58 protein-coding genes and 2 pseudogenes (1 of these 60 only partly in view) are annotated in these 54,763 nt (G+C 71.4%); 29 read left to right on the top strand and 31 right to left on the bottom strand.

Features of this window, described 5'->3' with window-relative positions:
• The 6 genes and pseudogenes from ACFVT2_RS27280 to ACFVT2_RS27255 all read left to right on the top strand — a co-directional run.
• On the top strand, window positions 1-170 hold the end of the coding sequence (locus ACFVT2_RS27280) for a type VII secretion system-associated protein (RefSeq protein ID WP_390022090.1). 610 nt of this gene lie to the left of the window's left edge; only the last 170 of its 780 coding nucleotides appear in the window; its start codon lies off the left edge, out of view; the stop codon is at window positions 168-170.
• Between the two features lie 215 nt (window positions 171-385).
• A pseudogene (locus ACFVT2_RS27275) lies at window positions 386-763 on the top strand (acyltransferase family protein); the annotation flags it as partial.
• A gap of 112 nt (window positions 764-875) precedes the next feature.
• Window positions 876-1,091 (top strand): hypothetical protein, encoded by a 216-nt coding sequence (locus tag ACFVT2_RS27270; RefSeq protein WP_390022134.1) that lies wholly within the window; start codon window positions 876-878, stop codon window positions 1,089-1,091.
• A 149-nt stretch (window positions 1,092-1,240) separates the two neighbouring features.
• Window positions 1,241-1,648, top strand: coding sequence for a CoA-binding protein (locus tag ACFVT2_RS27265; protein WP_390022131.1), 408 nt, complete (start codon window positions 1,241-1,243; stop codon window positions 1,646-1,648).
• Window positions 1,649-1,670: 22 nt separating this feature from the next.
• Window positions 1,671-1,952: pseudogene (locus ACFVT2_RS27260) on the top strand (GNAT family N-acetyltransferase); the annotation flags it as partial.
• Between the two features lie 67 nt (window positions 1,953-2,019).
• Window positions 2,020-2,247 carry a GNAT family N-acetyltransferase gene (locus tag ACFVT2_RS27255; RefSeq protein WP_390022088.1) on the top strand — a complete coding sequence of 76 codons (228 nt, stop codon included), beginning with the start codon at window positions 2,020-2,022 and terminating at the stop codon, window positions 2,245-2,247.
• A gap of 43 nt (window positions 2,248-2,290) precedes the next feature.
• On the opposite strand, the gene ACFVT2_RS27250 is transcribed toward ACFVT2_RS27255, so the two are convergent.
• The 3 genes from ACFVT2_RS27250 to ACFVT2_RS27240 all read right to left on the bottom strand — a co-directional run bounded on the left by ACFVT2_RS27250 (window position 2,291) and on the right by ACFVT2_RS27240 (window position 3,904).
• Entirely contained in the window at window positions 2,291-2,848 is a 558-nt protein-coding gene (locus ACFVT2_RS27250) for a YbaK/EbsC family protein (RefSeq protein WP_390022086.1), read from the bottom strand.
• 9 nt (window positions 2,849-2,857) lie between these two features.
• A complete protein-coding gene (locus ACFVT2_RS27245; protein ID WP_390022085.1) occupies window positions 2,858-3,061 on the bottom strand; it encodes a hypothetical protein in 204 nt (67 codons plus the stop codon).
• Window positions 3,062-3,160: 99 nt separating this feature from the next.
• Entirely contained in the window at window positions 3,161-3,904 is a 744-nt protein-coding gene (locus tag ACFVT2_RS27240) for an acyltransferase (protein ID WP_390022083.1), read from the bottom strand.
• Window positions 3,905-4,048: 144 nt separating this feature from the next.
• On the opposite strand from ACFVT2_RS27240, the gene ACFVT2_RS27235 reads away from it, so the two are divergent.
• Window positions 4,049-4,615 carry a gamma carbonic anhydrase family protein gene (locus tag ACFVT2_RS27235; protein ID WP_390022082.1) on the top strand — a complete coding sequence of 189 codons (567 nt, stop codon included), beginning with the start codon at window positions 4,049-4,051 and terminating at the stop codon, window positions 4,613-4,615.
• Window positions 4,616-4,691: 76 nt separating this feature from the next.
• Here ACFVT2_RS27235 and ACFVT2_RS27230 read toward each other — a convergent pair whose 3' ends face one another.
• The 8 genes from ACFVT2_RS27230 to ACFVT2_RS27195 form a co-directional block, all read right to left on the bottom strand.
• Window positions 4,692-5,456: an enoyl-CoA hydratase/isomerase family protein gene (locus tag ACFVT2_RS27230; RefSeq protein ID WP_390022081.1), complete on the bottom strand. Its 765-nt coding sequence runs from the start codon at window positions 5,454-5,456 to the stop codon at window positions 4,692-4,694.
• Between the two features lie 52 nt (window positions 5,457-5,508).
• A complete protein-coding gene (locus ACFVT2_RS27225; RefSeq protein ID WP_390022080.1) occupies window positions 5,509-6,762 on the bottom strand; it encodes a cytochrome P450 in 1,254 nt (417 codons plus the stop codon).
• A 101-nt stretch (window positions 6,763-6,863) separates the two neighbouring features.
• Window positions 6,864-8,177, bottom strand: coding sequence for a cytochrome P450 (locus tag ACFVT2_RS27220; RefSeq protein ID WP_390022078.1), 1,314 nt, complete (start codon window positions 8,175-8,177; stop codon window positions 6,864-6,866).
• Between the two features lie 70 nt (window positions 8,178-8,247).
• The gene (locus tag ACFVT2_RS27215) at window positions 8,248-8,838 is read right to left on the bottom strand and encodes an ATP/GTP-binding protein (protein WP_390022076.1); all 591 of its coding nucleotides are present in this window, start codon (window positions 8,836-8,838) and stop codon (window positions 8,248-8,250) included.
• A complete protein-coding gene (locus ACFVT2_RS27210) occupies window positions 8,813-9,193 on the bottom strand; it encodes a DUF742 domain-containing protein (protein WP_390022075.1) in 381 nt (126 codons plus the stop codon). The genes ACFVT2_RS27215 and ACFVT2_RS27210 overlap by 26 nt, the downstream gene beginning before the upstream one ends.
• Entirely contained in the window at window positions 9,190-9,603 is a 414-nt protein-coding gene (locus ACFVT2_RS27205) for a roadblock/LC7 domain-containing protein (protein ID WP_390022073.1), read from the bottom strand. Before ACFVT2_RS27205 ends, ACFVT2_RS27210 begins: the two co-directional genes overlap by 4 nt.
• Window positions 9,600-10,808: an ATP-binding protein gene (locus ACFVT2_RS27200; protein WP_390022071.1), complete on the bottom strand. Its 1,209-nt coding sequence runs from the start codon at window positions 10,806-10,808 to the stop codon at window positions 9,600-9,602. Before ACFVT2_RS27200 ends, ACFVT2_RS27205 begins: the two co-directional genes overlap by 4 nt.
• A gap of 666 nt (window positions 10,809-11,474) precedes the next feature.
• Entirely contained in the window at window positions 11,475-12,488 is a 1,014-nt protein-coding gene (locus tag ACFVT2_RS27195; RefSeq protein WP_390022069.1) for an alpha/beta hydrolase, read from the bottom strand.
• Between the two features lie 296 nt (window positions 12,489-12,784).
• Here ACFVT2_RS27195 and ACFVT2_RS27190 point away from each other — a divergent pair, with 296 nt between their 5' ends.
• Window positions 12,785-14,719 (top strand): ATP-binding protein, encoded by a 1,935-nt coding sequence (locus tag ACFVT2_RS27190; RefSeq protein ID WP_390022068.1) that lies wholly within the window; start codon window positions 12,785-12,787, stop codon window positions 14,717-14,719.
• 168 nt (window positions 14,720-14,887) lie between these two features.
• The gene (locus ACFVT2_RS27185) at window positions 14,888-15,097 is read left to right on the top strand and encodes a hypothetical protein (protein ID WP_390022066.1); all 210 of its coding nucleotides are present in this window, start codon (window positions 14,888-14,890) and stop codon (window positions 15,095-15,097) included.
• Between the two features lie 107 nt (window positions 15,098-15,204).
• Here the strand turns inward: ACFVT2_RS27185 and ACFVT2_RS27180 are convergent, their stop codons facing one another.
• Window positions 15,205-15,867, bottom strand: coding sequence for a DedA family protein (locus tag ACFVT2_RS27180; protein WP_390022064.1), 663 nt, complete (start codon window positions 15,865-15,867; stop codon window positions 15,205-15,207).
• 238 nt (window positions 15,868-16,105) lie between these two features.
• The gene (locus tag ACFVT2_RS27175; protein ID WP_390022063.1) at window positions 16,106-16,564 is read right to left on the bottom strand and encodes a DUF4442 domain-containing protein; all 459 of its coding nucleotides are present in this window, start codon (window positions 16,562-16,564) and stop codon (window positions 16,106-16,108) included.
• A gap of 396 nt (window positions 16,565-16,960) precedes the next feature.
• Here ACFVT2_RS27175 and ACFVT2_RS27170 point away from each other — a divergent pair, with 396 nt between their 5' ends.
• Window positions 16,961-18,433 (top strand): MFS transporter, encoded by a 1,473-nt coding sequence (locus tag ACFVT2_RS27170; RefSeq protein WP_390022129.1) that lies wholly within the window; start codon window positions 16,961-16,963, stop codon window positions 18,431-18,433.
• A gap of 137 nt (window positions 18,434-18,570) precedes the next feature.
• On the opposite strand, the gene ACFVT2_RS27165 is transcribed toward ACFVT2_RS27170, so the two are convergent.
• From ACFVT2_RS27165 to ACFVT2_RS27150, 4 genes are all read right to left on the bottom strand, one after another.
• Window positions 18,571-19,398 (bottom strand): spermidine synthase, encoded by an 828-nt coding sequence (locus ACFVT2_RS27165; protein WP_390022127.1) that lies wholly within the window; start codon window positions 19,396-19,398, stop codon window positions 18,571-18,573.
• A gap of 638 nt (window positions 19,399-20,036) precedes the next feature.
• On the bottom strand, window positions 20,037-20,885 hold the full coding sequence (locus ACFVT2_RS27160) for a patatin-like phospholipase family protein (protein WP_390022062.1): 849 nt from the start codon (window positions 20,883-20,885) through the stop codon (window positions 20,037-20,039).
• 650 nt (window positions 20,886-21,535) lie between these two features.
• On the bottom strand, window positions 21,536-22,711 hold the full coding sequence (tuf, locus tag ACFVT2_RS27155) for an elongation factor Tu (protein WP_390022060.1): 1,176 nt from the start codon (window positions 22,709-22,711) through the stop codon (window positions 21,536-21,538).
• 109 nt (window positions 22,712-22,820) lie between these two features.
• Window positions 22,821-23,024, bottom strand: a complete 204-nt coding sequence (locus tag ACFVT2_RS27150; RefSeq protein ID WP_390022058.1) for a hypothetical protein — start codon at window positions 23,022-23,024, stop codon at window positions 22,821-22,823.
• 306 nt (window positions 23,025-23,330) lie between these two features.
• Between ACFVT2_RS27150 and ACFVT2_RS27145 the strand changes: the two genes are divergently transcribed.
• Window positions 23,331-24,032, top strand: coding sequence for a TVP38/TMEM64 family protein (locus tag ACFVT2_RS27145; protein WP_390022057.1), 702 nt, complete (start codon window positions 23,331-23,333; stop codon window positions 24,030-24,032).
• Between the two features lie 153 nt (window positions 24,033-24,185).
• On the opposite strand, the gene ACFVT2_RS27140 is transcribed toward ACFVT2_RS27145, so the two are convergent.
• The 3 genes from ACFVT2_RS27140 to ACFVT2_RS27130 all read right to left on the bottom strand — a co-directional run bounded on the left by ACFVT2_RS27140 (window position 24,186) and on the right by ACFVT2_RS27130 (window position 27,140).
• A complete protein-coding gene (locus ACFVT2_RS27140; RefSeq protein ID WP_390022055.1) occupies window positions 24,186-24,872 on the bottom strand; it encodes a pyridoxamine 5'-phosphate oxidase family protein in 687 nt (228 codons plus the stop codon).
• Between the two features lie 230 nt (window positions 24,873-25,102).
• A complete protein-coding gene (locus ACFVT2_RS27135) occupies window positions 25,103-25,966 on the bottom strand; it encodes a hypothetical protein (protein WP_390022053.1) in 864 nt (287 codons plus the stop codon).
• Window positions 25,967-26,270: 304 nt separating this feature from the next.
• On the bottom strand, window positions 26,271-27,140 hold the full coding sequence (locus ACFVT2_RS27130) for a hypothetical protein (protein WP_390022052.1): 870 nt from the start codon (window positions 27,138-27,140) through the stop codon (window positions 26,271-26,273).
• A 346-nt stretch (window positions 27,141-27,486) separates the two neighbouring features.
• On the opposite strand from ACFVT2_RS27130, the gene ACFVT2_RS27125 reads away from it, so the two are divergent.
• A complete protein-coding gene (locus ACFVT2_RS27125) occupies window positions 27,487-27,789 on the top strand; it encodes a hypothetical protein (RefSeq protein WP_390022050.1) in 303 nt (100 codons plus the stop codon).
• A gap of 218 nt (window positions 27,790-28,007) precedes the next feature.
• On the opposite strand, the gene ACFVT2_RS27120 is transcribed toward ACFVT2_RS27125, so the two are convergent.
• The 4 genes from ACFVT2_RS27120 to ACFVT2_RS27105 all read right to left on the bottom strand — a co-directional run bounded on the left by ACFVT2_RS27120 (window position 28,008) and on the right by ACFVT2_RS27105 (window position 30,585).
• A complete protein-coding gene (locus ACFVT2_RS27120) occupies window positions 28,008-28,232 on the bottom strand; it encodes a hypothetical protein (protein ID WP_390022049.1) in 225 nt (74 codons plus the stop codon).
• Between the two features lie 2 nt (window positions 28,233-28,234).
• A complete protein-coding gene (locus ACFVT2_RS27115) occupies window positions 28,235-28,522 on the bottom strand; it encodes a DUF6400 family protein (protein ID WP_390022048.1) in 288 nt (95 codons plus the stop codon).
• Between the two features lie 286 nt (window positions 28,523-28,808).
• The gene (locus ACFVT2_RS27110) at window positions 28,809-30,035 is read right to left on the bottom strand and encodes a PP2C family protein-serine/threonine phosphatase (protein ID WP_390022046.1); all 1,227 of its coding nucleotides are present in this window, start codon (window positions 30,033-30,035) and stop codon (window positions 28,809-28,811) included.
• A gap of 139 nt (window positions 30,036-30,174) precedes the next feature.
• A complete protein-coding gene (locus ACFVT2_RS27105; protein WP_390022045.1) occupies window positions 30,175-30,585 on the bottom strand; it encodes an organic hydroperoxide resistance protein in 411 nt (136 codons plus the stop codon).
• Between the two features lie 164 nt (window positions 30,586-30,749).
• Here ACFVT2_RS27105 and ACFVT2_RS27100 point away from each other — a divergent pair, with 164 nt between their 5' ends.
• The 5 genes from ACFVT2_RS27100 to ACFVT2_RS27080 all read left to right on the top strand — a co-directional run bounded on the left by ACFVT2_RS27100 (window position 30,750) and on the right by ACFVT2_RS27080 (window position 35,078).
• Window positions 30,750-31,202, top strand: a complete 453-nt coding sequence (locus tag ACFVT2_RS27100; protein ID WP_390022044.1) for a MarR family winged helix-turn-helix transcriptional regulator — start codon at window positions 30,750-30,752, stop codon at window positions 31,200-31,202.
• 297 nt (window positions 31,203-31,499) lie between these two features.
• Entirely contained in the window at window positions 31,500-31,733 is a 234-nt protein-coding gene (locus ACFVT2_RS27095) for an acyl carrier protein (protein ID WP_390022042.1), read from the top strand.
• Entirely contained in the window at window positions 31,730-32,971 is a 1,242-nt protein-coding gene (locus tag ACFVT2_RS27090; protein ID WP_390022041.1) for a beta-ketoacyl-[acyl-carrier-protein] synthase family protein, read from the top strand. Before ACFVT2_RS27095 ends, ACFVT2_RS27090 begins: the two co-directional genes overlap by 4 nt.
• A gap of 77 nt (window positions 32,972-33,048) precedes the next feature.
• Window positions 33,049-33,942, top strand: coding sequence for an alpha/beta fold hydrolase (locus ACFVT2_RS27085; protein ID WP_390022039.1), 894 nt, complete (start codon window positions 33,049-33,051; stop codon window positions 33,940-33,942).
• A gap of 437 nt (window positions 33,943-34,379) precedes the next feature.
• A complete protein-coding gene (locus ACFVT2_RS27080; protein WP_390022126.1) occupies window positions 34,380-35,078 on the top strand; it encodes a transglycosylase SLT domain-containing protein in 699 nt (232 codons plus the stop codon).
• Between the two features lie 131 nt (window positions 35,079-35,209).
• On the opposite strand, the gene ACFVT2_RS27075 is transcribed toward ACFVT2_RS27080, so the two are convergent.
• Window positions 35,210-35,440, bottom strand: coding sequence for a hypothetical protein (locus ACFVT2_RS27075; protein ID WP_390022037.1), 231 nt, complete (start codon window positions 35,438-35,440; stop codon window positions 35,210-35,212).
• 554 nt (window positions 35,441-35,994) lie between these two features.
• Here ACFVT2_RS27075 and ACFVT2_RS27070 point away from each other — a divergent pair.
• The 3 genes from ACFVT2_RS27070 (at window position 35,995) to ACFVT2_RS27060 (ending at window position 38,499) form a co-directional block, all read left to right on the top strand.
• On the top strand, window positions 35,995-36,654 hold the full coding sequence (locus ACFVT2_RS27070) for a transglycosylase SLT domain-containing protein (protein WP_390022036.1): 660 nt from the start codon (window positions 35,995-35,997) through the stop codon (window positions 36,652-36,654).
• Window positions 36,655-36,969: 315 nt separating this feature from the next.
• On the top strand, window positions 36,970-37,848 hold the full coding sequence (locus ACFVT2_RS27065) for a lysozyme (RefSeq protein ID WP_390022035.1): 879 nt from the start codon (window positions 36,970-36,972) through the stop codon (window positions 37,846-37,848).
• Between the two features lie 198 nt (window positions 37,849-38,046).
• Complete coding sequence (locus ACFVT2_RS27060) at window positions 38,047-38,499, top strand: spore-associated protein A (protein WP_390022033.1); 453 nt, start codon at window positions 38,047-38,049, stop codon at window positions 38,497-38,499.
• A 39-nt stretch (window positions 38,500-38,538) separates the two neighbouring features.
• Here the strand turns inward: ACFVT2_RS27060 and ACFVT2_RS27055 are convergent, their stop codons facing one another.
• From ACFVT2_RS27055 to ACFVT2_RS27035, 5 genes are all read right to left on the bottom strand, one after another.
• A complete protein-coding gene (locus ACFVT2_RS27055; RefSeq protein ID WP_390022032.1) occupies window positions 38,539-39,225 on the bottom strand; it encodes a response regulator in 687 nt (228 codons plus the stop codon).
• Window positions 39,222-40,538 carry a sensor histidine kinase gene (locus ACFVT2_RS27050; protein WP_390022125.1) on the bottom strand — a complete coding sequence of 439 codons (1,317 nt, stop codon included), beginning with the start codon at window positions 40,536-40,538 and terminating at the stop codon, window positions 39,222-39,224. Before ACFVT2_RS27050 ends, ACFVT2_RS27055 begins: the two co-directional genes overlap by 4 nt.
• A 25-nt stretch (window positions 40,539-40,563) precedes the next feature.
• Complete coding sequence (locus ACFVT2_RS27045) at window positions 40,564-41,781, bottom strand: acyltransferase (protein ID WP_390022031.1); 1,218 nt, start codon at window positions 41,779-41,781, stop codon at window positions 40,564-40,566.
• Window positions 41,774-42,811 (bottom strand): alpha/beta hydrolase, encoded by a 1,038-nt coding sequence (locus tag ACFVT2_RS27040; protein WP_390022030.1) that lies wholly within the window; start codon window positions 42,809-42,811, stop codon window positions 41,774-41,776. The genes ACFVT2_RS27045 and ACFVT2_RS27040 overlap by 8 nt, the downstream gene beginning before the upstream one ends.
• Window positions 42,812-42,997: 186 nt before the next feature.
• A complete protein-coding gene (locus ACFVT2_RS27035) occupies window positions 42,998-44,095 on the bottom strand; it encodes a LacI family DNA-binding transcriptional regulator (RefSeq protein WP_390022029.1) in 1,098 nt (365 codons plus the stop codon).
• A gap of 273 nt (window positions 44,096-44,368) precedes the next feature.
• Between ACFVT2_RS27035 and ACFVT2_RS27030 the strand changes: the two genes are divergently transcribed.
• From ACFVT2_RS27030 to ACFVT2_RS27005, 6 genes are all read left to right on the top strand, one after another.
• Window positions 44,369-45,664, top strand: coding sequence for an ABC transporter substrate-binding protein (locus ACFVT2_RS27030; protein WP_390022027.1), 1,296 nt, complete (start codon window positions 44,369-44,371; stop codon window positions 45,662-45,664).
• 7 nt (window positions 45,665-45,671) lie between these two features.
• Window positions 45,672-46,601 carry a carbohydrate ABC transporter permease gene (locus ACFVT2_RS27025; RefSeq protein WP_390022025.1) on the top strand — a complete coding sequence of 310 codons (930 nt, stop codon included), beginning with the start codon at window positions 45,672-45,674 and terminating at the stop codon, window positions 46,599-46,601.
• Entirely contained in the window at window positions 46,598-47,449 is an 852-nt protein-coding gene (locus ACFVT2_RS27020) for a carbohydrate ABC transporter permease (protein WP_390022023.1), read from the top strand. The genes ACFVT2_RS27025 and ACFVT2_RS27020 overlap by 4 nt, the downstream gene beginning before the upstream one ends.
• A 30-nt stretch (window positions 47,450-47,479) precedes the next feature.
• Window positions 47,480-48,751, top strand: a complete 1,272-nt coding sequence (locus ACFVT2_RS27015) for a glycosyl hydrolase (protein ID WP_390022021.1) — start codon at window positions 47,480-47,482, stop codon at window positions 48,749-48,751.
• A gap of 94 nt (window positions 48,752-48,845) precedes the next feature.
• Complete coding sequence (locus ACFVT2_RS27010; RefSeq protein ID WP_390022019.1) at window positions 48,846-49,019, top strand: hypothetical protein; 174 nt, start codon at window positions 48,846-48,848, stop codon at window positions 49,017-49,019.
• A gap of 53 nt (window positions 49,020-49,072) precedes the next feature.
• Window positions 49,073-52,174 (top strand): alpha-mannosidase, encoded by a 3,102-nt coding sequence (locus tag ACFVT2_RS27005; protein WP_390022018.1) that lies wholly within the window; start codon window positions 49,073-49,075, stop codon window positions 52,172-52,174.
• Between the two features lie 35 nt (window positions 52,175-52,209).
• Here the strand turns inward: ACFVT2_RS27005 and ACFVT2_RS27000 are convergent, their stop codons facing one another.
• Entirely contained in the window at window positions 52,210-52,503 is a 294-nt protein-coding gene (locus ACFVT2_RS27000) for a hypothetical protein (protein WP_390022017.1), read from the bottom strand.
• Between the two features lie 153 nt (window positions 52,504-52,656).
• Between ACFVT2_RS27000 and ACFVT2_RS26995 the strand changes: the two genes are divergently transcribed.
• From ACFVT2_RS26995 to ACFVT2_RS26985, 3 genes are all read left to right on the top strand, one after another.
• Entirely contained in the window at window positions 52,657-53,682 is a 1,026-nt protein-coding gene (locus ACFVT2_RS26995) for an alpha/beta hydrolase (protein ID WP_390022015.1), read from the top strand.
• Between the two features lie 62 nt (window positions 53,683-53,744).
• Window positions 53,745-53,939 (top strand): antitoxin, encoded by a 195-nt coding sequence (locus ACFVT2_RS26990; protein ID WP_390022014.1) that lies wholly within the window; start codon window positions 53,745-53,747, stop codon window positions 53,937-53,939.
• A gap of 61 nt (window positions 53,940-54,000) precedes the next feature.
• Window positions 54,001-54,585 (top strand): GNAT family N-acetyltransferase, encoded by a 585-nt coding sequence (locus ACFVT2_RS26985; protein WP_390022013.1) that lies wholly within the window; start codon window positions 54,001-54,003, stop codon window positions 54,583-54,585.
• Window positions 54,586-54,763 lie beyond the last annotated feature (178 nt).

The following is a 54,763-nucleotide window of genomic DNA, read 5'->3' as shown; positions in this document are numbered from 1 at the left end:
CCGGCGCCACACAGCGCACCCGGGAGCCGGCCACCGGCACGGCGCTGCGGCCCGGCACCGGCTCCGGGGCGCCCGAGCCGGTGGGCAGCGGCCCGGCGATCGGCAAACCGGCCCGCTCCGCGGCGGGCGGCCGCGTCGTCGGCGCCGGACTGGGCCGCCGCACCGGCTGACCGCCCACCCCCTGAACCCGCCCCGCCCGTCTTCCCCTTCGGGCGGGGCGTTTTGCTGCGCCCCGGCGGCGTCGTGACCGCGGGTAGCCTCCACACACCCCCTGCCTAGCCGTGACCCGCCCGTAATCGAAAGTTCGCAGAACTCTGCCGACGGTCTGTCGGTCTCACCAGGCAGAGATCGCTCCCGCAGGGGGGAGCTCCGGGGGGTTCGCGCAATGGCCGAGAAACACTCGGGGAACAGACTGGCCGCACTCGACGGCCTGCGATTAGCCGCCGCCTTGATGGTGGTCTTCCACCACTACGCCGCCCTCGCCGTACCGTGGGGCCACACCACCGGCACCATCTTCCCGACCGCCCACAAGGCAGCCCAGTACGGATGGTTGGGCGTCGAGGTCTTCTTCCTGATCAGCGGCTTCGTCATCTGCATGAGCGTATGGGGCCGCACGGTGGGCCAGTTCGCGGTCTCCCGCGTCTCCCGGCTGTTCCCCGCCTACTGGGCCGGCATCCTGCTCACCGCCGTGGCGGTGAAGATGTGGCCGGAGGTCACCTCCCTCCGCGGCTGGGACACGGTGATCACCAACCTGACCATGCTCCAGGCCGGCAACAACACGCCCAACGTGGATCCGGTGTACTGGACGCTCTTCGTGGAGCTCAAGTCGGAACAGCCTCCCCGCCCCGGTCCTGGTCGCGTCGGTCACCGCACTCATGCTGGCGGCCGCCTGGCTCGTCCACCGCCTCGTCGAACGCCCCCTCGGCGCATGGCTCCGCACCCGCATGCGACGCGGCATCGACGACGTCCGCCAGCACGTCGCACCACGCCGCAGACACGCCCGCCCGACCACACCCCCCACGCCCACCGTGCCCCGCCAGGCCGAAGGCGACCGGACGTCGCCGCCCGCCCGCACCTTCGAATCCGTCTGACCGGCACCGCTCCAGAAAGAGCAACGGATTCAACGCATCCGGGGGATCCAGCGGATTCAGGCGAATCACGGGAATCACGGGAATCACGGGAATCAGGCGAGCCGATCACCTGTTGTGCCGTAGCGGAACCACGAACGACAGGAGCCCCCGTGCACGGCGACCAGGCAACCATCCGCAGGATCCTCACCGAGCTCGGCGACACCTGGGCCGTGGTAGGGCTCTCGACCAACCGGCAGCGCGCCGCCTACCGCGTCGCCGAGGTGCTGCGGAGCTACGGCAAGCGGATCATCCCCGTGCACCCCAAGGCCGAGACCGTGCACGGCGAAGTGGGCTACCCGTCCCTGGCGGCCGTCCCGTTCACGATCGACGTCGTCGACGTCTTCGTGCGCAGCGACCTCGCCGGAGCCGTCGCCGACGAGGCCGTCACCATCGGCGCCAAGGCGGTCTGGTTCCAACTCGGCGTCACCGACGACGACGCCTACCACCGCACCCGCACCGCCGGCCTCGACATGGTCATGGACCGCTGCCCGGCCATCGAGATCCCCCGGCTCGACTGACCCCGGCTGCGAGAATGCCCGGATGATCATCAGACCCGCGCGGGAGTCGGACATCCCCGGTCTGCTCGGCCTGGCGGCCCAGGTCGAGCACTGGTTCGGCGCCATGGTCGCGGAGCCCGGTTTTCACCGCGCCCTGGACAGGCACCTTGGCCGGTCCACGGCGCTCGTCGCCGTCTGCGCGCAATCGGCGCTCGTCGGCGGCCTGTTGTTCGGTGCGGAGCCCCCGGCCTACCACGTCCACTGGCTCGTCGTCTCGGAGGAGGCACGCGGGACGGGCGTGGGCCGCGCGCTGGTGGCGGACGCATCTTGCGGCGGGCGCGCTCGGTTGGATCGACGAGCGGCTGCCGTCCCCGGTCAACCCGACCGGACGGATGGGCTTCGTCTTCAACGTCTGTACGGATCCCCGGTACCGGGGCCGGGGCTATGCCCGGGCGACCACCGAAGCCCTGCTCGGGCGGTTCGCGCAGCAGGGCATCGGCCGGGTCGATCTGCACGCCACGGACGCCGCGGTACCGCTCTACCGCAGCCTCGGCTTCACCGAGCACAGCACGCCGCTCTCCCTGGACCTGCGTCGGCGACCGAGCGCCGAGGTCGGCTGACCGCGGCCCTCAAGGCCCGGCCCGGTGGCCGGGCGCCCGGTGGTCAGGCGACGCCCAGCCCCTCCAGAACCGTGGCGCCCGGAAGTTCGGCCAGCGCCTTACCGGGCACGATGAGCTTGCCCCGGCGGCTGCCGCTGCCGACCAGCGCGTAGGGGGTGTCGGCGACCGCGGCGTCCACCAGCAACGGCCAGGACGCGGGCAGGCCGATCGGGGTGATCCCGCCGTACTCCATACCGCTGTCGCCGACCGCGGTGTCCATCGGGGCGAACGACGCCTTGCGGGCGCCCAGATGGCGGCGGACCACGCCGTTGACGTCGACGCGGGTGGTGGAGAGGACGACACAGGCGGCCAGCGTGACCTCGCCGCCGCGCTTGCCGGCCACCACCACACAGTTCGCCGACTGCTCCAGCAGCCAGTCGCCGTAGTGGGCGACGAGGAGTTCGGTGTCCGCGATGGCCGGGTCCGTGTCGACATACCGGAACTCCTCCACGGGGACGGAGCCGCGCCAGCCGCGCAGCGCGGCGGCCACTGGTGCGGGCAGGAGGTCCAGGCACTCGGCGGCGGTCCGGACTTCGTCGAAGGCATCCATCGGCACGGGCATACCGCCAAATTAGCAGGCGCAGCAGGTCGAGCGACCCGCCGGAATGATCACCGACGTGGTCGTCCCGACCGGTGCCGGGCCGCCGCTGCGGTAGCCGTGCGGGACCTCGGCCCCGAAGGTCGCCGAGGCGACGGTGACGACCCCGTACGGTGCTTCGTCGAGGAGCTGGCGTACGGGCCCGGGCCTCGACGGGGCGTCCGTGGCGCGCCGCACGCTCGCCCCCACCGTGGTCCCGGCCCTCGCCTCCGGCGCTAGTGAAGGCCCTGATCACAGAGGCGCCCACGACCGTGGCCGGTACCTCAGCAGCGGGTTCTAGCCCTCCGCCGGCTCCCACTCCCCCAGCGCCAGCAGCTGCTCCGGTGTGACGCCCTCCGGGATCGGGACCGGTGCCGGTGTCCGCAGCGGCGGCTGCCAGCCCTCGCCCGGTTCCCAGCGGCGGACGATCCTGGCGGGCGCCCCGGCCACCACCGCGTGGTCGGGGACCTCGCCGCGGACCACCGCGCCGGCCGCGACCACCACGTTCCGCCCCAGCCGTGCGCCGGGGAGGATGACCGCCCCGGTGCCGATCCAGCCGCCCGGCCCGATGACGACCGGGTCGGTGCGCGGCCACTGCTTGCCGACCGGCGTCTCGGGGTCGTCGTAACTGTGGTTGGTCGTGGTGACGTAAACGCCGGGGCCGAAGAAGCAGTCGTCGCCGATCGTCAGGCGAACGTCCGCGATCACATGGCTGCCGCGCCCCAGCACCACACCGTTGCCCAACGTCAGGATCGGGTCGGGGCCCAGGTCGAGGTCCGGCATCATGCCCGCGGTGAGCGTGACGTCCTGGCCGACGATGCAGTGCGCGCCCAGCTCGATCCAGGGATCGCCGAAGACCGTGCCCTGGGGGAACGCCAGCCGGGTGCCGGTGCCGATCCGGCGGAAGCGGTACGGGCCGGGGCGCTCCGCCGTGACGGCCGCGCTCTCCCGCACCCAGCGCGCCCCGCGGTGGACGGCGCGGGACACCGCCCGGCGCCGCCAGGCCGTCAGGGACGAGAACACGTTCTGGTTTATCGGCACCCGCACACCGTACTCAGCGGGCCCGGGCGCCGACCGCGCGTCGGGCTGTGATCTTCACCCCACCCGCGGCCGCCCCGGCCACCCCGCGCCCGCGTCGTCTACGGTGCTGGTGGCGCGGCACTCAACCGGCGAGGAGATGCGCAGATGGCAGAACGGTCAGTGATCGTGGCGGTGGGCGGCGAGGCGCCGAACATCGACCCCGGGGCGTACACCGCACCCACCTCCGTCGTCGTCGGCGACGTCACCCTGGCCGCCGGGACGAGCGTCTGGTACCACACCGTGCTGCGCGCCGACAGCGGCCCCATCGTCCTGGGGGCCGACAGCAACATCCAGGACAACTGCACGGTGCACGTGGATCCGGGCTTCCCGGTGACCGTCGGCGAGCGGGTCTCGGTCGGCCACAACGCCGTGCTGCACGGCTGCACCGTCGAGGACGACGTCCTGGTCGGCATGGGCGCCACGGTGCTGAACGGGGCGCACATCGGCGCGGGTTCGCTGATCGCGGCCCAGGCTCTGGTCCCGCAGGGGATGCGGGTGCCGCCGGGCTCGCTGGTCGCCGGGGTGCCGGCCAAGGTCAAGCGCGAACTGACTCCGGAGGAGCGGGAGTCCATCAAGCTGAACGCCGCGAACTACCTGGAGCTGGCGGCCCTCCACCGCGCGGCCGTCCCGGTCGGCACGGACGGCGCGGATGCCGGGGAGTCCGCGGGCTGACGGCCCCGGATGCGACGGCGGTGCGGCCTGGTCAGGGCCGCACCGACGGGTCTGCGTCCCCCGTTGCCGTCGGGGTTCAGCCCCGGCGGGCCTGGTGGGCGGCGCTCAGCGCGGAGGAGAACAGCTCCGCGTCGAAGAGCGTGGCGTCCGCGAGGCGGTTGGCGTTCCCGTAGGCGTTCATCATGAGCTTGGCGGTGCGCAGCGCCGTGGGCGACCGGCGGACCAGCGGCTTGGTCCACCGCGTGACGGCGGCGTCCAGCTCGTCCTCGGGGACGACGGTGTGCAGTATGGACAGGTCCGCGGCCTTCTCGGCGTCGAAGTTGGCGCCGGTGAGCATGAGTTCACGGACCTTGGCGGCGCCGGCTTCGTGCAACAGCCGCGGCAGCGAACCGCCCCAGGCCGGCGGCAGGCCGAGCGCGAGCTCCGGCATCCGGAAACGGCAGTTGTCGGCACCGGCCCGCAGATCACAGAAGAGCGCGAGCGCCAGCCCCGCTCCGATGACCCCGCCGTGCAGTCGGGCGATGGTGACGGTGGGGGCGGTGGCCAGGGCGTCGCAGACCCGGCGCGCCTTGCCCGCCAGGCTCCGGAGGTCCGCACCGTCCGGGTCGGTGGCGAGGAGTTCGCCGAACTCCCGGCGGTCGCCGCCCAGACAGAAGTCGTCACCTGCGCCGGAGAGGACCATGACGCGTACGCGGGGGTCGTCGTGCAAGGTGCCCAGTACGGCGAGGAGTTCGTCCAGGAGCAGTCCGGAAACCGCGTTCCCGGTCTCCGGACTGTGCAGTTCCACTTGCGCGACCGGCCCCTCGGTTCTCACCCGGAGGGCCTTGAAGTCTTCCATCACGATGTGCTGTCTTCCTCTGCTTCCCACGTGCCTGCCAGGGACCGACGATATGTCAGGATTCAACTACCTGTAGCTCCACGATCCGCCGGAACCCCACCCGCGGCGCATAGACCGGCGGGGCACTGACCCGCAGTCCGGGCATACGGCGGAGCAGCGCGGTCAGCAGCGTGCTGGCCTCCAGGCGGGCCAGGGGCGCACCGAGGCAGTAGTGGATGCCGCCGCTGAAGCTGAGGTGGCTCGCCTTGCGGCGGATGTCGAAGATCTCCGGATCGGCGAAGTGCGCGGGATCGTGATTGGCGGCGCCCACCATCAGGTGCACCATCCGGTCCTTCTCGATGCGCACGTCACCGATCGTGCAGTCCTCGGGGGCGACCCTGCTGATGATGTGGTTCGGCGAGTCGTAGCGCAGGACTTCCTCGATGGCCTCGGGTATGTGCTCCTGGTGCGCGCGGAGCCATCCGAGCTGCCGCGGGTGTTCCAGGAGGAGCCACACCATGCTGGACAGCAGGGTCGCCGTGGTCTCCGGGGCGGCCAGGAACACCAGGAGCGCCAGCAGGTACACGGCCTCGTCGGCCGCCTCCCGGTCGGGTTCGAGCTCGTCCCAGGTGCGCAGCCAGTTCGAGACCGGGTCGTCGCCCGGGGACCTGCGACGTTCCTGCACCAACTCCCGGAAATAGGACTCCAATTGCATGGTGGCGGCATCGGAAAGCGCGAGTTGACTCGCGGAGGGCAGCAATTCCTGGGTGAATACCTGGTCGTGGGCCAGCGACCGGAGCAACCCATGGTCCGCCACGGGCAATTGCAGCCACTCCCCGATGGAACACATCGGGAGTTCCTCGCTCACCAACGTGCTGAAATCGGCGGAACCGCCCCGCAGTTCGTCGGCAAGCCGGTCGAGAAGGCGCTCGGCATGCGTCTCGATGGCACTCGTGATACCGGTTACGCATTTCCGGTCGAAAAGATTGCCCAACGACCGCCGCACCCGGGTGTGATGCGGCGGATTGAGCGCCGGCAGAGTCCGGCCCATTTCGGTCGAAGACGGCGCACCCCAACGGGTACCGCCGCCCTGACGTGCCCGCCAGGCACTGTCGGGGACCTGCCACGTCCGGTCCCGGAGGATGCGGTCACACAAACCGTAGGAGTTGATCAGGTACCCGCCCCAGGGGGCCGGAACTACATCGCCCATTGCCCTGAGTTCAGAGTAAATGGGCAAGGGATTCGCTTGTCCGCTCCCCTTTCGCAAACGCGAGAAGAGCGAAACCACCGCACGCCGGTCAACGGACCGAGAGGCCAGGGCGGGCTCCACGACAACTCCTTTTCAGAAGATCATGTAAGACGCGACACCCCTACCTACCCTTGCCCCTGAACATTCATACGACGCACTCATGATCGACTTCGTTGCGAACGTCACATCTTCCACCACGTCAGAAACCCGCTCCACCAGCTACTCTTCCGAGATTTACCGGAAGCCTGCTCCTGTGCGGCTGCGGCAATGGCACCGGCACCCACCGGAGCCGGCATCGGCCCGGCGGAACGGCGCTCGGCCCGCACGGGCGTGAAACGGGCCGGCAGCGAGTTGAGGGCCCGGTGGAAGGGGCCCGGCCGCCAGGTCAAACTCTCCTCGGGCACGCCGAGTTCGATGTCCGGCAGCGCGTTCAGCAGCTTCTCGATGGCCAGCACCGAGATCAGCAGCGCCGGGTCCTTCGCCGGGCAGGCGTGCGGGCCGGCGCCCCAGGCCAGGTGCGCCCGCTTGCTCAACGTCTGCCGCCCGACCGAGAGACCGGGATCGGTGTTGGCCGACGCGAAGCTGATGAGGACGGGGCTCCCGGCCGGGAGCTTGCTGCCGGACACCTCCACGTCCTGCACCGGGTAGTGCGTCGCGTAGTTGGCGATCGGCGGGCTGTTCCACAGCACGTCGTGGATGGCGTCGTCGACCGGCAGACCGGCCGAGTGCTGACCGCCCGCGTACCGCTCGTCGCACAGCATCAGCCGCAGCGCGCTGGAGATGAGGTTCTGCATCGGCTCCGCGCCGGCGCCTATCAGCATCACCAGCTGGTGGATCATCTCCTCGTCGGAGAGCTGGGAGGGATGCTGCATCAGCCACGAGGTGACGTCTTCGGCCGGGGTGGCGCGCTTGAGGGCGACCAGTTCCAGCAGCGACTCCGTCAGGGTCTCGTTGGCCTTCTCCGCGTCGATGCCGTCGAAGATGCCGGAGAAGCCGAACACCAGCCGGTCACCGATCTCGGCCGGGCAGCCGAAGAGGTCGTTGAAGACCAGCAGCGGCAGCCAGCGGGCGTAGTCGGCGACCAGGTCGGCCTTCCCGTGCCCGCCGAACTGCTCGATCAGGTACTTGGCCACCCGGTCCACATGCCGTCCCACCCGGTGCATGTCCAGCCGCGCGAGGCTGTCCGTCACCGCCTGACGCAGCCGCAGGTGGTCGGCCCCGTCGGAGAACATGCTGTTCGGCCGGTACATCAACATCGGCAGCACGGGGCTGTCCAGGGGCACCCGGCCCTCGTTGAGTGCACGCCAGCGCCGCGGGTCGCGGGCGAAGGAGTCGGGGTTCTGCAGGATCTGCAGCGCCGTCGCGTAGTCCGTGACGAGTTCCGCCTCGACACCGGGGGAGAGTTCGACCGGGGCGGTCGGACCGTACTGCCGCAGCTGCTCGTACACCGCGTGCGGCGCGGCGGCGAATTCCGGGCCGTGCAGGGACGTCTTCATGCCGTCGGCATGTGCCGGGCACCCCGGCGGCGGAGTCTGGAATTCCGGATGAGATTGCATGGATGCACTCCTAGTTGAGGCGGGACTGCAGATAGCGGACCAGCGTGATCAGGGAATCCGCCGACGACTTCTGGTCACGCGCATCGCAGTTGATGACCGGCGTTTCGGGGAGGAGATCGAGCGCCTCCCGGATCTCGTCGAGCGAATGCGCCGGCGTCCCGTCGAAGCGGTTCACGGCGATCGCGTACGGGATGCCGTAGTGCTCCACCAGGTCCATGACAGGGAAGGACTCCTGAAGACGCTGCGGATCGACCAGGATCAACGCCCCGAGCGCCCCACGCGTCATGTCCTCCCACACCTGAACGAATCGCTGCTGTCCGGGAGTTCCGAACAGATACAGGACCAGCCGTTCGCTCAGCGTCAACCGCCCGAAGTCCATGGCGACCGTCGTCGTGGTCTTCCCCGGCACCGCCCGCAGGTCGTCGATTCCCGCGCTGGCCTGCGTCATCACCTCTTCGGTGCGCAGCGGCGGAATCTCCGACATGGTGCCGATGAACGTGGTCTTGCCCACGGCGAAGTGCCCGACGACCAGGATCTTCGCCGCGGTCTGCACGGAATTCCGCAGGTACACACCGTCATCCAAAGCGAGCCTGGAGCCCATTCAGCACCTCCTCAAGGATTTGCCGTTCGACAAGCTGAGCACTGGGGATGGGCGCGCGCACATAGAGATGGCCCTCCTCCGTGAGATCGAACACCAGAATTTTGACGACGCCCACCGGAAGCCCGGTGTGCCCGGCTATCTCGGCGATCGACAGAAAACCCCCGGAACACAGCTCCAACAGACGCTGCTTCTCCGGGTCGAGCGGTTTGGTCCGGGGCGGTTCCTGAGCGACGGTGACCAGTGTCAGCAGCGAGAAAGAGCTGTCATCGACGAGGTCCCGGCCGTTGGTGATGACGTACGGCCGTACTAATTCCGCTGCTTCCTGTACCAGCTCCGGCTCGTCATCGGTCGTCATGGTTGGATATCGGCCCTCTCACGCGGAGGACTGGTCAGCGCCTTGCCGAGCTGGCCGACCAGTTGTTGCATCCGGAACGAGATCTCTGCCATGTCGACATCGGGCGACGCCGAAACCGCGAGATATGCACCTTCACCGGCCGAGATGAGGAAGACCCAGCCGTGATCGAATTCCACCAGCGTCTGCCGCCACTGCGGGCGCATGGCCGAACGGTCGTTGTTGCAGAAGTCGGAAACCGTGCGGCTCAACGACTGCATACCGCTCATCGCGGCGGCCACAGTATCGGCGTGGTCCCGGCCGACTTCCCTGGAACGGGCCATAAGGAGGCCGTCGGCGGAGACGAGAATGGCATGCTGCGCTTCAGGCAATTCCAGAGCACTGTCAAGCATCCACGACAGATCGTAGTTCACGGAACCTCATGCCCTTCACTGCTTGCTTGGGTGGAACGACGGCCCGACTGCGTACCACGCTGGAACGCACCCATGGCGGACGCGGTCCGGGCGCTGTCACGGACCGGAGTGGGGGTGCCCTCGGCCGCCGGCGGCACGATGGATATGGCGCCGCGACGGCGCCGCTTCGGCAGTCCGCCGGCGGTCGTCTCGTTCACCGCCGGGGCCTCGATGTCCGGGCCGCCGAAGGCGGGAACTGCCGGCGCGCGGTGGCGCCCCTGGACCGCGGCGCTCTGCTGACCAGGAGGATTCTCGGGCGGCAACGGAGTGGACGCGGCCACGGCAGGACCCTCCTCGGGCTCGTGCAGGGACGTGAGCAACTCGTCGGGGAGCAGGACGACCGCGCGCACACCGCCGTACGGCGAGGTGGAGTCGACCGAGACCGTGAAGCCGTAGCGGGCGGCGAGCACACCGATGACGGTGAAACCGAACTGCGGCGGGTTGCCGAGGCTGGAAACACTCGCCGTATTACCGCCGGAAAGCAGCTGGCCGGCCCGCGCCTTCTCCTCCTCGTTCATACCGACACCGGCGTCGTCCACGACGATGCACACGCCCTTGGGCACCGGGCGGATGTTGAGCTCGATCACCGTTTCCGGTGCGGAATAGCTGGTGGCGTTGTCCAGCAATTCAGCAAGGACCAGCGCCACCGGTTCGACGGCGCGGCTCACGATGGCGAAGTTGCTCTGCGAACGGATCTCGACGCGAGTGAAGTGACGAATGCGTCCCTTTGCACTGCGGACCACGTCGTAGAGCGAGGCATCATTACGACGCCGGCCGAGCCAACCGTCACAGAGCACCGCGATGGACTGGGCCCGTCGCGCGAACTGCGAGTTCATGTGGTCGATATCGAGCAGGTCCTGGAGGATCTTATGCTCGCCGTACGCCTCCTGGAGCTTGGAGATCGTCAGCTGCTGCTCGCTCGCCAGACCCTGGAGGGTCCGCATGGCGGCCTTCAGGGTATTCTTGGTCGCTTCTTCGGCGCGGTCCTTGGCCTCCTCCACGGCCTCCGCGTAGTGCTCTTCCAGCTGCGCGTAATGCTGTTTCAGCTCAATTTTTTCTTTTCTTAGCTCCGAAATCTTTTTCCGGCCACGAATAATCGCGGTAGCGGCGACAGGTGTACCAGCGACCAATGCCCACAGCGCTGGATCCTGGAGATATTGCGTCATAGGTCTCTCTTCGGATGACGAAGCCACCAGGTGCCGAATGCCCGGCTGCCGTGTGGATACTCACGCGCGGCCCCAGACATAGACGAACGGCCGGGCACAGTCGCCTGCCAGAAAGCCTCTGAAGGCCCGGATAATGGCATAGCTCTCCCCGGGGTGGCGATTTTCTCAGGCCAATGCGCGGAATTTCCTTTTGCCATAGCAGGTGACTACCCGGTTGGCAAGTGCGATGATCTTAGCATCACGCCATCGGCTGAAGTCCAACAGCGATCCGTAACGTTCTGGCACCTGACGGAGATTCAACAAAGGCCCCCTTTGGGGCCATTGGCTCCCGATACGACGTCACCACGCAACCCGTTGGGGCGCTTCCTGACGGCCCGCTAGCACCTCGAACTGCACCGTCGCGAACGCAACGCAGCGCGAATCGCGGCAGATCAGCGGCACGGAGCGTGGTGGACCGTCGTGGACGCAGGTGATCGCACCGTCGCGCACCGCACGCCCTATACGGGCATGCGCCGCTCGGTGCCCAGGAGCCGGTAGGCGGTGGAGCGCACCCGCGCAGATCCCGGACGCGGTCAACCGACCACGGTCAACAGGGAATCGGCGGACGCGGCAGCCTGCCAGGGATCGACCGGCCGGCCACGGCGCGGGCACGCCGCCGACGGACCGTCAGACCAACGGCGCCGCCACCGGCCCCTGCATCTGCTCGCTGATCCAGTGCAGCGACTCGGCCATCCGCTTGATGTAGGTGTGTCCACTGTGCACGCCGTCCGGTATTTCGAAGAGCGTGGAGTGGATCGGTCCGCGGGCCCCGTTGGTGTAACCGCCGATGAAGCGCTCCACGTCGGGCACCGCGTCCTCCTTGCTGCCGAGCTCGAAGGCCAGGTAGACCTGCGGCCCGCCGCGTGCGGCCAACTGCCGCGCCAGGTGCCGGGGGTCGTTGGCCAGCTTCTCGGCCGGGTGCCCCTTCCACAGCGGCGAGTCCGGCGCCGTGTCGGGACCGTTGACGATCGCCGCCTTGAACCGCTGCGGCTCCTTGAGCACCGCCTTCAACGCCGCGAACCCGCCCGACGAGGACCCCATATAGGCCCAGCCGTCCCGCGTCCCGTACGTACGGAAGTTGGCCCGGGCGAACTCCGGCACGTCCCTGGTCAGCCAGCTCCCCATCTTGGGCTGACCGGGGATGTCGCTGCCGTCGTAGTACGTCTTGCGTGGGTTGAGGACCGGCATCACCAGGATGAACGGCAGCGTCTTGCCCTCCTTCGCCCACTCCCCGAGCCGCTCCTCCAGCGCGAACGGCGCATCCGCCCAGTAATTGGCCGGGTACCCCCAGGCACCGGGCAACGCGATCAGCACCGGGAAGCCGCTCCGGGCGTACTGGGGCTGGTTGTACTGCGGCGGCACCCAGGCCCAGATGTCGCCGGTGTATCCGGACGCGCGCCCGTGCCACCTGGTGTGCAACACCTTGGTGCCGTCGTCCCCGGTCGGGCGGTAGGTGGTGAACACCGAGCGGGGGCCGTGCGGCAGCACCGTCCGCGGCCGGCCGTTCAGCGCGTCCGCGGCATGGGCCCGCAGCCGCGGCACCTTCGACGCGTCGACGACGTCCTGCCCCGGCCCGCCGCATCCGGCCAGCAGCCCCAGGGCCAGCACACTCACCGCAGCTCTGACGCGCAGGGACTTCATCGGGACGATCTCCTCAGGCACTTGGGGCCGGCCGGGGCACCACGGTGCCATCGCGAAACCGGTCGAAAGGCACCACTCTAAGATCGGCCCGTCCGAAGCCGAACGCCGCCCCCGCCCTTCGTGACCTGGGGTTTACCGTTCCGTTTCATCATCAAGACGAACCCCCGCGTCAAGCGCACCGGATACGTTTCCCCCTAACGGTGAACCCCGTCCGCTGTTTACCCGGCGGTCGGTTCTGGCATCGTGGGTCGCTCCTAGGGAAGTGCGCGGCGATGTGCCGTGTTTGGGGATGACCGATGACCGCGTGGGCCGATCACGGGCCGCTGCCCGGCGTAGTGGGGCGGGCAGTTGAACACGAGCAGGTGGCCGGACTGCTGGGCAGGACCGCCCCGGTCACACTCACCGGACCCGCCGGGGTGGGCAAGAGCCTGCTGGCCCGCGCCGTCCTCGAAGAGCGCACCGCGAACGGCCCGGACACCGTCGTCCGGATCGCCTGCTGGGACGGGCTGACCGCGGACGAACTGACCGGCGCCCTCCTCCGCGCGGCCGACCTCCCCCGGCGGAGCACCGCCGAGGACCTCGCCGCGCACTGCCGCACGCACCGCGCGATCATCCTCCTCGACGACTGCGACCCGCTGCGCGACGCCTGCGCGGCCCTGGTCCGGCGACTGCTGCGGACCGAACCGGCCCTGCGGATCGTGGCGACCGCCCGCCGCCCCCTGGGGCTGCCCGGGGAACGCGTCATCGCCCTCGCCCCGCTGCCGGTGACCCTCGGCGAAGGCATCGCCGGGCCGGCGGTCGAACTCCTGGCGGCGCGCACCGGCCCCGCCGCCCCGGAACTCCTGGTCGCGGTGTGCCGGGCGCTGGAGGGATGCCCGCTCGCGATCGGCCTGGCCGCCCGGCAGTTGGACCGGATGACGCTGGCCCAACTCGCCGCCCGGCTGGACGCGGAAGGCCCGTTGCACTACTCCGGCCCCTCCCCCACCACCCGCCACACCTCGCTGTACGCCGCGCACGCCGCCGGCTACGCCCTCTGCTCCCCTGTCGATCGTCAGGTCTGGGCCCGCCTCTCGGTCCTCCCCGGGGACTTCGACCCCTGGCTGGCGGGGTGCGTCTGTAGCAGCAGTGACGTTCCTGCAGCCGCCGTCGACGGAGCACTGGAACGCCTCCGCACCGCCTCCGTCCTCACCCGCGTACGGGACGCCGAGGGCGCCACCGGCGCCGGGGCAGGACTGCCGCCCCGCTACCGGCTCCCGCGCGGCGCCCGGGAGTTCGGACGCGCCCGGCTGCGCGCGACGGGCGACGAGGCCGGGGCGCTGCGCCGGTTCCGCCAGGCGTGCGCGGCCCTCGCGGCGGAGGCGCAGATCACCTGGCAGGGCACCGGCCAGCAACTCGCGGTCCGCCTCGTCGAGGACGAACAGCACCACCTCGACGCGGCGCTGACCCGACCCCCACTGGATGCCGAGGACGCCCTGAGCGCCCTGGAGATCGCGGTCTCGCTGTGGTTCCAGTGGGCGGCCTGCGGCTTCCGCCGCGAGGGCCGCGCACACCTGGACCACCTGCTGCGACTGTCCCAGGAGGACACCGCACTACGGGCCCGCGCCCTGTGGCTGGCCGGCTACCTCGCGGCCCAGGAGAACGCCCCCGCCACCGCCGAACCCCTCCTCGCCCAGGCATGGGCGGCGGCCGTGATGCACGCGGACGCCGACGGCCTGGCCCGTATCGCCCATGCGCACGCGGTCCTGGCGCTGTACCGCGAGGACACCACGACCGCCGTGGCCTGCCTGGAAGAGGCCGCCCGGCACACCTCCCGCGACCCGTGGTTCGGCCCCGGCCCCGCCCACAGCCGCGCCCTGCTCGCCATCGCCCTCGCCCCGCTCGACGCGGTCCGGGCCCGGACCGCGGCCCACCGCGCCTGGGAGTCCCGCCACGCCGACAGCGACTTCTGGCTCCACTCCACGATCCTCTACGCCCATGCGCTCATCGAACGCGCCCACGGCGACCCGGCCACCGCCCTCCGGGCCTGCCGCAAGGCCCTGGTCGCGAAGAAGCTGATCGGCGACCCGCTCTTCGTCACCGGCGCCCGCACGATGCTGGCCGGCCTGCGCCGGGGCGTCCGCTCCGAAACCCCCGTACGCGTACCCGGCGCCGGCGAGGTGCGCTGGTGGCGGCGCCGCAACTCCGGCCCCCACCGCCAACCGTTCTTCTCACGCCTGCGCGCGGGCCCGTGAGATTTGCCCGGGTGCGCGCGGGCCGGCCGGCCGGAAGGCGTCCGGCCGGGCGCGGGGCGGAGCCCTGCCGTGCCGGACCAGGTGAACCGCCGCCGGGCCCGGCACCGTACGTGACGCGTCGACTGCGGTCGGAATGCGGGGGCGCCAGGGGCGCCGCATGCTGGAGGCATGAAGCGTGCCCCCGTCATCGTGCATCCCCCGTCCACCGGCGGGCGCCGCGTCACGCTCCACGGACAGGACCTGGGCCGGGCGCTGCGCCCCGGCGACGTGGCCGCGATCCTGCGCCGGGCCGGGTTCTCCACCGCGCGCTTCGTCTGGGACGACACCGGCATCATCGAATGGCGCGACGGCGGACCCGACACCTGGCAGATGCCCTGACGGCTGGCTGCCACGACACCCGACGGACGACGTGGAACGCGCGACGCCCCGGACGTCCTGGTGAGGACATCCGGGGCGTCGCGCGTGTGCGTTCGCCGGCCGCCGGCTCAGTCGCCCGTCGTCGCGGCGATCGGGGTCTTCACGGCCTCCGCCGCCTTACGCGCCGCCGCCGCCTTCTTCGCCCGGTGCTTCATGAGCAGGAACGACCCGATGCCGAACAGCACCGCGGCGACCAGGCCCCACGTCTGGAAGCCCTTGAGCCAGGGCTCGGCGACCATACCGACGGTGTAGATCAGCGCGGTCGTACCGCCGGCCCAGATGACGCCGCCGAGGACGTTGGCGATCAGGAACTTCCAGTACGGCATCTTCAGCACACCCGCCAGCGGGCCGGCGAAGATGCGCAGCAGCGCGATGAAGCGGCCGAAGAAGACCGCCCACATTCCCCACTTTTCGAACTTCGACTCGGCCATGGCGATATGGTCGGGCCCGAAGTGCTTGGGGAACTTCCGGCCGGCCCAGGTCAGCAGCGGCTTACCGCCCTTGCGCCCGATCGCGTAGCCGATGGAGTCACCGATGATCGCGCCGGCGGAGGCGCAGGCACCCAGCACGAACGGGTCGATGTGGTCTTGGGTCGCGGCCAGGATCGACGCGCTGACGAGGACGATCTCGCCGGGCAACGGAATGCCCAGGCTCTCCACCCCGATCACCAACCCCACGAGGAGGTAGACGCTCAAGGCGGGTACCGTCGCCAGCCATTCCTGGATGTGCAAGGCTGCTTCCTCCGCAGGTGTAGGGCCCCCGTGGGCCGTTGCCCGGTGCCCCCGGCACCGATCGGTCGTTCCCTGACGCGCTGTGCCAGCGCGTCAGGGAAGCGTACTCGATCGGGTGGTACCGACGACGATTCCGGTTGCGGGCGGCTGCATCTGCCGACCACCCGCCCACTCACCCACGGCTGCTCGTTCGCCGGCCACGGTTACGCCCCGCGGCCGTCGTCCGGCCCCACCGCGGTCACTTGTTGGGGCGCAGCGTCCACACGATCGTCATCTCACCGGTGACGGCGCCGTCCTTGTCTCGGGTGATCTCGACCTTCACCGGGAACTCCGGGCGCTCCCCGGCGTCCAGCTGGGCGATCACCTCGGACACCGGCCGGCCCAGCTCGGCGGTGGCGGTGACCGCTCCCATGGCGAGCTTCCGGTAACCGATCTCGGCACCCACCGCCAGCGGCACCGCACGGCCCAGCTGGTCGCCGAAGGCGGTCATCACTATCGCGCCGCTCGCCGACTCCGCGAGCGTGAACATCGCGCCGGCGTGCGGGCCACCGACGTGGTTGTGGAAGTCGGCCTGGTCGGCCATGCGGACCACGGCGCGCTCGGCGGTGGTCTCGGCGAACTCAAGGTTCAGGGTGCGGACCATCGGCACGGATGCCGCCATCATGTCGCCGATCGACGGCAGGGACTCAGAGGACATGACGTCATGTTACCTAGCAGTAGCTTAGCTGTGAAGAGGTCATCCCGCCCCTTCCTCCCCGGCCGCCCCACAGCGCCCCACACTTCGCCGAAAACCGGGTGCCCGCACCCCCCGGCCCCCCATAACGTGAACGCCCATGACACGACGGGGGCAAACCCAGCGAACCGAGCACGCACCCTTACGGCCACTGCCCCAGGCAGCACGCCGAACCCGGCCGACAACGGGCCGCGATCACCCCCGTACACCTCATCGGCCTTCCCCACCCCACTCGACACGGCCGTCCCTCTCTACACGGCCATCCCGCCCGACATGGCCGTCCCACTCGACGCGGCCATTCCTTCGGGCACTCCCGACGCGCCCTTCCTCAGGTACTCCGGGCCGACGGGACCGTGCCTGATGGCGGCCCGCCCCACCTGGGCCGGGCGGAACTTCGTCCTGCTCAGCGCCGCCACCATGATCGCCGGCCTCGGCAGCAGCGGAGCGATGATCGCGACCTCGTTCGCCGTGCTCGGCGCCGGGGGCTCCGCGACCGACGTCGGGCTGGTCTCCGCCGCCCGCATGGTGCCGCTCGTCCTCTTCCTCCTGATCGGGGGCGCGATCGCCGACCGACTCCCCCGACACCGCGTGATGGTCGCGGCGAACAGCGTCAACTGCCTCTCCCAGGGCCTGTTCGCACTGCTCGTCCTGTCCGGCACGGCGCACCTGTGGCAGATGGCGCTACTCGCGGCGATCGGCGGCACCGGGCAGGCGTTCTTCGCCCCGGCCTCGGAGGGCATGGTGCTCGCCAGCGTCTCCGGCGAGCAGTCCGGCCGCGCCTTCGCACTGTTCCGCGTCGGCATGAACGGGGCGAACATCGGCGGCGCGGCACTCGGCGGCGCCCTGGTGGCGGTCGTCGGCCCGGGCTGGGTGCTGGCGGTCGACTCCGCCGCCTTCGCCGTCGCCGGCGCGCTCCGCGCTTTCCTCCACGTGAGCGGAATGCCGGAACGCACCCCGAGCGGCGGGATACGCAGCGACCTGCGGGACGGCTGGCGGGAAGTCGCGTCCCGACCGTGGTTGTGGGCGATCGTGGCGCAGTTCTCCCTCGTCAACGCGCTGGTCATCGCGGTGCAGTCGGTCTACGGGCCGCTCGTCGCCGAGGAACATCTGGGCGGCGCAGGGCCCTGGGGGCTGGCACTGGCCGCCTTCGGCGCCGGCACCGCGGTCGGCGCCCTCCTGATGACCCGCCTCACACCGCGCCGCCTCCTGTTCACAGGCACCCTCTGCGTCTTCCCGTTGGCCCTCCCGTCCGCCGCGCTCGCCGTACCGGTGCCGGCCAGCTGGCTCGCCGCGATCATGTTCGGCACCGGGATCTCGGTCGAGGTCTTCTCGGTGACCTGGATGGTGACGCTCCATCAGGAGATCCCCGAGGAGAAGTTCTCCCGGGTCTCCTCCTACGACTGGCTCGGCTCATTGGCCGTGGTCCCGGTGACCACCGCACTGGCCGGCCCCACCCAGGACCTCATCGGCCGCACCGCCGCCCTGTGGGCCTGCGCCGCCCTGATCGTGCTCCTGACGGCCGCCACCCTCTGCGTCCCCGACGTCCGCCACCTCACCCGGCGCCGCCCGCCCTCCCCCGCGCCATCTTCCCCTTCCGCTTCCCCGTCCTGCCCCTCGCCCCCTTCCGCCTCCTCACCCTCGCCCCCGCCACCGCCCGCTCGTCGTCTCCCGCGCAACGCGCATCCCTGCGACGCCCACACCACTCACCGCGACCAACACAACGAAGGGAACAAACTACTCTCCGTAATCGTTGCCGAAACAGAAGAAAGGAGGCGCCCCCGGCACAGAGGCTCGGTCACGGAGGCTCGGTCACGCTGTGGAGGCTCTACGTGATCTGGCCATGAGGCTCGACCACCGGGGCACGACAAGATCATGGCGAGATGGGGGACGGAGGGCACTAGGTAGGGAACGGAGGGCTGGGCCCGTCAGCTCATTGCCTGGTTGCTCGCGGGGGGGATTACTCGTGGGGATCAAGCGACGCTGAAGGTGCCGTCCGGGGGGATGGGGGACGGGAGGGCTTGGGCGTCGGGTACGGGACTCGCGTCGCCGATCAGGCGGCGTAGGGGCGAGCCGTGTTCGACGCGGGCGGGGAAGGCGTCGGCGGCGGTGCGGCGGGCCAGAGCGGCGATCGGGAGCTCCGTGTGCGAGGCGAGCAGCACGGCGTTGCCGAAGCGGCGGCCGCGCAGTACCGACGGTTCCGCGATCAGGGCGAGGTGGGCGAACACCGCGGCGAAGTTGGCGAGTTGACGGCGCAGGAAGTCGAAGGGGGCACTGTCGGCCAGGTTCGCGGCGTAGCAGCCGTGGGGACGCAGTGCGCGGGCGGCGGCGCGAGCGTACTCGACCGAGGTCAGCTGCGCGGGCACCCGTGAGCCAGTGAAGACGTCCGCCACGATCACATCGACGCCGGCCTCCGGTGCCGCCTCCAGCGCCGCTCGGGCGTCCTGCGGGTGCAGCGCGATCCCGGAGTCGCCGGGCAACGGGAGATGCTCCGTCACGAGGGCGAGCAGACCGTGATCGACGTCGATCACGTCCTGCCGGGAGTGCGGGCGGGTCGCGGCGAGGTAGCGCGGCAGGGTCAGTGCGCCGCCGCCCAGGTGCAGCACGTCCAGTGGCTGCCCCGGGGGCGCGGCCTCGTCCAGGACGTGCGCGAGCCGGCGGACGTACTCGAACTCCAGGTGCGTGGGTTCGTCGAGGTCGACGTACGACTGTGGCGCGTCGTCCACCGTGAGAAGCCAGGCACGGGGGCGGTCGATGTCCGGGAGGAGTTTGGCCGTGCCGTGGTCGACGGTGCGGGTCAGGGGAACCGGGTCCTCGGCGGGCCGGGGGGCTTCCGGCTCCGCGGGGTCCTGGTCGGCCGCCCGGGGCTCGTCAGCCGCCGGTGAGGTGTACGTCGATGTGTTCGTCGCCGGTGATTCGTTGTGCACCGTGCCATTGTGGCGGGCGGGGTGGGTCCCTTGTCACGGGCGGGGTGGATGGGACCCGTTGGGCGGGGGCCTCGTCGGATCACGGCCTCCTCGGCTTGGGGCCTCGTCACTTTGTTGGGGCCTCGTCTGACCAGGTCAGGATCAGGGGCCCCGTCGGCTCGGGGGTCTCGTCGGTTGTTGGGGGCCCGTCGGAGGAGGTCGGGATCAGGACGGAGCCTTCGACGGCGCCAGCGGAACAGAAGCTCGGCTCAGGGGCCAGGTCCGGGCGGACCCAAGTCCGGGGCGGGTCGGGGCGGGGCGAGCCGGATCGAGCGCGAGTCCGGCTGCGAGCGGGCCAGGTCGCGAGCGGGCCCGGCCAGGGGCCGATGACGTCGAGGCCGGAGCAGACGGGGTCGAAGCAGGTCAGGGCCGAAGCAGGTCAAGGCCGAAGCAGGTCAAGGTCGGAGCGGACCAGAGCCCGAACCAATCAGGGGGAACGGGTCAGGGCCGGAACGGACCACGGTTGGAGCGGCTCAGTTGCTCCAGAGGGCGCGGATTTCTGGGGCGTGGGTGGCGGACTGGCGGCGACCGGCGCGGGCGGCGTCGGCGCGTTTGGCGGGGTCCAGGACGTTCCTGCCGAATGCCGACCTGGATGCGCGGTCCGGGGTGATCACGCATACCCGGGCGCCCTCCCCTGCCAGCCGCGCGCCCTGGGTGCGCGGCGCGACGATCGGTCCGCCGCCGACCGCGATGGGGGCGATGACCACCACCCGGCCGTAGCCCGCGGCCAGGTCCGCGTTTGCGCTGGAGTGCACGCCGCCGTCCACCCACCGCTTCCCGTCGATCGTGACTGGTGGGTAGACGGCCGGTACCGCGCAGCTGGCGCTCACCGCGTCGAGGAGTGGGACACCTCTGGTGCCGTCGAAGGCAGTGCGCTCCCCTGTCGCCGAGTCCACCGCGGTGACCAGGAGCCGCCGCGCGGGCCAGTCGTCCACGCCCAGGGTCCGGGCGATCGCCACGCGGTGTTCGGCTTCCGATGCCGTACGCGCCGCCAGCGCGAGCCGTCCCATCCGCGCCCCGAACGACACCGCGCCCCGTGAACGCAGCGCGACGGCCGCGAAGCGTGCGAACACCGCCGGGCTCAGGCGGGCGGCCGGTCGTCCGTCCGGTGCGGCCAGTTGGCGCTCGTACAGCTCGTCCAGGGTGTGCAGACGGGAGGTCAGTTGCGCTCCGACGATCGAGCCGGCGGAGGTGCCGATGACGACATCGGCGTCGGCGAGGTCGGCACCCGCCTCCGCGAGGCCCGTCAGCATGCCGACCTCCCATCCGATGCCGGTCAGTCCCCCGCCGCCGAGGACCAGCGCCGTTCTCGATGTGGGCATGCGATGTCCCTTCCACGCCAGAGCCGCTCGACCTCGACTCCCGGCGCGTCACTATGTGGCGTTATACGCCGGTATGCGGTGCTTGAATTCCTTGGCGGTCGGCGGTTCGGCGGTCGGCGTACGCGACGACTTGAACCCCGGCCGACGACCGCAACCTCTGCGCACGCGGTCGTCGGCGCCGGCGGCCGCGCCGGCGGCAGTTTCCTGGCGGGATCGTAGGCGCGGAACACGAAGGGGAACAGAGGCGCGAGGGCAGGCAACGGCGCGGAGCTGAGCACGAGCCCGATGCGAGCACCGGCCGGGCGTGAGCAGCGGAAGTAGGACGTGAGCAGCGGGAAGGGAGGTGTGAGCGACGACGTGACGTGCAGGAGGGACAGAGGTACAGAGGAGGGACAGAGGTACAGACCTACGAGGGGACAGGCGCACAGGAGAGACACGGGAGTGGCACACGGGGCAGGGCCTGCCCGAGCACGATCGGCCGGGCAGGCCCTGGTTGGGGCGGGGCGGGGAGGACGAGTCAGCCCCTGATCATCCGCCGCTGTTCAGCCACTGCGCGGCCGCACCACTACCAGGCCATAGCTCGCTTAGGCAGCGGCAGCGGCAGCGGCAGCAGCTCAGCCGAGCAGTGCCTCCTCCCCCTCCCCACGCGCTCAGTCCTCCACGGTGCGGACCGTCCCCGCGCCGACGGTGCGGCCGCCCTCGCGGATGGCGAAGCCGAGGCCGCGCTCCAGTGGTACCGCGCGGCCCAGTTCGACGGTTACGGTCACCGTCTCGCCGGGGCGGGCGACGGCGCGCTCGCCGAGGTCGATGGCGCCGACCACGTCCGCGGTGCGGATGTAGAACTGTGGGCGGTAGCCGGTGGACAGAGGCGTGCGGCGGCCGCCCTCCTCGGTGGAGAGGATGTACGCCTCGGCGGTGAAGCGGCGTCGCGGGGTGACGCTGCCCGGCGCCGCGACCACGTCTCCGCGGCGTACGTGCTCACGGTGCAGGCCGCGCAGCAGCAGCGCGACGTTGTCCCCGGCCTCGGCGGATTCCATGGGCTTGCCGAAGGTCTCCACCCCGGTGACAACCGTGTGCAGTGTCTCCGCACCCAGTACGGCCACCTGGTCGCCGCTGCGCACCGTGCCGCGTTCGACGGCCCCGGTGACGACGGTGCCGCGTCCGGTGATGGTCAGCACGTTCTCCACGGAGAGCAGGAACGGCGCGTCCACATACCGTTCGGGCACCGGGACGTAGGTGTCGACGGCGTCCAGCAGTGCGCCGATCGCGTCCGTCCAGCGCGGGTCGCCGTCCAGGGCGCGGAGCCCGGAGACCCGTACGACGGGGAGGTGCTCCCCGTCGTAGCCGTGCGCGGTGAGCAGTTCGCGGACTTCCAGCTCGACCAGGTCGGTGAGCTCGGGGTCGCCCGCGTCGGCCTTGTTGAGCGCGACGACGACGTGCCGTACGCCCACTTGCTTGGCGAGCAGGACGTGTTCGGCGGTCTGCGGCATGATGCCGTCGAGCGCGGAGACGACGAGGATCGCGCCGTCGAGCTGGGTCGCGCCGGTGACCATGTTTTTGATGAAGTCGGCGTGGCCGGGCATGTCGACGTGGGCGTAGTGCCGGGTGTCGGTCTCGTACTCGACGTGCGAGATGTTGATGGTGATGCCGCGGGCGGCCTCCTCCGGGGCCCGGTCGATGCGGTCGAACGGGATGAACGTGCCGGTGCCCCGGTCGCTGAGGACTTTGGTGATGGCTGCGGTGAGCGTGGTTTTGCCGTGGTCGACGTGGCCCATCGTGCCGATGTTCAGGTGCGGCTTGGTGCGGACGTATGCCGTCTTGGGCATGGTGTTCTTCCTCGCAGGAATGCGGTGCTGACGGCGATGTGGCGCCGTGGGGACCCCTGGTCCGCTCCGACCCTCCCCCTGCGGGGTCCGCCGGACGTTCCGGAGAGGGTCAGCTTCGGGTGCCGTGTGCTGCGGCGGCAGCCGCGCCGGCTGCGGTGGCGAGGGCGACGGGTGCCGTGCCGGCCACGGCGGCGGCGGGGGCGGCAACGTCGATCGCCGTGGCTGCGGCGAGGAATCCGACGGCAGCCTTCGGCGCGTCCGCGGCGGTCACTGCGACCGCGGACAGCATCGGGAGGAAGGCGTGCCGGAACATGGGTCATATGGTGCCGGGGCGCCGGTCCGGCGTCGAATGATTTACGGGCCCGGGGCTCCATGGCCGTGCGTTCCGGTCGCCCATGGCCGTGCGTTCCAGGCACCCGTGGGAGACCGGGCAGGGCACGCACCGCGGTGGCGGCGGCAGGCACCTGCTCGGAGCCGTCCGAATGCGCGGCGTGAGCGTGCGCGCGGCCCCTTCCCGCCGTCCGGACGGCCGCCGCCCGTTGCGCGGCGTGCACCCCGGTTCGTGGTCGTACGGCCCGGATTCCGGCCGTGCGGCGGGCGCGTCGGTTACGCTCCCGGGATGCCCGCCACCGCCGCCACGTCCGACGGCCTCGCCGCGCGCTGCACGCGCGTGGTGTTCTCCCCCTGGTCGCGACTGGCCCTGCTGCTGGTCCTGTTGGTCTGCGCCGCGACCGCGATGGTGTTGTTGCATCCCCAGCGGCTGCTGGCCGGGGGCTGGCCCGTGCAGTGGTCGGGGCCGACCGCGCTGGTGGGCTTCGCGTTGGCGTACGGGGTGTGCACCACGGCGTTCGTCCCGCGGCCGGTGCTCAATCTCGCCGCGGGTGCGTTGTTCGGCAGTCAGTCGGGGCTGGTCGCCGCGCTGGCCGGTACGGTGCTGGGCGCCGGGTTGGCGTTCGGGCTCGGGCGGCTGCTCGGGCAGCAGGCGCTACGGCCGTTGCTGCGGGCCCGCTGGCTGACCGCCGCGGACCGGCAGTTGAGCGAGCACGGCTTCCGCTCCATGCTGGCGATCCGGTTGTTCCCGGGGCTGCCGTTCGCGGCCATGAACTACTGCGCGGCGGTCTCCCGTATGCGCTGGTGTCCGTATCTGCTGGCCACGGCGTTGGGGAGCATCCCCAACACCGCGGCCTATGCGGTGGCGGGCGCGCGGGCGGCGACTCCGACGTCGCCGGCGTTCCTGCTGTCCATGGGTTTCATCGCGGTCAGTGGGCTGGCGGCGGTGGTCGTCGCGTGGCGCAAGCGCAAGGCGTTGCGCGGGGGTTGACTGCCACGGGCCTGGTCCGGGACGGCTTGGCCGTCACGCCCTGGCCGGGTGCGGCCGACCCGCCGGATGCGGCCGGCCCGCCGGATGCGGCAAGCCCACCGACTCCGGTCCACCGGCTCCGGTCCGCCGGCTCCAGCTCGTCGCTCCGGCCCGTCACGACGCGGGCGTGTCCGTGCGTGCGGCGATGTGCGGCGGCACCGGCAGCTCCGTGCCCAGTGCGGGGTCCGGTGTCGGGGCTCCCCATGTCGTGCGGAGCGGAAGGACGCCGGCCCATAGGCCCAGTGCGGCGTCCGGGCCGTCGCCGTCGTCCGGGGCGCCGGTCCTGATCTTCACCGATGCCTCGTCGAGGGAGAGGGCGAGGAGTGCCGTGGCGGCCAGTTCCTTGCGGTGGGGGCGGCGGGCGTAGTCCCACTGGCCGGGTGCGCACTGCTCGGTGAGGCACCGCAGGCCCGCCAGTTTCTCTTCGTCGTCGGTGACCGGGCGCGGTACTCCGTAGATCATCGCGCTTCGGTAGTTGATGCCGTGCTCGAAGACCGAGCGGGCCAGGACCAGTCCGTCGACGTGGGTGACGGTCACGCAGACGTCCGTGCCCGGGGAGGAGACGAGGCTGCGGCTGGCGACCGAGCCGTGGAAGTAGAGGGTGGTGCCGTCCGAGCCGTAGACGGTGGGTACCACGCGTACGGTGCCGTCGATGGTCACGCCGAGGTGGCAGACGAAGCCTGCCGCCAGTACGGCGTCGAGTTCGGTGCGGTCGAGGCTGCCTTGTTCGCGGAGCCGGCGGTGTCGGGTGCGGTCGGTTTCGGTCAGGGTGCGGCCCGGGGTGGGTATGGACTCGGTCATGGCTGTCTGCCTGTCTACCTGTCTGCTCTGGGCTGCCGTGCTACGGGCGCGTCTGCCGTGGCACGGGCCGGGAGGCGGGCTGCGTACGCGAGCGGGCAGCCCAGCGGGGCTGCCCGTCAGAGTAACGACTTCATAATATTCAAGCCAGGTATTTCACGGAATTCGTTGCTGACAGCTCGCTTGACAACTGATTTCGCGTTAGGCGCGGCATCCGGTGCTGTTCGGGATCATCAGGAGCTGAGGTGATATTGGGCCCATGGCTGGTGGGCCGGGGCGTGCTCCTCATGGGCGGGGGCGAGGGTGCCCCAGGGCGCGAGGGCACTGTCCCATTCGGAGGTGAGGGCCGTGACATCGGTAACGGGTTCGGTGGGGGGCATCGCGCCCGTGTACCAGGAGGCGGACGTCATGGGGTGGGCGGTGGCGGCGCCGTTCCAGGTCGTCGACTGCTGGGCGGGGATGGTGTATTCGGACTCGTGGACGTCACCGGGGCCGCGCCGGTGGCGGCCGGCGTAGGTCTCGGTGGAGCCGGGATAGAAGCGCCCCTGGGCCGAGAGTTGCTGGGCGCGCGCCATCAGGCGGCTGAGGTCGAGGCCGAATTCGGCTGCCAGCTCCCTGAGGTCCACGCCGGTCTGCCAGCTGCCGATCAGGACCGCGTCCATCGCGGGTGACCAGTTCTGGTCCGGTGGGCCGCCGGTGGCCGCCGTACCGGCCTGGCGGCCACCGGCCGGCGGCTGGGCGGCGGTGGCGGTGGCGGTGTAGGCCGGGAAGGGAGAGTCGGAAGGGTGGTCCGGCACCGGATCTTCCGGCTCTTGGGGTGGGGTGCGGGCCGCATTGGACAGCAGCTCCTCGGCGACGGCGCGGGCATCGTCCTTGCCCACCGTGCGCCGGGCGACCCGCACTTCCCGTTCATTGAGTCCGAACAGTCCCGCCACCGCGCCCGTACTTCCCACCGTCAGGGCGAACGCCGCGAGGACGCGGCAGCGATCGGCCTGCGCCTCGTCAAGTCTGGCCTGTGCTTCCCGGACACGTTCATCACCCAGACAAAACGCTTCTGCCAGTACGGCGTTGCGGTCCCACAATTCTCTCGGATCCATACTCAGACAACGCCGCTTCCGTCGGAGGTGATCCGATCTGTCGCTGCAAAGCACCCCAAAGCACCCATCGAACCACGAGATGACAATCACGTCGTAGCGCAGCTGACAATCACGTCGTAGCCCGGGAGGTCCCTCCGGCGGGGAGAAGTCGAGTGTCAGTGCGGCGCGTTACCTTCTGAATCAGCCGGACGTGCCGGGCGTCGGCGGCTCGTACCAGACGTTCCCGGTGGAGGGGGGTGGTACGGGATGCTCGGGTGGCGGGCGGCAGCACGCGGCCGATGGTGCGGTGCGGGTGCGGATGCCGCTAGGGCGTGTCCGGGTGGGGCAGGCCGATGGGGTTGGGGAAGGGCAGGACGTCCGCGGTCAGGATGCGGCGGACGACCGGGTGGAGCAGGTCCAGCAGGTGGTCGGTGTCCGCCGGGGAGAGCGGGCGGAGGAGTCGGGCTGCGAGGCGGTCGGTTTCCGCCTCGATGTGGGCGCGTTCGTGCCGGCCCGGTGCGGTTGCGTTGCCGTGGGCGTCGAGGAGGTTGCGGGAGCGCAGGCGGTCCTCGGCGGCGGCCCACTCCTGCTCGGTCCAGCCGCGGTCCTCCCGCATGGTGTCCTCGGGTACCCGGCCGGTGGCGGCGGTGAGGACCAGTGCTTCGCAGCCGTCCAGTTCCCGGTCGGCGAGCACGGCGAGGTGGGCTTCACCGCGGAACTCCCGCAGTGTGGTGGTGAGTTGCCAGAGCCGTTCCACGGGGTCGGCGTGATCGCACAGTGCGCGGTTGGCGGCGAAGAGCGGGCGCGCGGTGTCGGGGGCGGCGTCGACGAGTGCCTGGAGTCGGGGCAGCAGTGCGGTGGCGGACCGGTCGAGGTCCGGGGCGACGGCGCGGAGGGCGCGGGCGGCGCGGGTGCCGCGTTCGTCGAGGACGTGGGCCGGGCTGACGGTGCTCCAGGCGGCGGGCAGTGCGCGGGCCACCATGCCCGGGGCGAAGACTCCGAGGACGGCGGTGGCGGTCGCGGGTTCGACGGCGCCCAGGGGTGCGGTGCGGGCGGCGAAGTAGCCCATCCAGAAGCCTTTGAGGCCGAGGGCCTTGCCCAGGGCCCGGCAGTCGTCGTCGAAGTAGCAGACCGCGTGCAGGGGCTCGGTCATCAGCCAGAGCGATCGGGCCCGCTGTGCCGTGGGCGGCTCCATAGTCTGCTCCTCGGGCGGCTGTTGGGAGTGCGGTGTGTGCGGGGCGGCCCGGTGCCCCGCCGGGGGCGGTTCCTCGGGTGGCTCCGCTTCTCGCACGCTATCGCCGTCCGGGCGGGGGCGCAGGGAAAGCGCGGACGGCGGAGCGGGCGGCCTTCCTCGCTGCGCTGCGGGCTGAGGACCAGGGCATCCGCACCGTGGAGCGGCTCGACGGGAAGGTAGGCGGGATCGACGTCCCGCGGATCATCGACGCCGGCGAGGGCGGCCCGCCGATCGGCTCGGCAATACGCGCGGGGATGCAGCCGCCCGCACGTGACTCGGGCGCTCCTGCTCGGTCTGTGGGCGTGCCGTGGCGACTCGTCCGAGGGCACGGCCATGGGGTGCGGCGACGACGCCCCCCGACGAGCAGCTACACCTCGACGACAGCTACGAGCGGGCCACCGATTCCACCCGCCAGTCACTGGACCGTGTTGCCTCTGCCCTCGCGACCGGATACCCCGACCGGCCGGTGTACGTGCTGGCCAGCGCCACCGCGTTCTCCGGTGGGGAGGGTGTGGCGACGTGGCGTACCCGCTCCAGGCGCATGGGCGGGCGGTGGTCGTCGGCGCGCCGCCCCGGGGCGTTGCGCGCCCCGTTGCGCGGCATCCGGTGAGCGGGCGCATCACGGTCGCGGCGCCGACCGCGCGGAGCGTGCACGCGGCGGCGGGGCCGGCTGGGAGGGGGTGGGCGGCCGACCGGATCGTGCCGTTCCGGCGGAGCGGGTGCTTGGGGGCGTACGAGGTGGCCGCGGCGGGGCGACACCCGGGGAGCCGCGCCGTGGGTCAGAGCAGGATCAGGGTGCTGCGGTGCGCTGGTGGGTGGGCCGCTGTGTCAGGGGCGGCCGCCGGCGCCGAAGCCGGAGTCCCAGGCCCAGAGGTGGGTGCAGGCGGGGCACTGGAGGTGCAGCAGGCTGCCCTTGTTGGACAGCAGGTAGCGCCAGTGGTCGTCGCAGGTGCGGCCGGCATGGCAGGTGTCGCAGTCCTGGTGGTCCTGGCAACGGGGGCAGGGCACCCAGGCGCGGCGGCCGATGTCGGCGGTGGGGTCGATCGGCAGCATGCTCAGCCCTGTCCGGCGGCCGGCAGCACTCCGGCGGCGACCAGCATGGCGTAGGTGGCCTGCTGGTCGGCGTCGAGGCCGGAGTAGAGGAGCCGCTGGGCCTCCGCCTCGTCCTTCATCACCGCGACGGGGTCCCAGGTGTCGCCGAGCGCGGCGAGGACTTCGGCCCGGCGCCGGGCCTCGTGGCCGGCGAGGTCGAGCTCGAAGGTCCCGCGGGTGCCGTCGTCGGAGATCCCGGTGACGCGGGATATGTCAGCTCCGGGGCTGGAGGGGCTGGTGGGGTCAGTCATGCTGCGCTTCCTGTACCACTCGCGGACGATTCGGACGAGTACCGCTGATCGGACGTGTTTAGCAAGTGGGACGGGATTGAGGAAGCGTCAGCCGGAGGCGCTCTCCGGAAGGGTGCCGAGAGCGACGACGGAGAGGCGGAATATCGGGGTCGGGGCGGAAACGCCGACCGGCCGGGCGTGACGGATGTCATGCCCGCGGGCGCTCCGCGACCGGGGTGTTGGCGGCCGGGCCCCGACCCCCGTCGTCCCGGGCGCGCAGGGTGCTGCGCGCCCGGGCCGCAGTCGGCTACGGGGTCTCCTCCGCCGCGTCCGGACGGTGCGGAGGGCGGGGCGGCAGGCGGCGGAGGGCGACCACTGCGGCGTCGTCCGCCAGGCGGCCGCCGGTGTGGGCGAAGAGGTCCTCGCGCAGCCGACGGAGCACGGACTGGGGGCTGCTGCGGCTCCAGGCGCCGGCCCGTTCGGTCAGCGGGTAGAAGTCGCCGTCGGCGTTGCGCGCCTCGCTCACCCCGTCCGTGTAGAGGAGCAGCAGGTCACCGGGGTGGAAGGGGAAGGTGTCGACGTCGTAGCCCTGCGGGCCGTCGAGGGCGCCGAGGCCGATGGGGAGGGCGGGGCATTGGGGGTCGAGGGTGCGGGCCTGGCCGTCGCGCAGCAGGAGGGCGGGCGGGTGGCCGCAGCTGATGATGCTCAGTTCGGGGCGCCGGTCGGGGATGTCGAAGAGTGCGACGGTGGCGAACGTTTCGTCGGGGTCAGGGCCGGGCGTGGGGTGGGGTACGGCCCGCTCCGCAGTGGCCGGGACGCTGTCGGCGGGGTCGGTGGCGGCCGGCCGGGCGGCCGGGGCGCGCCACTGGCTGGTGTCCCAACGGACCGCGCCGTCCAGGTGGCGGGCGAGGCGGGGCAGGGTGGCCTGGCGGTGCGCGGCCGCCCGGAAGGCGCCGAGGATGAGCGCCGCGTGGCTGTACGCGGGCAGGCCCTTGCCGCGGACGTCCCCGATGATCAGCCGGGTACTGGCGGCGGTGCGGGCGGCGGCGAACAGGTCACCGCCCATCTCCGCCTCTTCCTCCGCCGGGAGGTACAGCGAGGCGATCTCCAGATCGCCGCTACGCGCCGGCAGCGGCCGCAGCAGGACCTGCTGGGCCACGGCCGCCACCGAGCGACTGCGGGTCAGTCGCCGCTCATTGCGCTCGCGCACGACGCTGAAGAGGAAGACCAGCGCCGAGACCACGATCAGGGAGCTGATCTGCGCGTAGAGGTTCTCGGTGAAGAGGGCGCCGCGGGCGAGGCCGATGCTCACCTGGGCGGCGACCGCCAGCGTGCCGATCACCGCGGTCGGGCCGGGTCCGGCGAAGGCGGCGGTGAGGGCGGGGGCGGCGACCAGCAGCGGGCCCAGGTGGATGTCCGGCGGCGCGAGGGCGTCGACCATGGAGACCGCGACGATCAGCCCGATCGGGATCAGCAGCAGGGCATGGCTCGGGTCCGGTCGCTGGCTCAGCCGCGTCAGCCGTCGAAAGGGCATGCATCATGGTTGCACTCGGATAAGGGAAATGTCCGGATCGTCGAGTTGTTCCCGGCTCTTCCGCCGCTCCCGCTTGATGCCGTTACTCCTGTCCCTGCGGGGCGGTTGACGGCGCCCCGCAGCCCCCGCCCCGGCCTCGTTACTCGATGACGAGCTCGACGTCGATGTTCCCGCGCGTGGCCTTCGAGTAGGGGCAGAACTGGTGCGTCGCCTCGACGAGCTGCCGTCCGGTCTCGCCCGCCAGCGCGTCCGGGAGCTCGACCCGCATGACGACGGCGAGGCCGAAGCCGGTGGCGTCCTTGCCGATCGAGACCTCGGCGGTGACCGAGACGTCCTTGGTGTCCAGCTTCATCTGGCGACCGACGTTGGCCATGGCGCTGGCGAAGCAGGCGGCGTACCCGGCGGCGAAGAGCTGCTCGGGGTTGGTGCCGGCGCCGTCGCCGCCGAGGGCCGGGGGCATGGCCAGGGCGAGGTCGAGCTGACCGTCGGAGCTGACGGCCCGGCCCTCGCGACCGTTGGCGGTGGCGGCGGCGGTGTACAGGGCGTCCATGAGGGGTCCCTTCGCGTGGTGGACGGGGGCGGGTCGCGCTCGACCCGGCGTTCCGCGGCGGGCCGGCCGTGCGGCCCGGCCGGAAACAACAGTCGCACGTGATTGAGTTGTGCGCAAGTTGATTGTGCACAACTGAATAGACCTCCGCGCGTTAATCTGGCTCCATGACCACGCCCCCGGTTTCCGATGCCGAACTGCTCCGCCTCGACCACCAGGTCTGCTTCTCGCTGCACGCCGCCTCGCGGGCGTTCGGGAGCGTCTACCGGGAGGCCCTGAAGGAATTGGGGCTGACCTACCCCCAGTACCTGGTCATGCTGGTGCTGTGGGAGCACGGCCCGGAGCCGGTCAAGCGCATCGGCGAGCGGCTGCGGCTGGACTCCGGCACGCTCTCGCCGCTGCTCAAGCGCCTGGAGGCGGCGGGACTGGTGCACCGGGAGCGCAGCCCCGAGGACGAGCGGTCAGTGATCATCCGGCTCACCGGGGCCGGCGAGGCGCTGCGGGAGCGGGCACTGCCGGTCCCGCGCCGGATGCTGGCCGCGACCGGGCTCACCGTCGATGAACTCCGGACGCTGCGCGGCCTGTTGGGTCGGGTCACCAGCGCGCTCGACGAGTCCTGAGGGGACACTGCCGCCGGCGCGCGCCCCGCGGGGGTTGCTCGACACCGGCCGGCGTACGACCCGTACCCCGCAGCCCGTTCCGGCGTTAGACACCGAGCCGTTCCTCGTGGCGCGCGCCGCCTGGACGGATACCTCTCCCCCACTCCGGTGCGCCCATCACCCCATTGAGCTACCGAGGTTGGGGAGCGCCCCGGACAAAGGCGTATAAAGGGTCGCCAAACCAGCCGGAGCCACCGGCGAAATATCCGCCCAGGACACGGTTGGCAGCATCGCCTACGAACAGCGGAGGAGCGCCACGTGAATGCGGCAGAAGTTGTCAACACCTTGCTGGAGGAGCGGTTCGGGGTCGCACGCGGTGAGGTGACGGCGGATACCCCGCTGCGCAGCCTGCGACTGGACTCCCTGGCCCTGGAAGAGCTCCGGGTGCTCATCGAGGAGCGGCTGGACATCGATCTCGAAGAGGTGTCGCTCACCTCGCGCGACACCGTGGGTCAGCTGGTGGCGGCCATCGACGGCAAAGTCGCGGCGTGACGGCCCGCCAGAAGCCGTTCACCGCGGCCGTGACCGGACTGGGCCTGGTGACCGCGGCGGGCGTGGGGACCAAGGCCACCTGGCACTCCGTCACCCATGACGTGGTGCCCGGCAACGTGTCCCAGCAGGCCGAACTCATGGATCTACCCTGTGACTTCATGTACACGGCGGCAGATCTGGACCCCGCCGCGCTGCTCGGGGTGGCCACTCAGCGGCTGATGGACCGCTTCTCGCAGCTCGCGGTGATCGCCGCCCGGGAGGCGGTCGACGACGCGGGGCTGGACCCGGGCAGCTGGGACAGCGCCCGGGTCGCGGTGGTGATCGGCTCCGCCCACGGCGGGCTGCCGTTCTACGACCAGCAGAGCGCGGCGCTGGCCGGGCACGGCGCCCGACGGGTCTCCCCCAAGCTGGCGCCGCTGACCGTGATCAACAGTGCGGCGAGCAGCGTCTGCATGGACCTCGGGGCGCACGGCCCCAGCCTGGGGGTGGCGACGGCGTGCTCCTCCGGGACCGTCGCGGTGGGCACCGCGCACCAGCTGCTGCGCGCCGGGGCCTGCGATATCGCCATCGCGGGCGGTGCGGAGTCGGTGCTCTCCCGCCTGCTGATCGCCAGCGCCTGCCAGATGAAGGCGGTCTCCACCCGGCGGGAGGACCCGACCGCGGCCTGCCGCCCCTTCGACGCGGACCGGGACGGTTTCGTCGTCGGCGAGGGCTCGGGGCTGCTGGTGCTGGAGCGGCCCGAACACGCCCTGGCCCGGCGGGCACCGATCCGTGCGCGGATCGCCGGCTACGGGGCGTCCAGCGATGCGTACGCGGCGGTGGCGCCGGATCCTGAGGGCCTCGGCATCGAGCGGGCGTTGCGCACCGCGCTGACGGACGCCGACGTCCAACCCGGCGACGTGGGGCATGTGAACGCGCACGGCACCTCGACGGTGCTGAACGACCACATCGAGGCGGTGATGTTGCGGAGAGTGCTCGGCGAGCATCCGTTGGTGACGTCGACGAAGGGGATGACCGGGCACACGCTGGGCGCCTCGGGCGGGATCGAGACCGCGTTGACCGTCCTGGCGCTGGAGCAGCAGTTGGTGCCGCCGACCGCCAACCTCACGGTGCCCGACCCGCGGATCCCGATCGACGTGGTGCGCGCCGCGGCCCGGCCGGCGGCGTTCGACTGCGCGGTCAAAACGTCGCTGGGCTTCGGGGGTCACAATGCGGCGCTCGTCCTGACCCGCGGCTGACCGGCCGGTCCTGCCGGGGTCCGGGCGCGCTCCGGGCGCTCCGGGCCTCATCGAGCCTCTCCGAGAAGGAAGCAGCCATGTCCGAGGAAGTGATCCGCTCCCTGTCGGTGCGCGGGGTGTCGTACGCGTACCGGGTGCTGCGGCAGCCGGAGCGGTGCACCGAGCCCGTCCTGGTGCTGGGCGGTGCGTTGCAGGGGATGTTCGGCTGGCCGCAGATGGAGGACCGGTTGGGGCCGGTGGCGGAGGTGGTGACCGCGGACCTGCCCGGGATGGGTGGTGCGGAGCCGCTGCCGCCGGGGCCGAGCATCGAGGTGCTGTGTGCGGCGATCCTGGGGATCATCGACGATCTCGGTGTCCCGCGGATCAATCTCTTCGGCTTCTCCTACGGGGCGGGCCTGGCCTTCGGGTGCGCCCGGCGGTTCCCCGAGCGGATCGCGCGGCTGGTGATGGGTGGGGTGCCGGCGCACATCAGCGAGGCGCAGGTGGCGCACTGGCGGCGGGCGGCGGGGCACCTGGCGGAGGGGGACACCGACACCTTCGCCACGATGGTGGCCGAGGGGCTGCTGTGTCGTGACGAGAGCCGGTCGGTCGCCCGACGGGAGCTGGCGTACCGCTATGTGCGGCGGGCGATGCTGCAGGCGGCGTTGCACTCCCCGCATGCGGTGGATTCGCTGCGCCGGGCGCTGACCGACCGGCCGGACTTCGCGGGGGGCTTGTCCGGCGTCCCGACGTTGGTCTTCAGCGGTGAGCACGACACGGTGACCGCGCCGTCCCGGCAGCGGGACTTCGCGGCGACCATTGCGGGGAGCCACTTCCTGGCCATTCCCGACGCGGATCACTGGGTGGTGTTGGAACGTCCTGAGGAGGTTGCGGAATTGGCGGTCCGGTTCTTCACGGACCGGCCGCTGGGGGTGGTGGGCCGCTCGGCCGCGGCGGGTGCGGGCGCGGTCGCCGATCCGGTGCGGGCGTGAGGAGCGGACCGGGCGGCCACGGGCCGTAGCCGGGTGACCGCACAGCGGCGGGGCCGGGGACGGCGAGCCGGCCCCGTCGGGCTGTGAGCCAGGCAACAAACCGCCGTGTCGGGAGGGGCTCTTGAGGGCCCCAGGCGGTGATGCGGGGCACGCGACGTACGTCACGTACGACCCGGACTAGTCGAGTCCGGGTGCGGCGCGGGCCGGGGATTTCCGGCCTCATTACGGACATCTCGCCCGAACGCACGAAGATGGGTAGTACACGGCATCATTGCCACCATCCCGGGCCGGCGTTAACCATGTTTCCGGTAACACCGAGAACGAGCCTGCGGACTCCGCCAGAGCGGCGAGCGCGGCACCGACCCTCGGTCCCCGAGACGCCACCGATGGCCATCTCCCCGCCACCAAGCCCTGGAAGAGGTCACCTCCGCATGCCCATGCCCCGCTTCTCCCTGCCCCGAACCGCCCGCCTCAGCCGCACGCACAAGATCTCCGCGGCGCTGGTGGCCTCCGCGAGCTGCGCAGCCGCCCTGGCGATGACCGCGGCGCCGAGCAACGCCGCGGCCCCGGCCGCGCACGCGTCCGCCACGGTGAAGCCGGTCAGCGCCAACGGCCTGCCGGTCATGGCGAAGGACAAGGCGGCCACGGAGCAGGACCATGTGGTCACCGCCTCGGTCGCGGACCACCTGAAGGTCACCGCGGTCGACAAGCAGGGCCACGCCGCCCAGCAGGCCGCCGACCGTTCCGCGGAGCGCGCCGAGATCGTCAAGGAGGCGCCGAAGGCCGCCCCCAAGGCCGCGGCGCCGAAGCAGTACACCGACAACCTCGACGGCTGGATCCGCGAGTCCCTGGACATCATGAAGTCCAAGGGCATCCCCGGCAGCTACGAGGGCCTGCACCGCAACATCATGCGGGAGTCCAGCGGCAACCCGCACGCCATCAACGACTGGGACATCAACGCCCGCAACGGCATACCCTCCAAGGGCCTGCTCCAGGTGATCCAGCCCACGTTCAACACGTACCACGTGTCGGGTACGCCCCATAACCTCTACGACCCGGTGGCCAACATCACCGCCGCTGCCAACTACGCGGCCCACCGCTACGGCTCGATCGACAACGTCAACTCCGCTTACTGAGGCGGCTTTCCGCGCCAGGACTCCACGAGGGAGCGCCCGGCCGGGACCCCGCGCCCTTGAGGCGCCCCGAACAGCACGGCAATGGCCCTGCCCGCAACTCGCGAGCAGGGCCATTGCCGTTGGCGTTTTCGTCAGTAGCTGTGGGCATGGCGCGACGGGCCGCCGAAGAGCACATCCAGGAGGTGCTCGGCGAAGCGGAGGCCGGCGCGCTCCTTGGGGGTGAGGTGGTTCGCGTGGCGGCCCTGATGGCGGCCCTGATGGCGGCCCTGGTCGCGGTCGGCGGGGGCGGCGGCGGCGACCCCGGTGGCGAGGATTCCGGCGGCGAGCAGGCCGCTGAGCACGACGGTGGTGCGACGGAGCATGAGCACTTCCCTACGGTGAGTGGTGGTGGTGCGTGATCCCACTCTCAGGGACCCGCGCTCCCGGCGCCTTGCGACAGTCCGGGCGCTGCTACGAACGGACCAGCCGCATCGCCGCATCGACGGGTCCAGGGGGCGCGGCCCGCTTCCGGTGCGCCCCGAGGGCGTGAAGTGCGGGGTGGCGATGGCGAATTCGGGGTGTGACCCAGGCAACTCGCAAGGGGTTTCCCGGGGGCCTTCGAGGGCCCCGGCAGGTGACGCCGGGCACGCGACGTACGTCACGTACGAGCCGGCCTAGTCGACGCCGGAGCGGGTCGGACCCATGAACACGGGGTTAAAACCGGCCGATTTCGGACATCACGCCCTATCTCACGAAGAAGGGTAGTACAGGGGGGCATTGCCACCCGTGGGGTCGGCCGTTAACCATGGATCCAGTCGCACCGAGAGCGTGCCGCACCTCCCGCCCCCAAGGGCGAACGCGGCCAAGAGTCTCCGGTCCGAACGCGCCAACGATGGCCGCCTCCCCGTCCCCAACACCTGGAAGAGGTCACCCCCGTATGCCCAGTTTCACCCTGCCCCGCGCTGCCCGGATCGCCCGTATCACCCGTACCCACAAGGTTGCCGTGGCCGTTCTGGCCGCCGCCGGCGCCACCACGGGCCTGGCCGCCACCGCGGCCCCGAGCAACGCCGTGAGCACGGCCGCGCACGCCCCCGCCGCGGTCAAGCCGGTGAGCGCCAACGGGATGCCCGCCAAGGCCGACGGCGCCAAGGTCGAGCGCCCGGTGAGCGCCTCCGTCGCGGACCACATCAAGGTCACCGCGGTCGCGAAGCAGGGCCACACCGCCGAGCAGGCCGCCAGCCGCTCCGCCGACCGCCCGGCCGCGCCGAAGAAGTACACCGACAACCTCGACGGCTGGATCCACCAGGCCCTGGACATCATGAAGTCCAAGGGCATCCCCGGCAGCTACGAGGGCCTGCACCGCAACATCATGCGGGAGTCCAGCGGCAACCCCAACGCCGTCAACGACTGGGACATCAACGCTCAGAACGGCATACCCTCCAAGGGCCTGCTCCAGGTGATCCAGCCCACCTTCGAGACCTTCCACGTCGCCGGCACCGCCGACAAGCTCACCGACCCGGTGGCCAACATCACCGCCGCAGCCAACTACGCGGCCCACCGCTACGGCTCGATCGACAACGTCGACTCGGCGTACTGAGCCACCGTCGACGACGGATGAGACATCCGGCCCGGCAGGGTCGACAGAGAGAACTGGCGAAGCGGTGACATGGCGCGTTCGCCGCTGAGCGGAGAGCGGGTCCCGGCACTGCCGGGGCCCGCTCCTCTCGTGCCACGACCGCCGGGCGGAGGAAACGTGGGCGCCGCCGGACGGGTGAGATGGCCCGGCCGGACGGCGGACCCCCGGCCCATCGAGCCATAGAGCCGAGCATTTCAGCGTATAAGTCTTTCATCGGCAGGATTCTGCTCAAATGCTGCCGAAACTGACTCAACCGAAGTCCTTCGGAGGCACGCGATGCCCTTGCGCAGATCCGCACCGGCCCGGCGTACGGTCCCCTTTGCGGCCGGCTCCCTCGTCTCACTCGTCACCGTGCTCGCACTGCCCCTCACGCTGCCCGGCACCGCCCTCGCGACGCCGGACGTCGCGAAGACACCCGCCCATCCCGAGCAGGACTGGATGGGCTCGACCATCGCCGCGCACGAGGGCGTCGAGCAGTCCAGCGGCTCGGAACCACGCGGCGCCTGGACCCGGAAGTCCGTGGCCGGGGTCGACGTCTCCAGCCACAACGGCAAGGTCGGCTGGGGGAAGCTGCGGCACATGGGGGTGCGGTTCGCGTACGTCAAGGCCACCGAGGGGACCAGCTACAAGAACCCGTACTTCATCGAGCAGTACCGGGGCTCGTACAACGCCGGCATGATCCACGGCGCGTACCACTTCGCGCTGCCGGACCACTCCGGCGGCGCGAAGCAGGCGCGGTACTTCGCGCACCACGGCGGGGGCTGGTCGCGGGACGGCCGGACGCTGCCGGGCGCGCTCGACATGGAGTACAACCCCTACGGCGCGACCTGCTACGGGAAGAGCCACGACAGCATGGTCAGTTGGATCGCCGACTTCGTACGCGCCTACCGGGAGGAGACCGGGCGGGACGCGGTGATCTACACCTCGGCCAACTGGTGGAAGCGGTGCACCGGCAACTCCGGGCGGTTCGGGCGGAGCAACCCACTGTGGATCCCCCGCTACGGCTCCTCCGTCGGTTCCCTGCCGGGCGGTTGGCGGTTCCACAGCATCTGGCAGCACACCTCCTCGGGGCACACCGTCGGTGACCACAACCGGTTCAACGGCCCCTACAGCAGGCTGAAGGTGCTGGCCTACGGCGCGGACGACGACGACTGAGGCGAGGAAGAAGCGAAGACGAAGCGAAGGTCAAGGCCAAGGGGAAGGCGAAGGCGAAGGCGAAGACCGAGGCTAAAAGGAACATGCGTACTGGCGGAATTTCGCGTACAACCATCCCCGTCCGGCTGGCGTCCAACACGGTGCGGCACCAATTCGGTGCATGACCACGCGACGGACACCACCCGACGGGGGTTTTCCATGAAGCGTTCCTCTCTCCTCACCGGTTCGGCGGCACTGGCCGTGGCGAGCATCGCCACACTGGGCCTGGCCACCACCGCATCGGCCGCGCCGGTCCGCAGTGCGGCGTACAACGGCGCCTGCGGCAGCGGGTACGGAGTCGTGAATTCTGTACCGGTCGGCGGAAAGGGCACGGTCTATCTCACGTACAGCGCAAAGACCGGAAAGAACTGCGTGGTGACGATCCGGAACAGCCCCGGGAAGCCGGTATTCGTCCACGCCGAACTCGGGCCGTCCGACCACAGTTCCGCCCCGGTATTCGACAGCGGGAAATACACCACCTATGCCGGCCCGGTCTATCTCGCGGCGAAAGGGCGGTGCGTGGACTGGGGCGGGGCCATCGAATCGGTGAAGGTCAGTGTCACCGGCTCCAACTGCGGGCGGTTGGCGCCCGGGGTCGTGGTCCGGCACTGAACGGGCCTTCCCGGTAAGGGAGTTCCGTAGCGGGAGGGGTCAGTACCCGGTGGGCCGCACCAGCCCCGTCTCGTAGGCGAAGACGGCGGCCTGGGTCCGGTCACGCAGTCCCAGCTTGACCAGGATGCGGCCCACATGGGTCTTCACGGTCTGCTCGGCCACCACCAGGCGCACGGCGATCTCCGCGTTCGACAGGCCCTGGGCGATCAGCGACAGTACCTCGGTCTCGCGTTCGGTCAGCCCCGTCACCCGGTCCTTGAGCGGGGTGCGCGGGGCGCCGGACATCCGGGAGAACTCGGCGATCAGCCGCTTGGTGATACTGGGCGCCAGCAGGGCGTCGCCGGCCGCCACCACCCGTACCGCCTGGGCGAGTTCATCGGCCGAGGCGTCCTTGAGGAGGAAGCCGGAGGCGCCGGCGCGCAGCGCCTCGTAGACGTATTCGTCGAGGTCGAAGGTGGTCAGGACGAGGACCTTGACGGTGGCGTCGGCCGGTTCGGTGATCCGGCGGGTGGCGTCGATGCCGCCGAGTCCGGGCATCCGGATGTCCATCAGGACGACGTCCGGGGCGAGTTCGGCGGTCTTGGTGATGGCGTCGTGGCCGTCCACCGCCTGGCCGACGACCTCGATGCCCGGTTCGGCGTTGAGCAGCACCGTGAAGCCCTGCCGGACCATCATCTGGTCGTCCGCGATCAGGACGCGGATGGCTCGGGTGGTGGCGGTCGTCATGGGGTGTCCTCGGCGTCGTCGGAGGGGGCGTCGGGGGTGGCGGGGGCAGTGGGGGCGGGGAGGATCGCGGTGACCTCGTAGCCGCCGTCGGGGGTGGGGCCGGTGGCGAGTTCGCCGCCGAGCATCGCGGTGCGTTCGTGCATGCCGAGCAGGCCGTGGCCGGTACCCGGGGAGGGCTGGGCTGGCCGGTCGGGGGCGGTGTTGGTGACGCGGAGGGTGACCCGGTCCGGGAGGTAGCCGAGCGCGACGTGGACGGCGGCGCCGGGCGCGTGGCGCATCGCGTTGCTGAGCGCCTCCTGGACGATCCGGAACGCCGACAGTTCGGTGCCGGGCGAGAGCGGGCGCGGGGTGCCGGAGGTGTCGACGGTGACCGCGACGCCGGCGCCGCGCACGTTGCCGACGAGTTCTTCGAGCCGGTCGAGGGTGGGTTGCGGGGCGTGCGGGACGCTCTCCGGCCGGGTGTCCTCGGAGCGCAGGACGCCGAGGACCCGGCGGAGTTCGGTGAGGGCCTCGACGGCGTTCTGGCGGATGCCGCGGAGGTTCTCCTTGAGTTCGTCGGAGGGGTTCTCGGCCAGGTGGGGGGCGACCTGGGCCTGGATGGAGATCACCGACATGTGGTGGGCGACCACGTCGTGGAGTTCGCGGGCGATCCGGTTGCGCTCCTCCAGGAGCGTGCGGCGGGCGCGTTCCTCCGCGGTGAGCTTCTCCTGGACGACCAGTTCGGTGCGGGCCTTCTGGCGGCCCCGGAGCAGGGCGCCGACCAGGGCGCAGACCGCGAGCACGATGACCGGCAGGTGGTCGTCGCGGAAGCTGTCGGAGACCAGCGCGTTGGCGAAGGCGCCGGCCAGGATGCCGAGTACCAGCATCTCGGCGGTGGCCCGGGGCCGGACCCGCAGCGCGGCGAGGAACAGCACGATGGCCTGGGTCGCCAGCCCGGTGCGCTGCCAGGGCAGGTCGGCGAACGGGTGGAACACGGACCCGGCCTGGTACCCGACCACCAGCAGCGCCGCGGTCGACGCCCACCAGGCCAGGACCGGGCGGTAGAGGGCGAGGATCGGCGCCGCGGCCTGGATCCCGGAGACGGGGAGGGCGATCACCATGCTCATCCCGTACTGGAACGCATAGGTGTTGGCGTTGCCGGCGAGCAGGACGACCCCGAACACCACCAGCGGGACGATGATCGCCGGCCGCCAATCGAGCCAGCCGGGGCGCCGGCCGCCGACCGGCAGCGGTTCCTCGGTCGCGCCGGTCCACAGGTCCTCGCGCAGGTGGCGTGGCATCGCTCGTAGTGCCGTCGTCAGCCGACCGGCCATGATCCCCCTCTTCACGGGATGCACCTTAGGCACGGGGTACCACCGCCTGACGGGCGGGGCTCCCTTCGCGGACGACCCGGTCGGGTCCGTCCGCATCCGGTCCGCCCCGGCGGCGGGTGCCCGGCCGGCGGTGCTCGTACGCGGCGAACGCGGCCCAGCACAGCAGCAGCGCGGCCGCGAAGACCGGCAGCCAGGCGAGTCGGGCGAGGATCCAGGCGGGGCCGTCGGGGAGGGTGTGCAGGCCGGGCAGCGGGCCGGCGAGGAACCAGCCGGTGGCGGTGACGGCCAGCATCGCGGTCTGGTGCCAGAGGAAGACGGTCATCGCGGAGAGGTTCAGCAGGGCCACCGCGGCCCAGGCGGCGGGGCGGCGCAGTGCCCGGTTGAGCGGGTCGCGGAGCAGCAGGGCGGCTCCGCACTGGGCGAGGCCGAAGGTGACGGCGGCCAGGGTGGGCGGGTTGAGGTTGGAGATCGCGGCGCCGGGGACGCCGACCATGGACGCGGGGTAGCCGGCGAACAGGACCAGTCCGGCGGTGGCCGTGGCGCCGCCGAGCAGCAGCGCCCAGCCGGTCGAACGGCGGTGTGCGGCGCCGCGGGCCCGGGCCGCGCCGAGGCAGTACGGGACGAGCCAGCCGGCGGGGAGGTTGAGCCAGCCGAGCCAGCCGGGGGCGTCGAGGCCGAAGCGGAGGACGTCGACGAGGACGACGACGGCGCACGGCCAGAGGGGGTGCAGGCGGGCGGTCAGTGGGGTGGCGGCGGTGAGGGCGGCGAAGACCAGCAGGAACCACAACGGCGACAGCACCAGTTTGACCAGGGTGTGGACGGTGTCCAGGCCGACGCCGGCGGCGAGCATCACGGCGGTGGCGACGGTCCAGACCGCGAGGACCGCGGCGACCGGGCGGAACAGTCGGCCGAGCCGGGCGTGCAGCCAGTGCCGGTAGGTGGTGCCGCGGGCGCGGGCCGTGGTGTGGCTGCGGGCGGCGACCTCGCCGCCGACCAGGAAGAACACCGCGAGGGTCTGGAACAGCCAGGTTATTGGGGCGAGTTGGGGCATGCGTTGGAGCGGGCTGGCGCCGTGCAGGGTGCCGCTGTCGGTGATCAGGGCGGTGACCAGCCAGTGGCCGAGGACCACGCCGAGGATGGCGAAGGCGCGCAGGGCGTCGGTGGCGCGGTCCCGGTCGGGCGGGGTGGCGGCCTGGATGCGGTGGACGAGGGCGGCCGCGGCGGCGCGTGGGGTGTCAGGCACGGTGGGCCTCACCGGTGGTGCGCTGCGGGGCGGCGGTCGCGTCAGGAGCGGCGGTCGTGTCGGGGGCGGCGGTCGGGGGGCGGCCGGCGGCGATCCGGGCGAGGTTCGCGAGGGACGGCGTGCCGGGCTTGAGGTAGTCGCTGTGGCCGCCGTCGCCGGCGGGGAAGATCCGGGCGCCGAACCGCGGGGAGACCGGGTCGGTGCCGAAGCCGAGGGTGGTGGTGGGGAGGGGGAGTTGGGCGTGCGGGACGTCGGCGATCCAGTCGTCGGCGCCGCGGCCGGCCCAGACGGTGGCCCGGGTGTGCAGGTCCGCGGCGGTGTCGGCGCCGGCGCCGGGGCTGCCGTAGAGGACGAGGTCGGTGGCGGGGAGGCCGGGGGCGGCCCGGCCGCAGACCACGGACCCGTAGGAGTGGCAGAGCAGCGTGATCCGGGAGGCGGGTCTGGAATGCCTCAACTCCTTGACGAACGCGCGTAGTTGAGGTGCGGCGTCGTCGGCGCGGGTGGTGGTGAGCGCGGCGGGGCTGACGGTGGCGGGGGTGGGGTAGCCGAGCCAGGCGATGACGGCGGGGTGGATGCCGGGTTGCCGGCCGAGTTGCTGTTGGAGGGCCTGGGCGCCGGCGCGGAAGCGCTGGTAGGTGTCGAAGCTGGTGTCCGCGCCGGGGACCAGGACGGCGATCCGGTCGGCGCGGGCGAGGTCACCGTAGACCTCGGTGCTGCGGCCGCCGTCGCGGCCGTCGAAGGTGAGGAAGTGCCGGGCGGGGGCGGCCAGGGCGTGCAGGGCGGTGGCCCGCCGGTGGTCGCCGTGGGCGTCGGCGGTGCGCTCGGCCGCCCGGATGTCGGCGCGGGTGGTGGCGTACCGGTGGGCCAGGGTGGCGGGGGTGGTGTCGCGCAGCGGGCCGAGGGTGGTGGGGGCCGGTGCGGGGACCGCGGCGGGGCGGGCCGCGCCCGATACCGGGACGGCCACCGAGGCGGTGACCAACACGGCGAGCAGGGTGCGGGTCAGGCGGCTTCTGCGCGGGCGGGGCGCCATGGAGGGAGGTCCTTCCGTACCGGAATTTCTGGGGTGGTTCCGGCACCGAAGCTATGGAGCGCGAGGGGTGATCGGCGTCCCGCCAGAGAGCGCCTCTCGCGGGTAGTCCTCAGGTACTACGGGTAGGGGGCGGGGTCCGCTCGTGGACCGGCGACGGTGGGGCGCCGCGGCGGTGGTGGCGGTCCGTCAGCCGTTGTGGGGTGGTGGGCCGGTGCTCTCCCGGGGTTCCAGGTGCGGGAGTTCGCCCTCGACGGTGCGGGGCTGGCCGCCGTCGAGGAGGGCGAGGAGTTCGGCGGCGGCGAGCCGGCCGAAGCCTGCGGTGTCGCGGACCAGTGCGGTGAGCGGGGGGTGGGCGACGCGGCACAGCGCGGAGTCGTCCCAGGCGACGACGGAGAGCCGGCCCGGTACGGGGATACCGCGGCCGGCGGCGACCGAGGCGCCGGCGACCGCCATCACGTCGTTGTCGTAGATGATCGCGGTGGGCGGTTCGGCCGCGTCGAGGAGGCGGCGGGTGGCCTCGGCGCCCTCGGTGTCGGAGTAGTCGGTGGTGACCGAGCGGACCTGCCGCGCGTCGAGGCCGCGCCGGGCGGCTTCGGTGCGCAGGGAGTGGATCCGGCGGGCGGTGTGGGCGAGGCCGGGCAGGCCGGCGACGTGCACGATGCGGCGGTGGCCGAGGTCGTGCAGGTGGTCGAGGACCCGGGCCATGGCCTTGGCGTCGTCGGCCCAGACGGTGGAGAGGAGCGGCGCGGTGGGCGGCGGGGGCGGTCCGGGGGGTTCCGGGGCGGCGGGGCCGCCGATGGCGACGGCGGGGAGGCCGAGGGCGGCCAGGAGCGCGGGCCGGGGGTCGTCGGTGCGGGGGTCGACGACGAGGACGCCGTCCACCCGGCGTTCGGCCCACCAGCGGCGGTAGAGGGCGCACTCGGTGTCGAGGTCCTCGACGACCTGGAAGAGCAGGGCGGTGCGCCGGGCGGAGAGCACCTCCTGGATGCCGGAGACGAGTTGGAGGAAGAAGGACTCCACGCCCAGGGTGCGGGCCGGGCGGGCCAGCACCAGGCCCAGGCAGCCGGAGTGTTCGCCGGAGAGGGCGCGGGCGGCGCTGTTGGCCTGCCAGCCCAACTCGTCGGCCACCCGGCGGATCCGGGCGCGGGTGTTCGCGGAGACGCCGGGCCGGTCGTTGAGGGCGAAGGACACCGCGCTCTCGGAGACTCCGGCGCGCCGGGCGATGTCCTTGATGGTCGGGCGGCGCGCCGGCTTGCGGCGGGCGGCCTCACCGGGCGCTGTCATCGCGGGCTCCTCCGGGCCGTACCGCATGAGTGCCGACAGTCTGATCAGGGCGGCCGGGCCTGTCAAACAAATGCGGGGGCGGCTCGATCGAACCGCCTCAACAATCGTGTGGTACCGGGGTGTTGACACCTACTAAATCGCATTAGTAGCGTCTGCCGCGTCGCGATCCGGGAGCCTGGAAACCGTGGTACGGAACCGGTTCCCCGCGCCGCGACGGCCTTCGACAGATTTCTGGTCCGAGCACTTCAGAGCACTTCAGCCAAGGAGCCGGCCATGCATCGTCATTCCCGTCGGACACCTGCCGCCCTCGCGGTCCTCGCCACCTCGGTGCTTTTACTGTCCGGCTGCGGTGCGCCGGACGGTGGCGGGGATTCCGACAGTGCCGCGGGGAAGGTGGAGGGACAGGTCACCTTCCAGACCTGGAATCTGAAGGCGCGTTTCCAGAAGTATTTCGACGGGGTCATCGCGGAGTTCGAGAAGAAGTACCCGGGCACCGAGGTGAAGTGGATCGACCAGCCGGCCGAGGGGTATCCGCAGAAGCTGAGTGCGGATGCGGCCGCCGGCACCCTGCCCGATGTGGTCAATGTGTCGCCGGACCTCGCCTATCCGCTGGCGAAGGCCGGGTTGGCGCTCAACATCGGCAAGGCGGCCGGGAAATACCGGGCCGAGTATCTGGACGGGGCCTGGAAGAGCCATGAGATGCCGGGGATGTCGGGCGTCTACGCCTTTCCGTGGTACCTCAACACCGGCCCGATGTTCTACAACAAGGACTTGTTCCGCAAGGCCGGGCTGGACCCGGCGAAGCCGCCGACCACCTACGACCGGCTGTTCGCCGATGCGCTCACCATGGCGCGGAACAGCGACCGGAAGATCGCGATGCTGGCCAGTACGCCGTCGATCGAGGACTTCGGCCGCTACGGCGTGCGGCTGATGGACGCCCGAGGCACCGCGTTCACCTTCAACGAGCCCAAGGGCGTGCAGCTGCTCACGCACTACCAGGAGCTGTACGCGGCCGGGGCGCTGGATGCGCAGGCGCTCACCGCCGTGGCCGAGTCCGCGGGGCGGAAGTTCGAGCAGCAGTCGGTGGCGATGAATCCGGGCAGTGCGCTGGATCTGGAGAACTTCAAACGGGACGCGCCGGGCCTGTACCAGAACATCGGCATCACCGACGCGGTCAACAACACCGGTAAGGCCAACATGTACGTGCAGGGCCTGATGGTGAACGCACAGAGCAAGGTCAAACCCGCGGCGGTGGCCTTCGCGCACTTCGTGACGGACCAGCAGAATCAAATGGCGTTCGCGAAACAGGTCACGGTCTTCCCCAGCACGAAGGGTGCGCTGGACGATCCGTATTTCACCAAGGAGGACGGTACGGACGCCACACGGGTGCGGGTGGCGGCGGCGAAATCCCTGAAGACCGCGGTGAATTACACCCCGGTGTTGCTCAGTGACCAGATGAAGACGGTGCTGCGCAATTCCGTGGCCCGGGCCCTTCAGGGTAAGCAGACGCCGAAGGCGGCGCTGGATTCCGCGGTGGCGGAGTGCAATCGTCTGCTGAAGACCGGCTGAGGTCGGGATGGGAGTGCGGAAGTCCGCGCCGGCTGGTGCGATACGGGGCCCGGGCCGCGTTCGGGGAGTCCGTACGCATCTGCCGGCCAGCCCCTGGCTGTTCCTCGCGCCCGGGCTGTTGATCGTCGGCGGATTCAGTCTCTATCCGTTCCTGAGCACGGTGGCGCATTCCTTCACCGATGCCCGGACGCTGACGGTCGGGCGGTTCACCGGTGGCGCCAATTACCAGGAGATGCTGCACGATCCGATGTTCTGGACGGGGCTGCGCAACAGCCTGCTGTACGTCCTGGGCGTCGTGCCGCCGCTGGTGGTGCTGCCGTTGCTGCTGGCCCTGCTCGTTCGGCGGAGCGTGCCCGGGATCGCCTTCTTCCGGGCCGCGTTCTACCTCCCGGTGGTCGCCTCGGTGGTGGTGGTCGGGTTGATCTGGGTGTGGTTGCTGGACGACCGGGGGCTGATCAACGCGCTGCTGGAGGTCCTGGGGTTCGGGCGGGCCGGCTTCCTCAGCGATCCGTGGCTGTTGCTGCTCAGCGCGATGGCGGTGACGGTCTGGAAGGGCCTCGGCTACTACATGATCGTTTATTTGGCGGCGCTGGCCCAGGTGCCCCGGGAACTGCACGAGGCGTGCGCGGTCGACGGGGCCGGCCCGGTGCGGCGCTTCCGGACCGTCACGGTGCCGGCGGTGCGCTCCACGATGGTGCTGGTGGCCGCGCTCTCCGCGGTCAACGCCTTCAAGGTGTTCTCCGAGGTCTATCTGATGGCCGGGGCGACCGGCGGCCCGGGCGGGGAGGACACCACGCTGGTGATGCTGGTCCAACAGGCCGGCACCGGCCTCAGCGGACGGGTCGGCTATGCCTCGGCGCTGTCGGTGGTGGTGTTCGTGCTGACGCTCGGGCTGATGCTGCTGGTGTTGCGCGCCGATCGCGGGGAGGACCGATGACGGGGCCGGACCGGCGCGGGCGACGGTGGGCCGGCGGGCCGCTGCTGGTCCGCTACCTGCTGCTGTTCGCGGTACTGGCGCTGACCGTCGGGCCGTTCCTGTGGCAGCTCTCGACGTCCCTCAAGGGCCCGGGCGAGGACATCTACCGTTATCCGCCGAGCCTGGTGCCGCACCATCCGACCCTCGCCAACTACGCCGCGGTGGCGCAGGTGGTCCCGGTCTGGGACTTCGCGCTGAACTCCGTCAAGGTCGCCGTCGCCAACGTGCTGACCAACTGCGCGGGCGCGGCGCTGGCCGGGTACGCACTGGCCCGGCTGCGGTTCCGCGGTCGGCGGGTCGCCGTGGTGGTCTTCATCATGGCGATGCTGGTCCCGGTCGAAAGCATCATGATCGCCCAGTTTTTGACGATGCGTCAGCTCCAGCTGAACAACACCCTGCTCGGGGTGGTACTGCCCGCCTGCATCGGCGCGATGAACGTGCTGCTGATGCGGAACGCCTTCGCTGCACTGCCGTACGAGGTCGAGGAGGCGGCGTTCGTGGACGGCGCCAACGCCTGGCAGCGGTTCGTCCGGATCGCGCTGCCGTCGGTCAAGGGCACCCTGGCGGTGGTCGCGGTCTTCGCGTTCATGGGGGCCTGGGACGACTTCCTGTGGCCGCTGATCGTGCTGAGCGACCAGTCGAAGTTCACCCTGACCGTCGGCCTGAACTACCTGCACGGCACCTTCGCGGACAACCAACGGCTGGTGGCGGCCGGCTCGGTGATCGCCGTCCTCCCGCTGATCGTGATGTTCGCCTGTCTCCAGCGTTATTTCTTCCGCGGCGTCGGTGAGGGCGCCGTCAAGGGCTGATCCCACACACCCGGAGGGACGGGACCACTCATGCCGGTACCCCACGAGCCGCGCCGGATCCGCTTCGGCGTCAACTACACGCCCAGTCAGGGGTGGTTCCACCACTGGTTGGACTTCGACCTGGACGCGGTGCGCGCGGACCTGGACGCGCTGGCCGCGCTCGGCCTGGACCACGTCCGGGTCTTCCCCCTGTGGCCGCTGTTCCAGCCCAACCGCACCCTGATCCGGCCGCGCGCCGTCGAACACCTGGTGCAGCTGGCCGACGCGGCGGCCGAGCGCGGGCTGGACGTGGCGGTGGACGGCCTCCAGGGCCATCTGTCCAGTTTCGACTTCCTGCCCTCCTGGACGCAGACGTGGCACCGCCGCAACCTCTTCACCGACCCGGAAGTGCTCGCCGGCCAGGAGGAGTACCTGCGGACCCTGGCCGCAGCGCTCGCCGACCGGCCCGGCTTCCTGGGGATGACCCTCGGCAACGAGGTCAACCAGTTCTCGGACGATCCGCACCCCGATCCGGACCGCATCACCGGCGCGCAGGCGGCGGCCTGGCTCACCCGGATGCTGGCCGCCTGCGAGCGGGGCGCGCCGGGCCGGGCGCATCTGCACGCCGCGTACGACGCCGCCTGGTACCAGGACGGCCATCCCTTCACCCCCGCGCACGCCGCCCGGTTCGGCGCGATGACGGCGGTGCACTCCTGGGTGTTCAACGGGACCGCGCAGCGGCACGGGCCGACCGGCGTCGCCACCGAGCAGCACGCCGCGTACCTCATCGAACTCTCCAAGGCGTGGGCACCGGACCCGCACCGTCCGGTGTGGCTCCAGGAGGTCGGCGCCCCCGCCCCGCACATCCCCGCGGACCGCGCGGCCCGCTTCACCACGGCGACCGTCACCAACGCCGCGGACTGCCCGGACCTCTGGGGCGTCACCTGGTGGTGTGCGCACGACGTCCCGCGGTCGCTCGCGGACTTCCCGGAGTTGGAGTACGGGCTGGGCCTGCTCACCGAGGACCGTACGGTCAAGCCGGTGGGGCGGGCCTTCGCCGAGCTGGCGGCGCACTGGCGGGACCGTCCGCACCGGCCGCCGGTGCGGTCCACCGCGCTGGTCGTCGACGCCGGTGACGCCGACGAGGCGCCCCACCGGTCGGTGTGCGCGCCCGGCGGCCCGGTCTTCGAAGCCTGGGCGGAACTGGCCGGACAAGGCGCCCGTCCGACCGTGGTTCTGGCCCAACTCGCATCCGATACAGCACATTTGACGTCCCGTGGGATCACTGAGGTGTGCAGGCCCCAGGAGGTGCTGCAGCGATGACCGCACTCCCCCGCCGCCGGGGGCCGGGCCGGTCGCCGACACGATGTTCCCGGACTTCCAGTGGACCGCGCGCACGCTCGCGGACCCGGGGCGCTTGGCGGATCAACTGGGCTGCAACCACCGGGAGTTGCGAGCCGGTGTCGATGTGGAGTCGGCGGACCGGGACACCCCGGTGGACTGGAACGCCATCGCGCCGACCGGCCGCGACCCCGCCGTCGACGAACTGTTCACCCCCTCCGCACCGGCCACCGTCCGGCACCCATGGTGACCCCGGTCAGCCGTCCCCGCACCCCGTCTCCCCGATCTCTGGAGCCGTAAGCCATGCATGACGATCGCGCGCTGGTCGAAGCCCGTCTCAAGCGGGTCCTCAACGAACGCATCCGGCCCGCCCTGTACCCGGAGTCGGTGCCGCTGGAGGTGGCGGCCTGGGTCGCGCCGGGCATGGGGGACTCCCCTGTTCGAGCGGAGTCGAAAGCGTGGGGAACGGTGCCGGTGGCCGAGGGGCTGGCCGCCGCACACACCCCGGTCGCGGTGGGGGATGCCTGGGGCGCGCCGTGGGCGACGACGTGGTTCCGGGTGCGCGGCACGGTGCCGGCGGCGTGGGCGGGACGCACCGTGGAGGCGGTGCTGGACCTGGGGTTCGACGAGCGGATGCCGGGGTTCCAGTGCGAGGCGCTGGTGTACCTGCCGGACGGGACGCCGGTGAAGGGCCTCAACCCGCGGAACCAGTGGGTGCGGATGGGGGCGCCGGTGCGGGGCGGTGAGCGGGTCGAGTGGCACCTGGAGGCCGCGTCCAACCCGGTCATCCTCGACGTCCCTCCGTTCCAACCGACGGCATTGGGCGACCCGGAGACCGCGGGCAGTGAGCCGCAGTACCGGCTGGGCCGGATGGACCTGGCGGTGTTCGACACCGAGGTGTGGGAACTGGTCCAGGACCTGGAGGTGCTGGGTGAACTGATGGTGGAGCTGCCGGTGGACAGCCCGCGGCGCTGGGAGGTGCTGCGGGCGGTGGGGCGGGCGCTGGACGCGGTCGACCTCCAGGCGGTGAACGGGACGGCCGCGGCGGCGCGGCGGCATCTGAGCGGGGTGCTGGCGGCGCCGGCGGCGGCGTCCGCGCACCGGATCAGTGCGGTGGGGCACGCGCACATCGACTCGGCGTGGCTGTGGCCGCTGCGCGAGACGGTCCGCAAGGTGGCCCGGACGACGGCGAACATGACGGCGCTGTTGGCCGACGAGCCGGAGTTCGTCTACACCATGTCGCAGGCGCAGCAGTACGCCTGGATCAAGGAGCACCGGCCCGAGGTCTACGCGAAGGTCAAGGAGGCCGTCGCGGCGGGCCGGTTCGTCCCGGCGGGCGGGATGTGGGTGGAGTCGGACACCAACATGCCCGGCTCGGAGGCGATGGCCCGTCAGTTCGTGTACGGCAAGCGGTTCTTCCTGGAGGAGTTCGGGGTCGAGAACGACGAGGCGTGGCTGCCCGACACCTTCGGCTTCGCGGCGGGCCTGCCGCAGATCATCAGGGCGGCCGGGGCGAAGTGGCTGCTGACGCAGAAGATCTCCTGGAGCCAGGTGAACTCCTTCCCGCACCACACCTTCCGCTGGGAGGGCATCGACGGCACCCGGATCTTCACCCACTTCCCGCCGGTGGACACCTACAACTGCCAGCTGTCCGGCGCCGAACTCGCCCACGCGGCACGGAACTTCAAGGAGAAGGGCACCGCCCGGCACTCCCTGGCGCCGACCGGCTGGGGCGACGGCGGCGGGGGCACCACCCGCGAGATGATCGCCAAGGCCCGCCGGCTGCGGAACCTGGACGGCTCGCCGGTGGTGCGGTGGGAGAAGCCCGCCGACTTCTTCGCCCGGGCCCAGGCCGAGTATCCCGACGCCCCGGTGTGGGTGGGTGAGCTCTACCTCGAACTGCACCGCGGGACACTCACCAGCCAGGCCCGCACCAAACGCGGCAACCGCCGCAGCGAACACCTGCTGCGGGAGGCCGAACTGTGGTCGGCGACCGCCGCCGTCACCACGGGATTCCCTTACCCCTACGCGGAGTTGGACCGGATCTGGAAGACGGTCCTGCTGCACCAGTTCCACGACATCCTGCCCGGCTCCTCCATCGCCTGGGTGCACCGCGAGGCGGAGCGGACCTACGCCGCGGTCGCCGCCGAACTGGAGGAGCTGATCGGCGCCGCGCTGGCGGCGCTGACCGGCGGCGGCGACCGGCGACTGGTGGCGAACTCCGCGCCGCACGCCCGGGCCGGGGTGGCGGCGGGCGCGGTGGCCCCACCGGCGACGGTGGGCGACCCGGTGACCGCCGGGCCGCGCCCCGGCGGAGGATTCGTCCTCCGGCACGACCTGCTCCGGATCGAGATCGACGGCCGCGGCCTGGTCGTCTCCGCGTACGACACCGCCGCCGGGCGGGAGACCGTGGCCCCGGGCGCGGCGGCGAACCTGCTCCAGATCCATCCGGACTTCCCCAACATGTGGGATGCCTGGGACGTGGACGCCTTCTACCGCGAGGTGGTCACCGATCTGACCGACGCGGACGAGGTCGTGCTCGCCGAGGCGGCGCCGGAGGCCGCGACGGTCCGCGTGGTGCGGCGGTTCGGCGGCTCACGGGTGGTCCAGACCCTGACGCTGGCGCGCGGGCAGCGGCGGCTGGACATCGACACCGAGGTGGACTGGCACGAGACCGAGAAGTTCCTCAAGGCCGCGTTCCCACTGGACCTGCACGCCGAGCGGTACGCGGCGGAGACCCAGTTCGGGCACCTGTACCGGCCGACACACACCAACACCAGTTGGGAGGCGGCGAAGTTCGAGGCGTGTGCGCACCGGTTCGTGCACGCCGGGGAGCCGGACTGGGGCGTGGCGCTGGTGAACGACGCGACGTACGGGCACGACGTCACCCGTACCGTGCGGGAGGGCGGGCCCGAGGGTGAGCGGGGCACCACCACGACCGTCCGCCTGTCCCTGCTGCGCGCCCCGCGCTTCCCCGACCCGGAGACGGATCAGGGCATCCACCGCTTCCGGTACGCGCTGGTGCCGGGCGCGACCCTCGGGGACGCGGTGCGCGAGGGACACCGGATCAATCTGCCGGAGCGGGCGGTGACCGGGTCCGTTGCGGTGCCGCCGCTGATCGCGGTGGACGACGACGCGGTGGTGGTCACCGCGGTCAAGCTGGCCGACGACCACAGCGGCGATGTGGTGGTGCGGCTGCACGAGGCCCGCGGCGGACGCGCCCGGGCCGCCCTGACCTGCGGTTTCGCACTGGCTGGGGCGGTCATCACCGACCTGCTGGAGCGCCCCGCCGAGGACGGTCCGGCCCTGGAGCGGCAGGGCGACACGGTGCGGATGGCGCTGCGGCCGTTCCAGATCGTGACGCTGCGGCTACGCCGGGCGGCGGGAGCGCACCCGGCCGGCTGACCGGGCGGCCGGGGCCGGGGCCAGGGCGGGGCGGCTCAGCCCGGGTCGGCGGACGGTGTGCGGGCATCCCGGCAGGTGTCCCGACGGGCCGCCTGCCGCCGGTCCCGGCCGGCGCCGCGCCCGCGGCCCCCGCGCCGCGGACCGGGTCCGGGCGCGGCCTCCCCGCCGGGATCCCGGCGGGGATCCAGCCCGAGCATGTCCATCAGCAACGACAGGTCCTCCGCGTCCCGAGCACGGCCGGCCAGCGCCCTCCTGGCGAGCCGTCGCTCGTGCGCACCGGGCACGGCACGGGAGGCGGTGTCATCGGCACTGCGCTGTTCATCGGTCACCGCTGCATTCTCGGCCGGACCGGGTCGGACTGCCCGTCGAACGGGCCGATGGGCGCAGGACGGAACCATCCGCGGTCGAATTCCCTCTTTATGGTCACTTGCACTTGATCGTCATGGTCACTCGCATGTGATCGACCAGTAGCGGAGTCACCGTTGAAACACCCTTACGCCCGCGCGCTCACGGCCGTCCTCGTCGCGTCCTGCGCCCTGCTCGCCGGCTGCTCGGAGAACGGCAAGCCGGTCGACTTCAACGCGGGCGCGCCGGGGAGCGCGTCCACCCCGGTCAAGCCGGTGGACCAGGACACCCGCATGCCCACCGGCCCGAAGAGCGAGTTCCGGATCACCCGCACCTTGGACGACGGCACGCACATAGCCCGGACCACGCTGAAGGGCGCGAAGTCCGGGGTCACCGGCAGCGTCTGGGTGTGGGCCCCGAAGGAATACCAGGATCCCAAATACGCCAAGAGCGGATTTCCGGTGCTGATAGCCCTGCCGGGCGGCCTGGGCAGCCCGAAGGACAAGGACGGGGTGACCAATTACTGGGTCGGCGGCGACATAAAGCTCCAGGAGAACCTCACGCAGTGGACCGCGGAGGGCAAGAGCCTGCCGTTCGTCGTGGTGATGCCGATGCTCAATCCGGACACCCGCTATCACGACGGCAGCGACATACCCGGTCAGCAGAAGATGGGGACCTGGCTGACCGATGACGTCGTCGATCTGGTCAAGGCCAATTTCCGTACCTTCCAGTCCCGGGATGGCTGGGCTTTCATGGGGTCGTCCTCGGGCGGTTTCGCGGGTGTGAAGTCGGTGCTGAAGCATCCGGAGAAGTTCAAGGCGGCGATAGCCAGCGGCCCGGACATCGTGCCGGATTCCCCGATGTGGGCCGGCCACCAGAAGGAGAAGGACGCCAACAACCCGGAAAAGCTCGCGACGGGCCTGCTGAAAAAGGGCGGACCGGACGTCTATCTCGCATTCCAGGCCGGCAGCAAGGAAGGCGCCGCGGTGGTCAATCCCATCCGCCGGTTCCGGGAGAAGTACAGCAAGGGTCCGATCCACACCGCGCTCCAGATGATTCCCGGTGGCCGACACAATGCCTGGGATTACCAGAAGGGCATGGCGGAGAGCTCCATGAAATTCATCAGCGACCAGCTGAAGGCCCCGATTCCCAGCGGCTCCTGATGCAGATCGTCCGTTCGGGGGAGATGCTGGTGTCGAGGGGGCCATGTTGAGGAGGGCGATCCATGTCTGTGCTGGACAAGCTCAAGGAACTGCTCAAGGGCCACGAAGACCAGGCGGGTAAGGGCATCGACAAGGCCGGTGACTACGTCGACGAACGGACCCAGGGGAAGTACCAGAGCCAGGTCGACACCGCGCAGGACAAGCTCAAGGAGCAAATGGGCGGGACGGACCGGGACACGGACCGGCCGCCGCAGTGACGCCGCAGTAATTCCGCGCTCGCCCCGGGACAGGGACGGGGCCCGGGATTAGGCTGAACGGATGATCACCACGTCCGCCCGGCTCACCCCTGACGTCCTGATGCGCCCCGCCGAGCTGGCGGACGCCGCCGGATTCTCCCGGGCCTACCTGCGCAGCCTCGACCACCTCCGGCACACCGAGCCGCACCGCGCGGACGGGTACTACACCCCCGCCGGTCAGGCGGATCGGCTGCGGGAGCAGTTGGCGGAGCGGGACGCCGGACGGGTGATGCCCTGGGTCCTGGTCCGCGAGGCGGACGGCGGATCCGAGGAGTCCGGGGAGCCGGACGTGGTCGGCGCGATCACCCTGTCCCAGATCACCTACGGCCCGCTGCGCAGCGCCAGCGTCGGCTACTGGATCGACGCCGGCCATCTGCGCCGCGGGCTGGCCGCCGCCGCACTGCGGGCGGTGTGCGAGGCGGCCGACCGGGAGCTGGGCCTGCACCGGGTGGAGGCCGGGACGCTGGTGGACAACACCGCCTCGCAGCGGGTCCTGACCGGCTGCGGCTTCACCCCGTACGGCACCGCGGAGAAGTACCTGCACATCAACGGCGCCTGGCGGGACCACCGGCTGTTCCAGAAGATCCTCAACGATCGCCACCCGTAGCACCCGTATGCGGGTCGCGTCGTACGGCGGCGGCCCCCCCCCCCACCGGGGGGTGGGGGGGCGGCGCCCGGCGTGGGGGGGGGGGGGGGGGTGGTGGGGGGGGGGGGGGGGGGGGGGGGGGGCCAGCTGGGGTGAGTCAGTCAGCTGTTGTTGGTGTGCCCGTGTCTGTGTCTGTGTT

This window comes from Streptomyces sp. NPDC058000, assembly GCF_042886435.1.
Lineage (GTDB): Bacteria > Actinomycetota > Actinomycetes > Streptomycetales > Streptomycetaceae > Streptomyces.
Note: the sequence above shows the minus strand (reverse complement) of the source record. Positions and strands in the feature narration are given on the sequence as shown.

Bases quoted from the DNA above. Each gene is read 5' to 3' on its own strand.
- ACFVT2_RS27065 (WP_390022035.1), top strand. From the start codon at position 36,970: ATGCCCTTGCGCAGATCCGCACCGGCCCGGCGTACGGTCCCCTTTGCG.
- ACFVT2_RS27130 (WP_390022052.1), bottom strand. From the start codon at position 27,140: ATGGAGCCGCCCACGGCACAGCGGGCCCGATCGCTCTGGCTGATGACC.
- ACFVT2_RS27115 (WP_390022048.1), bottom strand. From the start codon at position 28,522: ATGACTGACCCCACCAGCCCCTCCAGCCCCGGAGCTGACATATCCCGC.
- ACFVT2_RS27025 (WP_390022025.1), top strand. From the start codon at position 45,672: ATGGGAGTGCGGAAGTCCGCGCCGGCTGGTGCGATACGGGGCCCGGGC.
- ACFVT2_RS27035 (WP_390022029.1), bottom strand. From the start codon at position 44,095: ATGACAGCGCCCGGTGAGGCCGCCCGCCGCAAGCCGGCGCGCCGCCCG.
- ACFVT2_RS27175 (WP_390022063.1), bottom strand. From the start codon at position 16,564: ATGTCCTCTGAGTCCCTGCCGTCGATCGGCGACATGATGGCGGCATCC.
- ACFVT2_RS27075 (WP_390022037.1), bottom strand. From the start codon at position 35,440: ATGCTCCGTCGCACCACCGTCGTGCTCAGCGGCCTGCTCGCCGCCGGA.
- ACFVT2_RS27250 (WP_390022086.1), bottom strand. From the start codon at position 2,848: ATGCCCGTGCCGATGGATGCCTTCGACGAAGTCCGGACCGCCGCCGAG.
- ACFVT2_RS27040 (WP_390022030.1), bottom strand. From the start codon at position 42,811: ATGGCGCCCCGCCCGCGCAGAAGCCGCCTGACCCGCACCCTGCTCGCC.
- ACFVT2_RS27270 (WP_390022134.1), top strand. From the start codon at position 876: ATGCTGGCGGCCGCCTGGCTCGTCCACCGCCTCGTCGAACGCCCCCTC.
- ACFVT2_RS27030 (WP_390022027.1), top strand. From the start codon at position 44,369: ATGCATCGTCATTCCCGTCGGACACCTGCCGCCCTCGCGGTCCTCGCC.
- ACFVT2_RS27215 (WP_390022076.1), bottom strand. From the start codon at position 8,838: ATGGGCTCCAGGCTCGCTTTGGATGACGGTGTGTACCTGCGGAATTCC.
- ACFVT2_RS27100 (WP_390022044.1), top strand. From the start codon at position 30,750: ATGACCACGCCCCCGGTTTCCGATGCCGAACTGCTCCGCCTCGACCAC.
- ACFVT2_RS27200 (WP_390022071.1), bottom strand. From the start codon at position 10,808: ATGACGCAATATCTCCAGGATCCAGCGCTGTGGGCATTGGTCGCTGGT.
- ACFVT2_RS27255 (WP_390022088.1), top strand. From the start codon at position 2,020: ATGGGCTTCGTCTTCAACGTCTGTACGGATCCCCGGTACCGGGGCCGG.
- ACFVT2_RS27170 (WP_390022129.1), top strand. From the start codon at position 16,961: ATGGCGGCCCGCCCCACCTGGGCCGGGCGGAACTTCGTCCTGCTCAGC.
- ACFVT2_RS27160 (WP_390022062.1), bottom strand. From the start codon at position 20,885: ATGCCCACATCGAGAACGGCGCTGGTCCTCGGCGGCGGGGGACTGACC.
- ACFVT2_RS27145 (WP_390022057.1), top strand. From the start codon at position 23,331: ATGCCCGCCACCGCCGCCACGTCCGACGGCCTCGCCGCGCGCTGCACG.
- ACFVT2_RS27080 (WP_390022126.1), top strand. From the start codon at position 34,380: ATGCCCCGCTTCTCCCTGCCCCGAACCGCCCGCCTCAGCCGCACGCAC.
- ACFVT2_RS27070 (WP_390022036.1), top strand. From the start codon at position 35,995: ATGCCCAGTTTCACCCTGCCCCGCGCTGCCCGGATCGCCCGTATCACC.
- ACFVT2_RS27110 (WP_390022046.1), bottom strand. From the start codon at position 30,035: ATGCCCTTTCGACGGCTGACGCGGCTGAGCCAGCGACCGGACCCGAGC.
- ACFVT2_RS27050 (WP_390022125.1), bottom strand. From the start codon at position 40,538: ATGGCCGGTCGGCTGACGACGGCACTACGAGCGATGCCACGCCACCTG.
- ACFVT2_RS27210 (WP_390022075.1), bottom strand. From the start codon at position 9,193: ATGACGACCGATGACGAGCCGGAGCTGGTACAGGAAGCAGCGGAATTA.
- ACFVT2_RS27190 (WP_390022068.1), top strand. From the start codon at position 12,785: ATGACCGCGTGGGCCGATCACGGGCCGCTGCCCGGCGTAGTGGGGCGG.
- ACFVT2_RS26990 (WP_390022014.1), top strand. From the start codon at position 53,745: ATGTCTGTGCTGGACAAGCTCAAGGAACTGCTCAAGGGCCACGAAGAC.
- ACFVT2_RS27135 (WP_390022053.1), bottom strand. From the start codon at position 25,966: ATGGATCCGAGAGAATTGTGGGACCGCAACGCCGTACTGGCAGAAGCG.
- ACFVT2_RS27015 (WP_390022021.1), top strand. From the start codon at position 47,480: ATGCCGGTACCCCACGAGCCGCGCCGGATCCGCTTCGGCGTCAACTAC.
- ACFVT2_RS27085 (WP_390022039.1), top strand. From the start codon at position 33,049: ATGTCCGAGGAAGTGATCCGCTCCCTGTCGGTGCGCGGGGTGTCGTAC.
- ACFVT2_RS27005 (WP_390022018.1), top strand. From the start codon at position 49,073: ATGCATGACGATCGCGCGCTGGTCGAAGCCCGTCTCAAGCGGGTCCTC.
- ACFVT2_RS27140 (WP_390022055.1), bottom strand. From the start codon at position 24,872: ATGACCGAGTCCATACCCACCCCGGGCCGCACCCTGACCGAAACCGAC.
- ACFVT2_RS27060 (WP_390022033.1), top strand. From the start codon at position 38,047: ATGAAGCGTTCCTCTCTCCTCACCGGTTCGGCGGCACTGGCCGTGGCG.
- ACFVT2_RS27195 (WP_390022069.1), bottom strand. From the start codon at position 12,488: ATGAAGTCCCTGCGCGTCAGAGCTGCGGTGAGTGTGCTGGCCCTGGGG.
- ACFVT2_RS27055 (WP_390022032.1), bottom strand. From the start codon at position 39,225: ATGACGACCGCCACCACCCGAGCCATCCGCGTCCTGATCGCGGACGAC.
- ACFVT2_RS27235 (WP_390022082.1), top strand. From the start codon at position 4,049: ATGGCAGAACGGTCAGTGATCGTGGCGGTGGGCGGCGAGGCGCCGAAC.
- ACFVT2_RS27150 (WP_390022058.1), bottom strand. From the start codon at position 23,024: ATGTTCCGGCACGCCTTCCTCCCGATGCTGTCCGCGGTCGCAGTGACC.
- ACFVT2_RS27020 (WP_390022023.1), top strand. From the start codon at position 46,598: ATGACGGGGCCGGACCGGCGCGGGCGACGGTGGGCCGGCGGGCCGCTG.
- ACFVT2_RS27120 (WP_390022049.1), bottom strand. From the start codon at position 28,232: ATGCTGCCGATCGACCCCACCGCCGACATCGGCCGCCGCGCCTGGGTG.
- ACFVT2_RS26985 (WP_390022013.1), top strand. From the start codon at position 54,001: ATGATCACCACGTCCGCCCGGCTCACCCCTGACGTCCTGATGCGCCCC.
- ACFVT2_RS27105 (WP_390022045.1), bottom strand. From the start codon at position 30,585: ATGGACGCCCTGTACACCGCCGCCGCCACCGCCAACGGTCGCGAGGGC.
- tuf (WP_390022060.1), bottom strand. From the start codon at position 22,711: ATGCCCAAGACGGCATACGTCCGCACCAAGCCGCACCTGAACATCGGC.
- ACFVT2_RS27220 (WP_390022078.1), bottom strand. From the start codon at position 8,177: ATGAAGACGTCCCTGCACGGCCCGGAATTCGCCGCCGCGCCGCACGCG.
- ACFVT2_RS27185 (WP_390022066.1), top strand. From the start codon at position 14,888: ATGAAGCGTGCCCCCGTCATCGTGCATCCCCCGTCCACCGGCGGGCGC.